The following is a 57,671-nucleotide window of genomic DNA, read 5'->3' on the forward strand; positions in this document are numbered from 1 at the left end:
CGGGAAGGTACTCTGCGGCCACAAGCCGCAGAGTAAGCCCCATCTGTCTGAGCCAGGTACGCATCAGCGTACATGGCGAGTTATGGGGTGCCCTGCACGACAGGCGCCTCAGACGCCTAGTATGACCCGGCGAAACGACCGCACCAGGCACGACCATGCAGCCGTCCCGCTGGCAGTCTGTCCGTTCGTCCCTCCCTCCATTCATCCCTCCCACCCACACAAAAAAAGAGCCCCCAGGCCAAAACACCCGGGAACTCTCCCCAAAACGCAAAACTCAAATATCCAATTATCATCAATCGTTACCAGTTGTCACCAACCATCACCCAACACGCAGCCGAAACTTCTGAATCTCCTTCTCACTGGAAACCCTCTCAATCTCAGCCCCAAGACTCCTGAGCTTCTCCTCAAAATTCTCATACCCACGCTGGATATAAACAATATCATCAACAACCGTAACACCCTCAGCAGCCAGCCCCGCAATAACAAGCGCAGCCCCCGCACGAAGATCCGGCGCACTCACACGCGCCCCCGTAAGCTTCCTCACACCATCAATAATAGCAGAGTTCCCCTCCACCTTAATATTGGCACCCATCCGGGAAAGCTCATCCGCATACTTAAACCGGTTCTCAAAAATACTCTCAGTAACAATACTCGTACCCTCAGCCAAAGCCAAAGTAACCGCGATCTGCGGCTGCATATCCGTAGGATAACCAGGATAAGGCAACGTCTTCACATGCGTACGATGAAGCACATGCGGCGCACGGACACGAACCGCATCATCAAACTCCTCAACCTCACACCCGATCTCCTCAAGCTTAGCAGTAGTAGCCTCAAGATGCTTAGGAATAACATTACGAACAGTAACATCACCACGAGTAGCCGCAGCAGCAAACATAAACGTACCAGCCTCGATCTGGTCCGGAATAATCGAATACTCCGTACGATGAAGCGTCTCAACACCACGGATACGGATCACATCCGTACCGGCACCCTTGATATTCGCCCCCATACTGTTCAGGAAATTCGCCACATCAACAACATGCGGCTCCCTCGCAGCATTCTCAATGATCGTACGGCCAGTCGCCATAGAAGCAGCCATCATAATATTAATAGTAGCACCAACAGAAACCACATCTAGGAAAATATGGCTGCCATGCAGATTCTCCGCCTTGGCAACAATAGCACCATGACAGATATCAACATCCGCACCAAGAGCACGGAAACCCTTCAAATGCTGGTCGATCGGCCTGCTGCCGATATTACATCCACCCGGAAGCGGAACCTCCGCATGCTTATACTTACCAAGCAAAGCACCCAGAAGATAATAAGAAGCACGGATCTTCTTGATAAACTCATAATCCACGCTGAGATTGCCGATAGTAGAACCGTTGATCTTTACAGTAGACTTATCAATACGCTCAACCTGAGCCCCGATCTCGGAGATCGCCTCAAGCAGAACATTGATGTCCCTAACATCTGGCAGATTCTCGATCAATATAGTTTCATCAGTCATAATGGCTGCTGACAATATCGCAAGCGCCGCATTCTTCGCACCCGCAATATCCACTTCTCCAACCAGAGGATTGCCGCCTTTAATCACATACTGTTCCATAACACACCTCTATTATTTTACTCCTCTATGAGCAGAAACTTTCTCTGAATTTACTGCAGGAACAAATGTTCCGCAATACCGTTTTTTAGGTCAGTTGTATATTATAACACATATTTCAGATTTGTAAACAATTTATGACGAAAACCTGTCACAACCCATGACCCGAAACACTCCAGCAAACCGTTTCCACAAGCCAACAGTTACGCCTTATCTCCCCTGTTCTTCAATGCCTCAAGCACAACCTGGAGACTCCCCTCCAGATCCTTATCCTCTTCATCCACCACAATGTCCGCATATTTCTCATACAAAGGAACACGCTCATCATAAAGACTCGCCAGCGTCTGCCCCTCCTTGAGCACAACACCACGCCCCTTAAGATTACCAAGACGCCTGGAAAGAAGCTCCAGCGAGATCTTAAGATACACCACAACACCCTCAGACTTCAGATGCTGCATAGCCTCATCGCAGTAAACCACACTTCCACCGGTAGCGATCACCGTATTCTCCACCTGGATCGAAGCATTCACACGATTCTCGATCGCCTTGAAGCCCTCTGTACCCTCATCCGCAATGATCTCACTCAGAGTCCTTTTCTCCGCCTTCTGGATCAGCAGATCAGAGTCAATAAACTGGTACCCAAGTACCTTCGCAAGAACGACACCGATGCTACTCTTCCCCGCACCAGGCATTCCTATCAGTGTAATATTATTCATACTGTATCCTTTCATTTTAGCATAACAGCTGCCAAACCTCAACAAACGTTACGGCTCCGCAGAACCTACTGTTTCTCTCTCCCTGCCTTTCCCGACGTCTTTAATTTCCTTGACATCCCTGGCTTCCCCGATGTCTTCAACTTCCCTGACATCCCTGGCTTTCCTGACATCTTCAACTTCCCTGACATCCCTGGCTTTCCTGCCATCTCTGATTCCCTGTCTGATTTCTTATCCAACTTCTTCTGCATCTGCTTCTTCTGCTGCTTCTTCTTTACGCTGTAGCCGAAGGTTCCCACCTTCCGGCCACCCGCCAGATACTCCCCATGGGAATAAACCAGAAGCCCCGCATCATTAAGACGAAACCTGTTGTTTTTATCCATATAAGCTTCATCCGCATGGACCGCAAGCACATCCGCAAGAAACATGTCATGAGACCCCAGCTCCTTCACCTCACGCACCCTGCACTCGATCGAAACCGGAGCCTCCCCGATCATCGGTGCAGAAACAAACTGCGCTTTCTCTTTCGTAAGGTTCAGCTTCCGGAACTTGTCCACATCACGTCCCGAACGGACCCCGCAGAAATCCGTTGCATACGCCAGCTTCTCCGTTGTCAGATTGATCACAAATTCACCCGTTTTCCGGATCATATCATAGGAATAACGGGAAGGTCGGACAGAAATATAAGCCATCGCCGGATTGGTACACACCGTACCCGTCCATGCAACCGTTATGATATTATCGTTTCCCTCACCATCGGTAACACTCACCATTACAGCCGGCAGCGGATAGATCATGTTCCCCGGCTTCCATAACTGTTTCGCCATTTTCCGTCACCTCTTACGCATAATCGCTGTTCATCAGCTGAGCAGCCTCCATCATAGCCGGGATCAGCTGCTTCTTTCTGGAAACCACACCCGGCAGACTGAAGGTATCTCCATCCGGTTTCCGCTCAAAAGCGATCTCCGCCATCTGCTGGCTGCCCTCCCCGTAAAACAGAAGCTCTGTAGACTCCTCCAGGATATTCGTCAGCATAAAATAAACTCTCGTGATATCATGACGGCCACACTCACTCACCATAAACGGCATCAGCTTCTCCTTGATCTCCTTAAGCTCCTCGCTGTCCATGGAACTGATCTGACCCACACCAAAGGAAACATTACCCTCACCGATAAACTTCTTGTAATCCTGATAAAAAATCTCCTCCGGAGACTTATCCTTCAGATTACTTCCCGCAGAAAACATCTCTCGGGCAAACTCCTCGATCTTGATCCCCGCGATCAGCGCAAGAGCACTGGCAGCGATCTTATCCGTCTGCGTACAGGTCGGTGAACGGAACATCAATGTATCCGAAATAATAGCCGCACAGAGAAGCCCCGCGATCTTTTCCGGTATCTCCAGTCTCTGCTCTCCGTAGATCTCATAAAGGATCGTACCCGTACATCCCACCGGCTCATTACGAAAAGCAACCGGCGTCATGGTCTGCAAGGTACCCAGCTTATGATGATCGATGATCTCAAGGATCTCCGCCTTCTCGATATTATCAACAGCCTGATCCACCTCATTATGATCCACAAGAACCACTTTCTTTTTATGCATATCCAGAAAATTACGTCTGGAGATCGTACCGATACACTTACCATGAGGATTGATCACCGGAAACGCCCTGTGACGGTTTTTGATCATAACATCCTGGATATCATCCGTAAAATCCTCGGTATTAAACGTAACCATGTTATCCCGCTTCATAACAAAACTGACCGGAATACTCTGATTGATCAGACGCGCAATATTAAACGTATCATACGGAGACCGGATGATCACGATATTCTTCTCATGAGCAAGCTTTATAACCTTCTCGGAAACCACGATATTCAGCCCCACGATGATACAGCTGACATTCTGGCTGATCGCCTGAAGATGATCCTCCTCACGGTCACCCATGATGATCATATCATCCTCCTCAACGTAGCCCTCCAGCATCTTCGGGTTGGCAGTACCGACAAGCACACGCCCCTTCACAAAATATCCGTGTCCGTTACCTTCCACCACTTCACCGCCAACAGTCTCGGCAATTCTCTGATACTGTGTCCTCGCATTGGAAAGAAGATAACTGTCTGTAGTATCCATATAGGTCTTTGCGATATCACCAATCGTCACAAGCCCCTCCAGACACCCATCTTTATCCCGGATTGGAAGAGAAACGATCCCGTTCTCCTGCATCAAATCCCAGGTATTCTTCAGCGACATATTCTTATCCGCCTGCGGACTGGTCCGGATATCCATATCCTTGACCTGCGTACCGATATTTCCCAGATAAGCCGGCGGCTGTACGCCAAAACGGTTCAGCACATACCTGGTCTCCTCATTGATCTGCCCCGCTCTCTTCGGGATATATTTTTTATTCTGCGTAGTTCTGTTCTTAATATCCGCATAAGCAATAGCCGAACAGATGGAATCCGTATCCGGATTCTTATGTCCGATTACAAATATTCTCTCCGGTTTTTTCATACACATCCATCCTTTTTCATCCAAAATAATCATAATTTAATATTTGCAAACAAAGCACCCAGGGAAGTAGTAGCCTCCTCCCCCGACTCCGGAAGCTCAAAAGACTCCTCCTCAACCTCCTTAGCCATCAGATCCGATGCCTCTTTAATACTCAGGCTCAGCTTACCATCCTTGATTGCGATAACCTTCACCTTAACCTTATCCCCAACACTCAAAACCTCAGAAGGCTTCCGAATCCTCTTCTCACATATCTGAGAAATATGCACCAGCCCGGAAACCCCGTTCCCAAGCTCCACAAAAGCACCATACGGCTGCAAACTCTCAACCGTACCCTCCGTCACAAAACCAACCTGGATATTGGAAATCTTATTCCGTCTCTCCACCTCAGCCCTCTCACGAAGAATCTCCCTCGCCGAAAGCACCAGCCTCTTCTTCGCCTTATCAACCTCGATCACCCGCACCTGGATCGGCTTATTCAGAAACACCTCCGTATCCTCAACAAACTCCAAAGCAAGCCTGGATGCCGGAATAAAACCACGGACACCCTCAACATAAGCAATGGCACCCCCGTTAACGATCCCCTTCACAACAACATCCAGCACCTCACCCGAATCCTGAAGCTCCTTCAGCCTGTCCCAGGCAAGCACATCCGCAGCATCCGCTCTGGAAAGAAGAATATTCCCCTGACCATCATCCCTGCGAAGAACCATCGCTTGAACCTCATCCCCCGGCTGAACAGCCTCTTTAATATTAAACCCCGGCACCCGGGAAAACTCCTCCACCGGAATAAAACCCTCAGCATAAAACTTAAGGTCAAGAACACCCCCCGACTCATCCACACTCACAACAGTCCCTGAGATAATATCACCCTCATCGATCCTCTTAAAAGAAGCCTCCAGCTCCCTCTCAAAATCCTTCATAGACTCCGCCATATCCAGACCTCCCATTCAAACAAAAACCCAACCACCGCCGCCCCAAACCAGACGACAGCACTATAATCCTAATCATTATAGCATGCACACCCCACCCGCGCTATATTTTTTGCACTGGAAATTTCTTAACCCCTTTATTTCTCTCCAACGCACAGGACAGACTCAAATCAGCCCATTTATCACACCCTTGATGCTTTCTTTATTTCTCTCTAACACACAGGACGGACTTAGTACGATTCCAGAATTTCTTTGTAGTGGATCCTTTTTATTTCTCTCCAACGCACAGGACGGACTTAGTACGATTCCAGAATTTCTTTGTAGTGCATCCTTTTTGTTTCTCTCCAACGCACAGGACGGACTGCCGGAGGGGCGGCTGCATGGTCGGGACCCGGTGCGTCGGAGTAAGCCGCTGGTCATACTTAGCGCCTGAGGCTTCTGACGGGAAGGTACTCTGCGGCCACAAGCCGCAGAGTAAGCCCCATCTGTCTGAGCCAGGTACGCATCAGCGTACATGGCGAGTTATGGGGCGCCCTGCATGGCAGAAGACTCAGACGCTTAGTATGACCCGGCGAAACGACCGCACCAGGCACGACCATGCAGCCGCCCCTCCGGCAGTCCGTCCGTCCCTCCCTCCATCCCACCCACAAAAAAAAGAGCCCCAAAAAAGGCCCAAAAACGAGGAGTGCCCCGGTAGTGGCTTACCGGGGCGATTATTATGAAAAAAATTGTATGTGTAATGATACAGATACACACCATTACAGCGTCTTTCGTAACGTTCTTTCGAACTATCCCTATACTACCAGACAAATATGAACAAACAATGAACATCTCGTAAACAATTAGCGCATTTGCACAATTTTTTCCAAAATACCCTCCCCCAATTTATAAAAACGCCACATTCACAAACAAAACCAAAGCCCTAAACATTGTACATATTGTACATCTCAACCAAACAAACCAACAACAACCCCAACAAAAGAGCCACAACCCTCACCCTCTAACTCAAACTCCATCTAAAACATCATCAAAAACACCAGCCATCACAAACCATCACCGCCGTGAAAGCATCCCCTTAATAAACTCAATCGCCTTCTCAAAAATATTCTTCACATCAGACTTCGTAACACCCATATCCTTCAAAGTACTATAAGCATCACTCACATACCCCTTGATCTGATCATCACTCATCTCGATCCCACGGAACTTACTGATAATATTAACCAGCGAACTCTTATCATCCTCATTAAGACTCACCCCAAAATGATCCGCAGCCTCATCGATCCCCTGAGAAATCTCATCATCCGTGATCTGGTTAGAATCAAAAAGCCCCTTCACATAAACAATGATATCCCCAACCTTATCCGGATCAGAAGCAAGAGACCCAACCTCATTATCCTTCAGGATCTCCTCCGCCTGACTCATAACAGAACCGGAATCAGACGCCATAACCATCATCGGAGATGTACATGAAATAACACCCGCAATAACCAAAGCTGTAACCTTGTTCAATCTTCTCATAATATTCAACCTCCATACGGGCACCAGCCCTTATTAAAAATTGCCTTTTACTATTTTTAACTATCTTTTACTGCCTTTTTATTACCTCATCATTACCTTTTCGACGCCCCTCAGTATACCACACACCCCCACCCCTCTGTAAACCGCAATTTTCCCCATTCCCACCCACACCATTCAGACTTTATGTATATCACCAAAAATATATTCACAATATTTTCATATTTTAAACAAACTTTCCTAACATCTCATCAGTAAAATAAAAAATGTAAATTTTTCATTACTTACTTATGTCTGACACCTCAGACATAACCTCCTTTCTATAACAAATATATAGATCCGGACAGGAACCCTCTCCAACATTCCCGTCCGGAAACGCAAAAAGAACCCGGAACAGCTGCCCGGGCTCTTTTTGCGTTTATCATATATTAATTTTTCTCATCATAAATACAGTTGGCAAGCATCGCAAACTGCTCCAGTGTCAGCGCCTCACCCCTGATATTCAGCGGAAGATCACACCTGTTGAACACATCCTCGATCTCCTCCTTACTCAGGGAAAAATCTCCGGAATTTCTGATCCCGTTCACAAGTGTCTTTCTCCTCTGGTTAAAAGATGCACGGATCAGACGGAACATAAGCCCCTCATCCTTCACATCCACCGGCGGCTTCTCATAACGCGTCAGCTTGATCACCGCACTTCCAACCTTCGGCCGCGGCATAAAACAGTTCGGCGGTACATTCGCAACGATCTCCGGCTTCGCATAATACTGCACAGCCAGGGAAAGCGCACCGTAATCCTTGGTACCGGGACCAACCTGCATACGGTCTGCAACCTCCTTCTGCACCATGACAGTGATCGAATCCACAGGAACATTCTTCTCAAAAAGCCCCATGATGATCGGAGTCGTAATGTAATACGGCAGATTCGCAACCACCTTCACAGGCTTACCGCCGTTTTTCTCATCTGCGATCTTTTTGATATCCGTTTTCAGGATATCGTTATTGATCACGGAAACATTATCCCAGTCCTTCAACGTATCCTTAAGGATCGGGATCAGCGAACTGTCGATCTCCACAGCAGCCACCTCTCTGGCAGCCTCCGCAAGATACTGGGTCATAGTTCCGATACCCGGACCGATCTCCAGTATAAAATCATCCTTCGTGATACCCGAAGACTCAATGATCTTTTCCAGAACATGCTCGTCGATCAGAAAATTCTGACCAAACCTTTTCTGGAAAACAAAATGATACTTTTGAAGGACTTCAATGGTATATTTCGGGTTACCAAGATAAGGTCTGGCCATATTTTTTACCTCTGCTTTTTCTTATTTTCAGCTGAAATCCTTTTCAAAAAGTACCGTGTAGCCATCACGGTCCACACGCTTCTTGGAACGCTTGAACAATCCGCTCTGAGCTCTCTCCATAGCCTTATCCAGCATGGTCTTCACAGTACCGATGCACATCGGCTGATCCTCCTTCTGGTTGATCCCGATCAGATTATACAGAGCAAGCATGCCCATCTGGTCGATACGGAATCCATTCTCCATGGTATAGACCTTGGCGAAATTAACAAGTTCATCGTTTGTAAATACAGGAATGTTGATCATGGATGTAAACTTCTTCGCAAGCTTCGGATATCTTGCGATCAACTTACGCATACCGATCTTTTCATCCTCCAGGATCACGATCATTCCCTTTGTGTTTCCGGTCATAGCTTCCTCAAGCTCATCTGCTGTTTCCTGGGAAAGCTGGTTTGCATCCTCGATAACAAGGAAACCGCCGGCAAGCTTGGATACGATCTCCGGAATATCCTTTCCGTTGAGATCATCCGCAAATATATAGGCAACCTTGGAAGCCTCGATATTCAGCTCTTTACAGATTGCCGGGATCAGACTTGAGATCAGTCTCGTCTTACCTGTTTCTCTGCCGCCCATAACGATCACATTTCCGGTCTGGGAGGTCTTGTCTGCTGCGCCCATCTGCACATCGCAGAGTACATCAAGCAGCTGTTCCTTCATTCCGGGAACTGTAACAAAATAGGTGAAAAGCTGTTTTTCTTCATCTGTGAGCTCTTTCTTTCTGGAAACGATCTTTGTAGGATCCTTTTCCGGATGGATCGTAGCGATAAATTTCTCAAGCTGCTCTTCCTCGCTGAGCTCCGCTTCCTCATCGTCCTCTTCCATGGCTTCATCAGAATCATCACCGATGAGACTGCTGATAAAATCATCCTCATTCTCGTCATCCTCATCCTGGAAGTCAAAGGCGTCATCACTGTATTCTTCTTCCTCATCAAGAAGATTTTCCTCTTCCGCTGCAGCCACCGGTTCCTCATGATGAATCTTCGCTGAAGGCTCTGCTGCCGCCTTCTGCACCTGCTCCTCAGATTCCAGTGAAGGAATCTCCGGAAGCACATCCTCTTCTTCCACCGGCTTCTGTACTCCTGACGGACCATTCAGAAACTCTGCTTCTGCAGCCTGAAGATCCTCCTCAGTAACCGGCTCCTCATCTTCATCAAATACGATATCCGGAAGTCTGGTATCGGAAGTCTCCGTTACCTCTTCCTCCTGCTGAGCGGAGATCTGCGCCATGATATCCTCGATATCTGCCGCATCCGGCTCCTCCGGAACAAATTCATCAGCCGCAATATCCAGATCCTCAATACCTGCCGGCTCTTCCGTTACGTCGGACTGCTGGACATCCGGAGATTTCTCTTCCTCCGGGATATCGATTCCCTGCTGCGTAGCTGCTGCCAGAATAGTATCCTCCAGGTTGAAGTCCTTATCTTTATCCTTCCCGGACCTGTCACCTACAGATGCCGCAATCTCCTCGATATTTCCGAAAATTCCGGACGCGTCTGGGATCTCTGCGGAACTGCTTGCATTCTCCGGGTCCACATTGATCATGGACTTCGGGATCTTCAGCTCCGGCATACGGATCGTTGCGGAAAAATCAGGCTTGCCTTCCTCATTGAGCGGAACCCCTGCAGCCTTCTCCTTCATGATCTCTGCAACACTCTGGGACAAAGACATCTCTGTAGCTTTCTCAGCCTCAGCTTCTTCCGCTTCCTGATAAGTCTCTTCTTCCTCTTTATCCTGCTGTTCCTGAGCCTGCAGCTTCATACTTCCGGATGACAGGTTCTCAACACCGGATGCCAGCGGGATCTCATCCGCTTCCTGTCCGGAAAACTCTTCTTGCTCTTCAGAAAGCTCATCCGAAGCTTCCTCACTTCCTTCTGCTGCTTCGATCTTCTCAGAATCTGTAAACTCCTCTGACGGTTCTGCTGCCGCAGCAGTCTCAGCCTCCGGCGTTTCCGCCTGTTCCGTCACATCCTCAGAGCCTGTGGAAACCTCATCCGGCTCTTCATCCTGCGCAGCTTCTTTTTCCTCCATATCCTCTTCCGCAGATTTCTTATGTCCGCCAAAGATATCACGGAATCCCTTGGAAAGCTTCTCCTGGAATGTCTCCGCACTGTTCAGATCCCGCTCATCATCTACCTGGATAGTATCTGTGACCGGTTTTGCCTCCTCATACTCGCCGGATGCTTCCTTGCTCTCCCTGATCTCCTGCGCCTTTTCCGGCGGGATCAGCTTCGGGATAAAACGCTGTTCATATTTCTCTTTCTCTTCGCCAGTGAGAACACCCATCCGCTGTTTCAGGTCAAGGGCCTTCATCACATAAGTTCCGTCATTGAACCAAAGGATCATCTCATTGCAGAGATCCAGGCACTTCTGCTTGTCTCCTGCCTTGTAATAGAGCTTGGCCAGCTCATAGGACCAGCGCTCCGTAAATTCCTTCTCCTTATATTCCTCAAGAATACGGATCTGTTCATTCAGAGATGCATTCTTCGCTCTGGCGATCTTATATTTCAGTATATACTGGCTGTTATCATTACCTGCCACTTCTCTGTATTCATCAAAGAATTCTGTGGCTTCACTGATCTGTCCCATTTTCAGGGAAACCTCGATCAGACGGTAAAGTATGTTCTTGCCGATCGGCGCTCTGTGGTAGGCAAGAAGAAAAATTTCCTTGCTCTCTTCATAACGCTTGTTGGCCGCGTAGATCTCGCCCACTACACAAAGGGTACGGACGTTTTTCACACGACGCCAGTCAATGCTGTCAACAATCTGCATGGCGCCTTTGTAATCCTGGGTCTCGACCAGCTTATTGATCTGTCCCAGCTTAACGCGAAACTCCTCTTTATCCAAAATATTCACCAACTTTCCATAATCAGAATCAGTTTACCATATGCATACGGGCTTGTCAAAACCCTTTAGGCATATAAACATGCCCCTTTACCACCTGAAAAACCCTGTTGATCTTGAACTGATGGCTGACAAAATCATCCAGTCCTGTACAGGTGATCAGAGTCTGTATATCGTGGATGCTTTCCAGCAGATATGTCTGCCTGCTGCTATCCAGCTCCGAAAGAACATCATCCAGCAGAAGAACCGGTGTATCCCGGATCTTTTTCTTCACCAGATAGATCTCCGAAAGCTTCAGGGAAAGGGCCGCAGTCCTCTGCTGCCCCTGAGAACCATACCTCCGGATGTCGATCCCGTTGACCTTTACGCAGAAATCATCTCTGTGCGGTCCCACGGAGGTCAGCTTCATCCGAAGATCCCGCTCCCGGTTCCTGGCAAGCTTATCCTCAAACTCCGCCGCCGTCACACTTGGCTCGTATAGGATCTCCAGCTCCTCGATCCCGCCGGTAAGCCCCTTATGAAGCCCCCTTGCGATCTCGTTAAGCTCCTCCACAAAGGCTTCCCGCTTCCCGATGATCTTCTTTCCGTAATCGACCATCTGCATATCCCAGACATCCAGGGTACCTTTCAGCCCGGGGTTCATATAACAGTCTTTGAGAAGACGGTTTCTCTGGTTCACGATGTGATTGTAGCCGGCCAGCTCCGTGATATAAACACCATCCAGCTGACAAAGCTCCGAATCCAGAAAACGTCTTCTCTCTCCCGGTCCATTCTTGATAATATTAAGATCCTCCGGAGAAAAAAACACCAGATTCACCACCCCCAGCAGCTCCCTTGCCTTGCGGATCGGCAGCCCGTTGATGGCAACTCCCTTTGCTTTGTTTTTCCGGAGGTGCATGTCTATTTTGTATGAAAGATCGCCCTTCTTCACCATCATTCGGATATGGGATTCCTCATTCTCAAAGCGGATCATCTCCCGGTCCTTGCTTCCCTTGTGGGATTTGCTGGTACCTGCCAGATAAACCGCCTCCAGGATATTGGTCTTTCCCTGGGCATTGTCGCCGTAGAGAATATTGGTGCCTTGATCAAAATTCATCTCCAGCGACTCATAATTCCTGAAATTATTCAGTCTGATGGATTCAATGTACATTCCTTCACCCGATCACGTAAATATCTTTTCCATCGTAGGAAATGGTATCTCCAGGATGGATCTTGCGGCCACGGCGGTTCTCCACCTCACCGTTCACCAGTACCAGACCATCATTGATGGCATATTTCGCCTCAACGCCGTCCTCCACAACACCTGCCAGCTTCAGCGCCTGGCCAAGCTTGATAAATTCGTCTTTAATTCTGATCTCCAATTTTTTCTCCTCTTATCTCCGGGGTATTTTCTCCGTCAGATCGATCTTTTCTGATCTTCTGGCGGTATTTAAAATCCCCCCAAATACAAATTTCACCGGAAGGCGGTAATTTAAATACCCCCTTCCAGCAGTTTACGCATAAAACAATTTTCAGAACGCGATCGCATTCCCATGCACAATCGGTCAAAAACGGTCACGCATTTTTGGTGTATCCGTTTATATCAATCCTGATATCTGCCGTCAGGCTGTACGTGCCCTACGGACACTTACATATCCTAACTGCCGAGCTCAATTCTGTTCACAGCTTCAAGTATGTGCGTCTCACACGTACACTCACATTCCCGAAGCTGCTGCGTACATCTCTTGTCCCTTATTCCTTATATTTCCCAGGTTTTATCTGGCCTGATTCTGGTTGATGTTTACAGGAAGGATCAGGTAAGTATAGTTCTCCTCATCGTCACGGATAAAGCATGGTGCCTTCGGATTTACAAGATAGATCGTCACAGTTTCATCATCAATAACACGAAGCGCATCGATCAGGAATTTCGGGTTGAAGCCGATCATGATATCCTTACCCTCTTTTTCAATATCGATCTCTTCATTCATGGAACCCATTGCAGAATCAATGCGCAGTTCCATATCATCGTCTGTGATGTTGATGATGATCGGTTTTTTGTCAACCTCACGTACCAGAAGTGTGGCACGGTCGATACAATCCAGGAACTCTTTTTTGTTGATCTTCAGTTTTGTCTCATAATCACTGGAAAGCATCTGGTCAATTCTGAAATATTCTCCCTCGATCAGTCTGGAAACTACCATAGTCTGATCAAATTCAAATAAAATATGGTTTTTTGTAAAGTAAATGCTGACCTGATCATCCACTTCTCCGGAAAGGATCTTGCTGACCTCGCTTAAAGTTTTGCCCGGAACTACCACCTTACGGTCAGAATAATCTTTCTTAAGGGACATTTTGCGGATAGAGATACGATGTCCGTCCAGAGAAACTACCTTCAGACAGTTATTTTTGATCTCAAAAAGCTCACCGGTCATAAGCTTATTGTTTTCATTTACAGCAATCGAAAAAATAGTCTGGCGGATCATTTCTTTCAGTGTGTACTGAGAGATCGTCAGCGGTTCATCCTTCTCGATCATCGGTAAATAAGCAAAATCTTCTCCTGATTTTCCAGGGATATTGAATTTTGCTTTTTCACAGGTAATGGTTGCTGCATATTTATCATCGGTCTTAATGGTAACATCATTATCCGGAAGTCGTCTGATGATTTCATAGAAGATTTTTGCATCAAGAGCAACTTTACCTTTTTCTTCAATAGTACCCTCAACGATGGTTTCAATTCCCAGCTCCATATCGTTGGTGGTAAATTTGATCTGGTTTGTGGTTGCATCCATGAGAATACATTCCAGGATTGGCATTGTGGTTTTTGATGGAACTGCTTTGAGTGCGATACTTACACTTTTTAACAGACTTGATTTGGAGCAGATGATTTTCATAGTGTGTATAACTCCCTTTCTGAACAATTTGTGGTTTTTATAAATATATTTATAGAAAAAATCCGCAGTAACCGCCGTAGGGGGCCAGATTTTGTGAAAAACTCCCGCAGGCCTGATGTTTTCAGGGGTTTTCCGTTGGGATAACTTTGTGTAAAAGTGGTATTTTCGCATGTGAATAACCCGGGGATAAAATTACCGCCGCGTTTTGGCAAAAAAGTTGTACACATCTCTCCACATACAATCAACACGTTATACACCAGTAATGTGGAAAACTTCCCTAACCTTGTGGATTAATCTTCTTTTTCAATATATCAATGGTATTTTTTAAGTTATCGTCGTTCTGCAATTCGTTTTCGATCTTTTCGATACCGTGCATAACGGTGGTATGGTCACGGTTTCCGAGCGCTTTTCCGATATTTTTCAAAGGTGTGGATATGATCTCACGGCAGAGATACATGGAAACCTGGCGGGGCATGACGATCTTGGAGTTTCGTTTGTTTCCGCTTAAGTCCGCAGGTGTGACTCCGTAATGCTCTGCAACAACGGAGATGATGTATTCCGGTGTGATCACTTTTTTCTCATCCGGAGAAATAATATCCTTCAGTGCCTGCTCTGCCAGCTCCAGAGTTACTTCCTTTTTCTCAAGCTTGGCTCCGGCCATGACCTTGTTGAAGGCACCTTCCAACTCACGGATATTGGATTTGATATTGGTAGCGATATATTTGATAACATCTTCACTGATGTTGTAGCCGTTCATTTCTTCATTTTTATGAAGAATCGCCATTCGGGTTTCGTAATCAGGCAGCGTGATATCTGCGATCAGACCCCACTCGAACCGGGAACGGAAGCGCTCTTCCAGGATTTCCATATCCTTCGGTGGTTTATCAGAGGATATGATGATCTGCTTTTTGGCACTGTGAAGACTGTTAAATGTATGGAAAAATTCCTCCTGTGTGGATTCTTTTCCTATAATAAACTGAATATCATCGACAAGAAGAACGTCGATATTTCTGTATTTTTCACGGAATTTGCTCATTGCCGTGTTATTTCCGTTTCGGATGGTTTCGATCAGCTCGTTGGTGAATTCCTCACTGGTTACATACAAAACACGGCTGTTTTCGTCGTGTTCCAGAATGAAATGAGCGATGGAATGCATAAGATGCGTCTTACCAAGACCGGCTCCGCCATAGATAAACAGTGGATTGTAGGTATCTCCCGGTGATTCGGCAACTGCAAGAGCTGCGGCCTGGGCGAATTTGTTATTACTTCCTACAACGAAGGTGTCGAAGGTGTATTTTGGATTTAAATGCGCCTCTTCGTAACGTGTATCCTGAACCTGTTTATCATAAGAAGTGTTTTTTTCTGTTTTTTTGGGGAGATCTTTTTCCAGAACGAAGCGAACCTCGCATTCTTCCATGCCTGTCAGTACACAGATAGTAACCTGGAGGGGTATTTTGTAGCGTTTACTGATGTAATTGACTCCGATCGCTGCCTGTTCAGAGGGAACAACCACTGTTATCAGCTTTCCGTCAACCTCATAAACTTTCAGCGGCTTGAGCCAGGTATTAAAAGGGACATCAGTCACCTCATATTCAGATTTGACAGTTTGCAGGATCTCCTCCCATTTTTCAATAACAGCGTCCATTTTTTCCTCCCATGAGTATTATAATAACCCCAGTCTGCGACTGGAGATAGATATCCTTTTATATATTACAATGAAAATGGGGTTTTCGCAATGGAAAATCCTTGAGATTTTGGGGAAAAGAATGTGGATAATGTGGGGAAATTACTGTGGATTAGGGTGGATTATTGTGGATAAGAGTCCTGGAGGTTTCCATAAGTCGAGAATTGGTGGAAAATGTGGAAGAATTATGTGTATAAAAAAATCCACCTTAAAAATACCGCAAATAAAGGGTTTTTTTGAAAACGATGTGAACAAACCCTCCGAAAAAGTGGATAGATTTCCGGTCAATCCACAAGTTATCCACAAGTTATCCACAAAATGTGGATAATGTTACGTAAACCATAAGCGCTTTCCACATAAGAGAAAAAAATAAATACCGTAAGGTGGGGGTATTTTATAGAACCCTTGATTTTATCGGGTTTTTTGCAATTTTTACTTGACGAAAAGGAGGTTTATTTATATAATTGAAACGATGTTCTGAATGATAAGTTATTTCATAACAATTAAAAATAGATAAAGGAGGTGCTTTACCTATGAAGATGACATTTCAGCCAAAAAAGAGATCCAGAGCTAAAGTTCACGGCTTCAGAGCTCGCATGAGCACAAAGGGCGGACGTAAAGTATTAGCTGCAAGAAGATTAAAAGGAAGAAAACAGTTATCAGCATAAGCTGCAAGACCGCATTTATGTGGTCTTTTCTTCTATCCGGAGAAATATCCGCGCAGGCGGAATCTAATTAAGGAGGATTCGTTTGATCAGATCAGAGTCCTTAAAGAAAAATCAAGATTTTAAAGTTGTATATCAGAACGGAACATCGTACGCAAATCGGCTTCTGGTGATGTACGTGCTGAAGAATCAGCACATGAAGAATCGTCTGGGAATATCAGTAAGCAAAAAAGTAGGGAACAGTGTGGTTCGCCACAGACTCACCAGATTGATCAGAGAAAGCTATCGTCTCAACGAAACAGATTTTGACAGTAACCTTGATATTGTAGTAGTAGCGAGAGCCGCAGCCAAGGGCAAGAGCTTTCACGAGATCGAGAGTGCTTTTCTGCATCTTGCAAGAAAGCATCATATAACAGGGAATGAACATGATAAAGAAATTTCTGATTAAGATGATAAGGCTCTATCAAAAATATATATCGCCGATGAAGAGAACGAAATGTCCTTATATTCCCACATGTTCTCAATATGGTTTGGAAGCAATCGAAAAATATGGCGCATTTAAGGGTAGTCTTCTTGCGGCATGGAGGATATTGCGATGCAATCCTTTTTCCCACGGAGGCTATGACCCTGTGCCATGAATTATTTTGTGACTGTTCAGCCTTTTCCCGGGCAGAGCAGTTATCGGAATTTGTAACTGTTCAGTACTTCCGCAGTTAGTGGACGAATGAATAGTTACCGGACTTTTACAATTGAATAAGAAGTCTAGGAGGAAATGAATTTGGAACTGTTTTTAGCAACAAAAACCGGAACTCCTATTATCGGACAGATCGCGTCTGTGATGGGATGGATCATGGATGGCATATATAAGATGCTTGACGGCCTGTTCGGAATCCAGAACATTGGTCTTTGTATCATTATCTTCAGTATTCTTATCTTTGCCTTTATGACACCGCTGCAGATCAAGCAGCAGAAATTCTCCAAGTTAAGCGCGATCATGCAGCCTGAGATCCAGAAGATCCAGAAGAAATATCAGGGTAAAAAGGATCAGGCTTCCATGATGAAAATGAACGAAGAAACCCAGGCTGTTTATCAGAAATATGGTGTTTCTCCAACCGGTAGCTGTGTACAGTTAGCCATTCAGATGCCTATTCTGTTTGCTCTGTATCAGGTTATCTACCGGATTCCTGCTTACGTTGGAAGTGTAAAGAACATTTTTACTGGTGTAGTTGACAACCTGCTAGCTGTAAACGGATACACAGATATCCTGCAGCAGTTTATCACAGACCATTCCATGACACGAGTGCGTCTCGTTATGGACAGTGCCGGAAATGCTACAAGTAACTCGATTGTTGATTTTCTGTATGCACTTTCTCCTTCCCAGTGGAAAGAGCTGGCACAGATGAATCAGTTTTCAGGATTTTCTGATGCGATCACAAAAGCATCCGGCAATATTTCCAAGATGCAGGGCTTCTGTGGCCTGAATATCGCAGACCAGCCGCTGTACTATATCATGGAATTCTTCAAAAATCATGGTTCTCTGTTACTTGCGATCGTAGCACTTCTGATCCCGGTTCTTGCATGGGCAACTCAGATGCTGAACCTGAAGCTTATGCCACAGGCTGCAACACAGCCGGCAGACGGAAATGATCAGGCCAGCGCAATGGCAAACTCCATGAAAACCATGAACATGGTCATGCCTCTGATGTCTGCATTCTTCTGTTTTACATTCCCGGTTGGTCTTGGTATCTACTGGATCGCCAGTGCTGTCGTTCGAAGTGCCCAGCAGTTTGCGATCAATCGTCATCTTGATAAGATGAACATTGATGATCTGGTTAATGAGAATATGAAGAAGATCGAAGCGAAGCGTGCGAAGGAAGGACTTCCGCCGCAGAAGATCACCAATCAGGCTCATCAGTCCGCCAAGAATATCAATAAACCTGTGATCAATAAGGGCAACAGCGGAAACAATGGTGCTTCAGACAGAGCACAGAAGGTTGATACTGCCTATGAGAAGGCAAGAAGTGCAAAACCGGGCAGCATCACAGCTAAAGCAAATCTCGTAAGAGACTTTGATGAGAGAAATAAGAAGAAATAATCAGGAACGGAGGGGTTCGTAATGGAGGATTACATTCAGTTTTCAGCAAAAACAAAGAATGAAGCTATCACAAAAGCGTGTCTTGAGCTTGGAACTTCCAGTGACCAGCTTGATATTCAGGTTATCAGTGAAGGCAGCTCCGGATTCTTCGGAATCGGCAGCAAACCTGCCGTGATCAAAGTTCGCAGAATCGAGCCAGTTTCTGATATGCAGGAGATCGATGAACTGGTAGAGTCCGTGAAACTGGACGCTATCAAAGAAGAGAAGAAATTAGAAAAGCCTTTTACTCCGGATGTAAAGAAAGAATCTGCACCGAAAGCAGCTCCTGCAGAGGAGAAGAAGCCGGTGAAGAAAGAAGCTGTACAGGTGGAGAAGGCATCCGAAGAAGCACCTGCAAAGGCAGCAGCACCAAAGGAAAGACCTGCAAGGGATTTCCAGGGCAAAGCAAAGCCTGCACGTGAGAAACAGCCAAGAGCTCCAAAGGAGCGTCAGCCGAAGGAAACACGTGAGAGAGCACCGAAGCAGGGCAGACCGATAGAGATCCTCAGCGATCCGGAGAAGATCAGAGAGGTTGAGGAGAGAGCAGTCGTATTTCTTCGTGACGTATTCGGTTCCATGGATCTTGGAGAAGTGGAGATCACATCGAAATACAACACTGCAGACGGTTCTCTGGATGTGGATTTTGAAGGTGAGGATATGGGTATCCTCATCGGAAAAAGAGGCCAGACACTGGATTCTCTTCAGTATCTGACAAGCCTTGTGGTAAACAAAGGCGAGTCTACCTACATTCGTGTAAAACTCGATACCGAGGACTACAGACGCCGTCGTAAGGAAACTCTGGAGAACCTTGCAAGAGGAATTGCCTTCAAGGTAAAGAAAACCAGAAAACCGGTAGTTCTGGAACCGATGAATCCGTACGAAAGAAGGATCATCCATGCATCTCTGCAGGGCAACCGCTATGTAGAGACAGTCAGTGAGGGAGAAGAACCTTACAGACATGTAGTAGTAAAACTGAAACGCAATAATTGATGATCCACCGGTAAAGCTATAGGCCGTATCCCGGAGCGTAAGCTCCGTGGGTACGGCTTTTTTGTATGGAACTGAAAATTAAAAATTATCATTGCAATCTCCGCAACAATTCTTTATAATCATTGAAGAGCAAATAACAAAAGATATTTCTGCAGCGGACATCCGGAATGCAGAGATTAGAGCGTATTTGAAAAATCATTCCCGCAATCTGCACGCCCCACTTTGCGGTATATTTTGCCCGAATTCAGTTGCCGTAGCCCGCTACGGCGCCTTCATCCGGACAAAATCTCCCACAAATTGTGACGCACATCTTGCAGAAAGCCTTTTTCAAACACGCTCTAGCATTATAAATATGGAAACTGACAGAAGATGTTATTCTAGGTGAAAGCGTGAATAACACGTGTTTTTTGCGTGTAAAAAGCTTTTCCGGAGTAACATTTTTGCGTTTAACCGGATGCTTTTATCCGTTTGACAAAGGAGAGTGAAAAATGGAAGAGACAACGATTGCTGCGATTTCCACAGCCATGAGCGCATCGGGAATCGGGATCGTCAGGATCAGTGGCCCGGAGGCTTTTGAGATCGCATCCGGAGTATACCGTTCCAAGGGTGGAAAAAAATCTCTGAAAAACGTCCCAAGCCACACCATCCATTATGGATATATTTATGATAACGAAGAAATGGTAGACGAAGTGCTGGTCATGGCCATGCGCGGACCACGGACATACACAGGAGAAGATACCATAGAAATCGACTGCCACGGCGGCGTTTTAGCCATGAAAAAGGTACTGGAAACTGTGCTGAAAAACGGAGCCATTATTGCCGAGCCGGGAGAATTTACCAAGCGTGCATTCCTCAATGGAAGGATCGATCTTTCCCAGGCGGAGGCCGTTATGGACGTGATACAGTCCAAAAATGAGTACTCATTAAAGAATTCTGTAGGACAATTAAAAGGTTCGGTCCGAAAAACCGTACAGCAGATCAGAGAAAAACTACTGTACCATATAGCGTACATTGAATCGGCATTAGACGATCCGGAGCACTATGATCTGACAGGATATTCGGAAGAATTAGAGCAGATCGTAGCAGAAGAAAAAGAAAAGATACAGAACCTGTTAAAAACAGCCGGAGACGGAAAGATCATACAGGAAGGTATCCGGACCGTGATCCTGGGTAAGCCGAACGCAGGGAAATCTTCTCTGCTGAACCTGCTTCTGGGAGAGGACAGAGCCATCGTGACCGATATCGCAGGAACCACCAGAGACGTACTGGAAGAGTATATCAACCTGCATGGGATCACATTAAAGATTGCTGACACAGCCGGAATCCGCCAGACAGAAGACATCGTAGAGAAAATCGGCGTATCCAAAGCCAAAGAAATGGCAGCAGACGCAGACCTGATCCTCTATGTCGTAGATTCCTCCGTACCGTTAGATGAAAACGACGAAGAAATCATAAAAATTTTGCAAGAGAAAAAGACAATTGTCCTCTACAGCAAGACAGACCTTGAATCTGCTATAGATATAGAGGATTTAAAGAGCAGAATAAACCAGCCGGTAATCCCAATCTCCGCAAAAGAAGAAACCGGGATCACAGACCTGGAAGAAAAAATCCGGGAAATGTTCTTCAGTGGGGAGATTGACTTCAATGATGAAGTCTACATCACCAATGAACGCCACAGACAGGAGCTTTTAAAAGCACGGGAAAGTCTTTCTCTGGTAGAAAATAGCATAGAAAGCGGAATGCCGGAGGATTTTTATTCCATAGACCTGACAGATGCATACGAAAGTCTGGGACGGATTCTGGGAGAATCACTTGGGGAAGACCTTGTTAATGAGATATTTTCTAAATTTTGTATGGGGAAATAATAACCGCATGGGCTGCGGAGGCCCCGGCCGAATGGCCGCATGGATTGCGGAACTCCGGTCGTATAACCGCATAGATTGCGGCTCCCTGCTGTATGCCACATGGACTGCGGAAGCCCGCAGAGGGTAGATCACATTGGAATGTGAGAAAACCGCAAAGGGGCACAAGGCCGCGCCCCTCTGCACACCCCTGGGCCTTTTTTATATAGTGCAGCGATTGTGGAATGCTGAAAGAAACTAACTTGTGTCTGTATGCTTCTGTATCGGCAATTCGACACTGAGCCGAAATATATCAAACGGAACTTTGTATATTTCTGTAGGATATATTGTTGCATAATATAGATTGCGGAGACCCCGCCGTATATACCGCATAGATTGCGGAACTCCGGCTGTATATGCCGCATGGGTTGTGGAACCTCGGCTGCATATGCCGCATAGATTGCGGCTCCCGGCTGTACGCCACATGGACTGCAGAATTCCGCAGACGTGCATCGCACGTCGAGAACCTCATTACAGTTCCACTGCAACCTCCTCGGCACAACGTTCCGCATCCAATACCGAAGCATACAGACAAAAGTCAACACCGTACCCCACACCACAACCCAAGAACTCCTAAAAAAAAGCCCGAGGGGTGTGCAGAGGGGCCGTGGCTTTACGGCCCCTTTGCGGTTTTCCACAGCTTCCCAAAGCAAAAAAACCAGGCCTTCTGCCAAGCAAGAAAGTAAAAATAAAACCAAAAACCAACCACACAATAAACAAAGAAAAAGAAAATCACAAAGAAAAATAAAGAAAAAGAATAAGAGAAAAAATAAAGGAGAAAAAGCATGAAAAATCTGGAACAGTTTTTCGACATCATAGTAGTAGGCGCCGGTCACGCAGGCTGCGAAGCATCACTGGCATGCGCCCGCTTAGGGCTCAACACAGTCATGTTCACAGTCAGCGTAGACAGCATCGCCCTTATGCCCTGCAACCCCAATGTAGGCGGCAGCTCCAAAGGGCATCTCGTCCGTGAGCTGGATGCTCTCGGTGGGGAAATGGGTAAAAACATAGACAAAACCTTCATCCAGTCCAAAATGCTCAACCAGTCCAAAGGCCCTGCAGTCCATTCCCTTCGTGCACAGGCCGATAAACAGGCCTACAGTACAGAAATGAGAAAGACACTGGAAAATACAGAGAACTTAACCATCCGCCAGGGTGAAGTGACCGAGCTTCTGGTAGAAGACGGGCACATCACCGGTGTAAAAACCTTCTCAGGAGCCACCTACCACGCAAAAGCTGTAGTCCTCTGTACAGGAACCTACCTCAAGGCCCGCTGCATTTACGGCGACGTCAGCAACTATACAGGACCGAACGGCCTTCAGGCAGCCAATTACCTTACGGATTCCCTGAAAAAGCTGGGGATCGAAATGTTCCGCTTCAAAACAGGAACTCCGGCCAGAATCGCCGGAAACACCATTGATTATTCTAAGATGGAAGAGCAGTTCGGAGATGAAAGAGTCGTACCGTTCTCTTTTTCCACAGACCCGGAAGCTGTACAGATCGAGCAGAAATCCTGCTGGCTGACCTATACAAACGAAAAAACACACGAGATCATCCGTGCAAATCTGGACAGATCCCCCCTTTATTCCGGAATGATCGAAGGAACCGGACCACGTTACTGTCCGTCCATTGAGGATAAAGTAGTTCGTTTTGCAGACAAAAAACGCCATCAGGTATTTATCGAACCGGAAGGTCTTTACACAAATGAAATGTACATCGGCGGAATGTCCAGCTCCCTGCCGGAGGATGTTCAGTACGAGATGTACCATTCCGTACCGGGTCTGGAGAACGCCAGGATTGTAAAAAATGCTTACGCTATTGAGTATGACTGCATTAATCCGCGCCAGCTCTATCCCACACTGGAATTCAAAAAGATCAAGGGCCTTTTCAGCGGCGGACAGTTTAACGGAAGCTCCGGATATGAGGAAGCAGCCGCTCAGGGCCTCATAGCGGGAATTAATGCAGCTATGGAGGTAAAAGGCCGGGAACAGCTGATTTTGGACCGCTCAGAGGCATATATTGGCGTTCTCATCGATGATCTGGTAACAAAGGAGAACCATGAGCCGTACCGAATGATGACAAGCCGTGCTGAGTACCGTCTGCTCCTCCGCCAGGACAACGCAGATCTTCGTCTTCGTAAAAAAGGCTGGGAGGTCGGCCTGATCGATGATGAGACATACCATAAATTACAGGAAAAAGAGCGCCGGATCCAGGAAGAGATCGAGAGAGTGGAACATGCAACCGTAGGTGGTTCTGCAGAGGTACAGAGCCTTCTGGAATCTCTGAACAGTACCCTTCTGAAATCCGGAACCACCATTGCAGAGCTGATCCGTCGGCCGGAGCTTAACTATAAGGTGCTTGCACCCATCGATAAAGAAAGACCGGAGCTTCCGGAAGATGTATGTGAGCAGGTAGAGATCAACATCAAATATGATGGCTACATCCGCCGTCAGATGAAGCAGGTAGAGCAATTTAAGAAACTGGAGCAGAAAAAGCTTCCGGAAGACATTGATTACGAAGATGTAGGAAGCCTCCGCATTGAGGCACGCCAGAAGCTGGAAGCCTACAGACCGGTGTCCATCGGCCAGGCGTCCCGTATCTCCGGTGTATCCCCGGCTGACATTTCCGTGCTTCTTGTATATCTGGAAAGCAGATCCGAACATAAACACAGATAATACAAAGAATAACAATAAAACACAGAAAATAAGAGAGGAAGCTGCATGTACAATTTAGAAATCCTGGAAAAAGGCTGCGAGGAGCTTGGGATCACACTCAGTGACACGCAGAAAAACCAGTTTATTCGGTTCTACGAATATCTTGTAGAAAAAAACAAAGTCATGAACCTCACCGGTATCACAGAATTTGACGAGGTTCTCGTGAAACATTTCCTGGACAGCCTCTGCTGCGTCAAGGCTGTAGATATGGGTAAGATAAAAACCGTTATGGACATCGGAACCGGCGCCGGATTCCCGGGTGTTCCCCTGAAGATTGCCTTCCCGGAGGTGGAAGCCTGCCTTCTGGACTCCCTCAATAAAAGAGTAAAATTCTTGGAAGAAACCTTTGCGCTCCTGGGCCTGGAGGGGATTTCCGCCATTCACGGAAGAGCTGAAGAATATGCAAAAAACAAAGCCTACAGAGAAAAATATGATCTCTGCGTATCCAGAGCAGTATCCGGACTGGCAACCCTGTCTGAATACTGTCTCCCGTATGTAAAAGTCGGAGGGCTTTTTGTCTCCTATAAATCCGGTTCTGTAAAGGAAGAAGCAGAAGCAGCAGAGAAAGCAGTAAAGATCCTTGGTGGAAAGATCAGGGATATTCAGTACTTTGACCTTCCGGGATCTGAGATCGGCCGCTCCCTGGTCATTATCGAGAAGGTAAAGAACACCCCAGGCAAATATCCGAGAAAAGCCGGAACACCGCTCAGAGAGCCACTGGCATAAGATACCTCCTGTCGAACAAAGGCAAAATCTGTCCGACAGGAGATTTTTTTGTCCGGGAGTTTCACAAAATTATCACAAATTTATCCTACTTTTATCACAAATTACTTTTACACTATAATCCGATAGAGATGCCCCTGGATTCCCCCATTCTCTGTTTCATCCAGGGGCATTTTCTATTGGTGTTGAAAAGACGCCAGAGTCAAGGGCTTCAGTTTCAGGACCTTTTGCCTCTGGCATCTTATAAAATGGGAAATCGATAATTAAAAAAAGTATTTCCCTGAGAATAAAAGGAGGAGAGTAAAGTGATCGAAGTAAGTAATCTGGTCAAAAAGTATGGCGATCATACTGCAGTTGACCATCTTTCCTTTCAGATCGAAAAGGGGAAAATTTACGGATTCCTGGGCCCCAACGGTGCAGGAAAATCAACAACTATGAACATGATCACAGGATACATTGCTTCCACAGAAGGAAAAGTGATGATCGATGGTCATGATATTCTGGAGGAACCGGAGGCAGCCAAGAAATGTATCGGCTATCTGCCGGAAATGCCGCCGCTCTATTTTGACATGACTGTTCTTGAGTACATGAAATTTGCGGCTGATCTGAAAAAAATCCCAAGAAACCAAAAAGACAAGCAGATAAAAGAAGTCATGGATATGGTAAAGATCACAGACATGAAAGACCGTCTGATCAAAAACCTTTCCAAAGGTTATCGCCAGAGGGTGGGCCTTGCACAGGCAATCCTGGGATATCCGGAGGTGATCATCCTGGATGAGCCGACAGTAGGACTTGATCCGAAGCAGATCATCGAGATCCGTGACCTGATCAAAGGCCTGAAGCAGAAGCACACGGTTATCCTAAGCTCCCATATCCTTTCCGAGGTAAGAGCAGTGTGTGATTATGTTCTGATCATTTCCCATGGAAAGCTGGTAGCCAGCGATACACCGGATAATCTGGAACGTCTGGCAGCAGGCTCCAACAGCCTCCTTATGAAGATAAAAGGCGAGAAAGACACGATTCGAAAAGCTCTGGAAACGATCGAAGGCGTAACCGGGGTGGAAATGTCCTATGACAGCGATGAGAAATTGTGGAAAACAAAACTTTCCATTCAGGAAAATGTGGATATCCGTGAAAAAGTCTTCTACGCTATGGCAAAAGCGAACTGTCCAATCTACGAGATGCAGGTTAAGAGAGTTTCCCTTGAGGATGTATTCCTTGAGCTTACCGAAGGAGAGAAAAAATCCGCCGGAAAACCGGAAAGCTCACAGTGGAAACCGGTAGAAGACAGATCATCGGAAGAAGAAAAAACTCAGGAAGAAAAAAACGGGGAACCAGAGAAGGCTTCTGATGAGAAAGAGGGGGATCAGTCATGACAGCGATTTTTAAAAGAGAACTGAAAAGCTATCTGACCTCCATGGTTGGATATCTCTTCATATTTTTCGTCCTGGTGCTGACCGGAATTTATTTTTCCGCATATCAGCTTTCAGGCGGCTATTCAAAATTTGAAACTACCTTAAGCGCACTGACCTTTGTGTTCCTGATCGGTGTGCCGATCCTTTCCATGCGTGTACTTGCAGAAGAGCGCAAGCAGAAAACGGATCAGCTTCTTCTGACCGCACCGGTATCTGTATGGGATATCGTATTTGGAAAATATCTTGCACTGGTAGCTGTGTTTGCCATTCCGGTCGTGATCATGTGCGTTTATCCTCTGATCATGAGTAAGTTCGGAACGATTTCCTATGCTTCCGCATACACCGGGATCCTGGGATTTTTCCTTCTGGGATGCGCGAATCTGGCGATCGGTGTATTTATGTCAGCACTTACAGAAAGCCAGGTAATTGCAGCAGTACTTACTTTTGTATTCCTGTTCGCCTTCTATATGATGAACGGAATTTCCTCATTCTTTTCACAGACCTCCATGTCAACCGCAGTGGCATTCGGACTTCTGATCGTGGCGATCGCTATCATCATTTATACCATGATCAAAAATGTCCTGATCTCTGTAGTGATCGGAGCTGTGGGAGAGATTGCTCTTGTGATCGTATACGTTGTAAAATCCAGTATTTTCCAGGGCGGTATCCAGAAGGTACTGAACGTATTTAACCTGAGTGGACATTATGATAATTTTACAAACGGCGTGTTTGACGTGACAGGAATCGTTTATTTTATTTCTGTTATTGCGATCTGCCTGTTCCTTACCATGCAGTCCATTCAGAAGAGACGCTGGAACTAGGGGGTGAATGGAAATGAAATTCAGTGAGAAATTTAAGAAAAATAAAGGCGAGGCAGCCGTACCGGAGACAGCACAGGACTCCGGCAAAAAGAAACATAAACCGGATCCGAAAAAGCTGGTAGGCACCATCAGCAAAAAACATATCAAAAATGGTTCCTACAGCATGGCTATGGCAGCTGTCTTTATCGTGATCGTGGTTGTGATCAATATGATCGTCGGGGCGATCCCATCCAAATATTCACAGCTGGATGTAAGCTCATCCAAGCTTTACACCATCGGTGATGAAACAAAGAAGGTACTGAAGGCACTGGATAAGGATGTTACCATTTATCAGATCGCGGCAAGCGGTTCTGAGGACGACACGATCTCCAATCTGCTTTCACGTTATAAAGATGAGTCCAAGCATATTAAAGTTGAGGTGAAAGACCCTGTTGTAAATCCGAAATTTGCATCGGAATATACAACCGATGATCTTGCGTCAAACAGCTTGATCGTAGTCTGCGGCGACAGAAACAAGGTTATCAATTACAACGATATGTATTCCTCTTCAGTAGACTATAATACCTGGCAGCAGACTACTACCGGATTTGATGGAGAAGGACAGATCACAAGTGCGATCGGCTATGTGACATCCGAGGATCTTCCGATCATGTACACCTTATCCGGACACGGAGAAAAAGATCTGGATTCCAGCTTTAAAGAAGATATCCAGAAAGCAAACATTGATATCAAGGAGCTGAACCTTCTCACAGAGGGAAAGGTTCCGGATGATGCAGACTGCCTGATGATCGTATCTCCGACCAGCGATATTTCCGAGGAAGAAAAAACAGAGCTCCTGGATTATCTGGAGGCAGGCGGAAAAGCTATGATCTTCTCGGATTATACACAGGATGATCTGCCGAACTTTGATGCGGTTCTTGAAAACTATGGTGTAAAGTGTGCCGAGGGAATCGTATTTGAGGGTGATAATCAGCATTATGGAATGCAGATGCCATATTATCTTGTACCAACAGTCAACAGCACAGATGCAAGCTCTGAGACAGCTTCTGCAGGCTCCTATGTACTGGCACCATATGCGCAGGGCATTCAGAAAACAGATGATGTAAGAGATACCGTAACCATCGACAGTATCCTGACAACCTCTGACAAGGCTTACTCCAAAACAAATATGCAGAGCAGCAATATCGAAAAGGAAGACGGAGATGTAGACGGACCGTTTGATCTTGGTGTTGCCATCACTGAGAAACTGGATGATGATAAGGAAACACAGATCGTTTACTACTCCACAGCAAATCTGATGGAGAGCCAGATAAACCAGATGGTATCCGGCGGAAATGAAAAGCTCCTTCTGGAGTCCTTAAACTGGATGACCAGCACAGACGACAGTAATTCCGTTTCTATTCCATCCAAGAGCCTTGAGTCCACAAGCCTGACAGTAACTGATTATGATGCAGCCTTCTGGAAGATCTGTACCATTGGTCTGATCCCGGGAGTATTCCTTGTTGCAGGATTCCTGATCTGGCTTAAGAGGAGAAAAGCATAATGAAAAAATCGACCAAACTTGTTTCAGCAGTTGTTGTTCTGGCAGTTCTCGGCGGCGTTTATGTGGGACTGAACACCTACGTATCCAAAGAAGAAAAGACAGAGAGCAGCGAAGAGGAAAGCAAAACAGAAGTGTTTTCCGTGAAAACGGATGACATTAAATCCCTGGAATTTATCGTAGACAAGAAGGAAGTGACCTTTGAGAAAAAAGATGATTCCTGGGTGAAAAAGGATGAGACTGCTTTTCCTGTAAATCAGACAACTCTGGATTCCGCAGCTTCCGCCATCAAAAAGGTGGAAGCGGACAGAGTCCTGGAGGATGTGGAGGATCTTACGGAATACGGACTGGATTCTCCATCTAACACAGTAACCGTTGATACCGCTGATGGGACAACGAAGCTCAACATCGGAGATGAGAATACGTCTACGAATCAGTATTACATTTCCAAGGATGATGATGACAGCACGGTATATGTAGTGGCAGCAGATACAGTGTCTCCGTTTATGAATTCCCTTTACGATTATGCACAGGGAGAAGATTTCCCGACAATTGATTCTTCCACAGTGAAAAAGGTCCAGGTCAGCGAGGATAAAGATTTCTATGTCCTGGAAGAAAATTCCGACGGAGCTACCTGGGATGTTTCCGGTGACGGAAACAGCGATAAAGAGTCTGCCGATACAACGGCAGCAGGAAATGTAACCTCCGGACTTGGAAACTTTGCATTTGACCAGTTTGTAAACTACAATGCAGAGGATCTTTCCCAGTATGGCCTTGATAAGCCCTATGCGACGATTACAGTGGATTATCAGGAAAAGGTGAAGAATAACAGCACAGACAGTACAGAATCCGGAGAAAACGATTCTACGGCCTCTGAGAGTGATTCTGAGAGCGGCGCCAGCGCTGACACGGATAGCAGCTCAGAAGATGCAGACAGCAAGACAACCACAGTGGATAAACAGCTTGTCATTTACGTTGGCGATGAGGCAGGAGATGGCAGCAGATATGTAACGGTAGATAACAAACAGATCTATACAATGTCAACGGATACACTGAGTGCAGTTATTGACAAGACGCCGTCAGATCTCTGGTCACTGATCGTCAATTATGTGTCTGTAAAAAATCTGGATCAGCTCCAGGTTACTTACGGTGAAACAACAAGTACTGTAAATGTTTCACGTGAAACATCCACAGATGATGACGGAAACGAGAAAGAAACAACAACTTATCAGCTGAATGGTAAGGAAATAGAAAGTACAACCTTTACTACCTTCTACAACAAGTTGATAAACATGGCAGGACAGAAGAGACTGACAGACGCTTATACACCGGCTGCAGATCCGGAGATGACCGCTGTATTCACAGACTCTGACAAGAAACAGACAACCGTTACCTTCTACACATATGACACAAACTATTATGCAGCTGTCGTTGGAGACAAGGTATTTCTTGTAAACAAAATGACAGTAAAAGAAATGTTCAATGCATATGAAACCATGGTAAACGGTGAAACAGAGACAGAAGCCACAGCAACACCAACAGCTGAGGCGGAAAAATAAAATATTAAGAAAATAAATAAAAACACCTCGGAGATCCGTAAATAATAAGGTGATCTCCGAATATCCGCTTGATGATCAGATATTCGGAGACACCACACAGATCAGGATTTTCCGGGGTGTTTTTATGTTGCTGTTATTTTACGGTCCTTACAGATGAATACGGTCCGTATATTTTTTTACCGTTTGTGATGCGGTATGCACGGATACGGTATTTGGTTGCGGTGCCTGGCTTTTTATCGGTGTAGGTTGTATTTTTTGTATTGCCGATAGCTTTCCAGGTTTTACCTTGAAGACGATAAATGGTGTAGCATAGGTGATGATTCCGTCTGTTTTTGCGGTCAGTGGATTAGATGCATACCAGGTTGCTTTTCCATTGAAAACCGCAGGCTTGCAGTCAGAAAGAGCTCCGGTTTGTGAGCAGATCTGAGAAGTCATATTGCCGCTTCTTCTGAATCTGACAGGAGTGTTTCTGAACTGAAATCTGCTGCATAGATCAGGCACGGTGTACTGGCAAGCTTGATTTTCTATAACTGCTATAATTATAGCGTGGAGAATTGACGAGGACAACATAAAAAAACTGTACAGAAGCTCATCTGAGCAACTGTACAGTTTTAATTTTTCTATATCTAACAGAAGGTTCGGGGGAGCTTCTGTCAGTAACTAAGTATTATGCAAGGCCTCTTTCTTCCAGCCAGTCAAAGAGAACAACTTTTTCTGCTTTCTTTCTCTTGGTCATGTGATTGAACTGAAGGATCGTCAGGATCGTGAAGATCACTAACAGTGCAACCATTACAATAATGGAAGTGGTAATGCTCCGGCCACCGCTGATCGTTGCACGGAATGCGTCGACCGTATAAGTAAACGGAACGTATGCATGGATCTTTGCAACGAATGAAGGTGAAACCTCAACCGGATAAGTTCCGGCAGATCCTGCAAGCTGAACGACCATGAATACCAGCATCAGGAAGCTTCCTACTTTACCAAGAGTAATGTTGAAGAAGTACATGATAGAGGTAAAGGTCATTGATGTCAGGCAGGCGAAGAGTACGGTTTTGCCCATCTCTGCAGGTGTGAATCCGTTAAATGCACGTAACAGCAGGATCAGGCAGATTCCCTGAAGGATCGCTACCGGATAAAGGACGGAAGCTTTGCTTGCCCACCATGCGAAACCGGATTTCAGTTTGCCCTTATACTGAGCCAGAGGATACATCAGGCAGAATGCCAGTGCGCCGACCCAGAGGCCTACAGACATCATGTAAGGTGCCATTGCGTGTCCGTTATTCGGGACATCGGTAAGTTTTGTTTCATCGCTTACAACAGGAGTTGCGAACATTTTGATCGTTTCATCACTTGCTGAATTGTCTTTTACAGTGGTAGCTCCATCGCTGAGGCTTGTGGTCAGTGTCTTGGAACCGTCTTTCAGTTCTTTCATACCACTTCCAAGCTTCTTGGAGCCATCATACAGCTGAGAGGAACCGCTCTGGATCTGGGCAGCGCCATCTGCAAGCTGTTTTGCACCATTGTTAAGTGTGCTGTTGTTGCTTACAAGTTTCTCGGTACCGCTGAGAAGTGTTGAGGTACCGTTTGCTAATGTCTTAGTTCCGTTTGCAAGAGTAGTAGCACCGCTGGAAAGGGTCTTGGCTCCTGTTGAGAGCTTTTTGGTACCGTCTGTAAGAGCGGAGCTGTTTTCGGAAAGCTTAGCAACACCATCGGTGTAGGTTGTGATTCCATCTGTCAGTGTTCCGGAACCATTGGCTAATGCTTTTGTTCCATCTGCAAGAGTAGCAGCACCGCTGGAAAGAGCCTTGGCTCCTGTTGCCAGTTTCTTGGTGCCGTCTGTAAGAGCAGCACTGTTTTCGGAAAGCTTAGCAATACCATCGGTGTAAGTTGTGATTCCATCTGTCAGTGCCTTAGAACCATCTGCCAGCTGACCTGCACCGGATTTGATATCCGGAAGTGCGCCAGTGATCTGTTTGCCGGCTGTTTTCAGATTCTTTGCACCATCGTTGAGCTGCTTATCATAAGATGTCAGTTGGTCAAATCCATCGTTCAGAGCTTTGATTCCTGCTGCTGCAACCGGGAAGGCTTCGACTGTGCCGTCTTCCAGAGACTGAAGTCCTGCGGAAACGTTCTTGGTTCCTGTGTTTACAGCCTGTGCACCCTGATACAGCTGGGTAACACCTGCAGAAAGCTGAGCGATCAGATCTGTAGGAAGCTGACTTGTAGCTGCAGATAACTGCTCTGCACCTGCGCTCATGGTTGTTGCACCTGCACTCATCTGGTTTGCACCATCTGTCATGGTTGTGGCACCCTCAGAAAGTGTGCCGGCACCCTGAGTCAGTCCTCCGGAGATCTGAGTCAGTCCGGAAGCTGCTTCGTTAAGCTTGGAAGCAACAGCATTCAGATTTTCCTGAGTAGAAGAGAGCTGACCGGATACACCAGCTGCAAGCTGTGAAACCTGATCAGAATAGCTGCTCATGTAAGAACCGTCCACGCCAGTCATTCCACCGGCTACGCTGTTTAAAGCGTTGATCACATCATTCAGAGCTGCTGCGGAAATGGTTCCGTCCTCAGAAGCGGTTGCCTGAATCGCCTGAAGCTGTGCTGCTAAATCGGTCATTGTCTGTCCGGCAGTACCGATCTTGGTATTTGCATCAGTAAGTGCTTCCGTTGTCTGCTGTCCGTATCCTGTAAGGATGCTGCTGACCTGATCACCTACCTGTGAGAACTGTGTGCCTGCATTCTGGAGAGCAGGGATCAGACTGTCTGTGATACTGCTGCTGGTCTGACTTGTGATGCCTGCGGCCTGAGTGATATATCCGGCTGCGTTGTTGATTCCGTCTGCGGCATTGTTCATACCAGCTGCAGCACTGTTCATACCAGCTGCGGCTGTGTCCATACCATCCTTTGCGGAAGTAAGGCCGGCTGCAAGCTTGTTGATGGATTCCTGTGTTGTTCCCTCCTTCAGAGCAGAAACCTTATCGTTCAGGGCTTTCAGTCCGTTTTCCAGCTGCTGTGTTCCGGATATCAGTGACTGTGAGTCATCGGTTCCTTTGGTAACACCGGTATTCAGCTGAGAGATACCATTGGAAACTGTTGTGAGTCCGTCTTCAAGTTTTGCAAGCTCTTTGGCACCGGCTGCGAGTTTGCCAGCACCAGCCACATAGTTGGTAGTTCCATCTGCAAGAGTGTCAGCACCAGCTACATACTGTGTTGCTCCGTCGGAAAGAGTATCAATACCTGCACTTAATGCATTTGCACCGGATTCCAGGCTGCTTGCGCCGGATTTCAGCGTATCAGAATTTTTATTAAGCTCATCCACACCAGCGGTGTACTGCTGAACACCTTCATCCAGAGTATCCACACCGGTTGTCAGCTCAGGAACCTTTTCTGTCAGAGCTGCAACGCCGCTGTTCAGCTGGTTTGCACCGGATTCCAGGCTGCTTGCACCGGATTTCAGTGCATCAGAATTTTTATTAAGTTCATCCACACCAGCGGTGTACTGCTGAACACCTTTATCCAGAGTATCCACACCGGTTGTCAGCTCCGGAACCTTTTCTGTGAGGGTTGCAACGCCGCTGTTCAGCTGATCTGCACCATCGTCCAGGCTCTTTGCACCATCGTTAACCTTTGCAACACCATCGGTGTAGGTCTTAAGACCTTCGGTGAGACTGTCAGCACCGCTTACGAAAGTAAGAGTACTGGTGGAAAGCTTCTTAAGGTTTTTGGTAATTGTTTTGTTACCATCAGCTGCTGTATTCAGTCCGTCTTCGATCTTTCCGGATCCGTCTGCAGCTTCCTGCATTCCGTCACCTGCTTCTGAGATAGAATCAAAAACGGTTTCTGTATAGGTTTCCGTAACCTTGGAAGCAATGTTATCACGAAGCTTCAGCATTGCTGTTTCACTGAGCTTGGAGGCGATATAGTTGGTTCCAGGGTTTGTCTCATAGGATAGCTCCATTTGCTTTGGATCGTTGTCCATTACAGTGGCTGCGTTTGCGGAGAAATTTTCCGGAATTTTGATAACCATGTAATAGGTTCCATTGGCCAGACCGTCCTCTGCTGTCTTGCTGTCTACAATGTTAAATGCCATTGAGTCGTTGTCTTTCAGCTCATCCGTCATGTCCTTACCTATGCTTAAGGTCTTGCCATTATACTCGACAGGTTTGTCTTCGTTTACCACGGCCACTGGCAGGCTGTCTACGTTTCCGTAAGGATCCCACATGGATTTCAGAAACAGACCTGCATAGATGATCGGGATTACGATAATGGCGATTACGACGATAAGCATGAGCTTGTTACGAAGTAAGCTTTTCCATTCGTTTTTGATCATATTACCTATCCCTTTCTTATTAAATTGTATTATCAAACATAGTTGATTAATCAAACTTTATTCCAGTAATGGCGACGAGATCTATTAATCATATTAAAATCTATTAATAGCTTTATATTCCATTATCAAACAAAGTGTTGATTTTCTTTACGTGATGTATTATACTAAACACATACCACAGATACAACCATTAAATCTTTACTGAATGTATATTAATAGACGGAAATAATGGAAGTGTCTATTACAAATAAAAAACTGCATAATAGACAAAAAGTACGTTATTTCCTTTGAATTTATGTGCAGTTGGTAATATTAAATGCAGACAGGATTCCTATGTTTCAACACAAATATGCAGCAGATATCTGGTATCGTGTAGGTCGGCGTCGTTAACAATTTTGATCTTGTCAATTCTTAACAACAGCAGATATCTGGTATCATACAGATCGGCGTAGAGAAAGCGAATGCTTTTATTCGTTTGAAGGATGCATTATCATTGTATGACAGTTGCAGAGTATCGTAAGTGACAGGTGATTGAGGCGGAGGAAACGTGCTTGCTTTTTTGAATTGCAGGGGGAATTAAGATGGCGGAAAAAGTTGACAGAAGAGTACGTAAGACCAAGGCACAGTTGCGGGCGGGGCTTGCCCGTCTTATGCAGAAGAAGAGCATTAAGGAGATTACGGTAAAGGAACTGGTGGAAGAAGTTGATATCAACCGCTCCACATTTTATCTTCACTATACAGATATCTATCAGATGCTGGAATCCATTGAGGCTGAATTGATGGAGGAAATCACGCATCTGGTGGCAGACTATCCTCTGGATCCTCTTAATAATAAGGAGAGCTCGTATCCTTTTATTGAGCAGATATTTACGATCCTGGATCATAATAAGGATATTTGTATCGCACTTCTTGGAAAGAATGGAGATATGGCTTTTGTGAATCGTATAGAAAAACTGATCGCAGATACAGTGCTGCATCGCTTGTCAATTCGTCTGCCGAAAGACAACCGTGATATTGAGTATGCGTATGCGTTTTGTCTGAATGGATGCGTGGGAATGATCAAGACATGGCTGTCTTCTGAGAATCAGGAGAGTACACAGCATATGGCAGAGCTGACACATAAGCTGATCGATAATACAACACACATGTATCTGGAGCAGGCACTTAGATAAGAGAAATGTCCGGATGCATGCTGTGAGTCTGGTAAAAAATAAAGAGTATTGTTTCACGTTTGTTTGAGGGAAAACTTATGTTTCACGTGAAACAGTACTCTTTTTTTATTGGCTTTTTGTTGGTTTATAGCATTTCCACAAATTACTGCATGAAGATCAACGGCTCCGAACATGAACAATGTTCTTTTGATACGTTGATTTCCAAAATTACTATAGATAAATTTTGTTTTTGGTGCCGGATCATAAGCTGTTTTTACAGGAAAATAGCTACCTGTTCCAGGAAATGTTCCGGATCTTCCAGATGAGGAAGATGTCTGGTTTCCGGGATCACAGCGGTTTCAATGGAAGAATTCAGCTTTTGATATTCCTCTGCGATAAGAGAAGCGGAAGCTTCTTTTTCTCCGGAAATAATATAGATGCATGCATCGGAAGATTCTACGGCATTATTAATGCTGATATTCAGGTATTTGCCAATGTAGCTGGAATACAGATATTTGGCGTTGGAACCGCCCTTGTGAGCGGATTCATAATAGGTGTCTACCAGTGTATCTGTTACATGGAAGGGATTGTAGAACAGCTTTTCCATAAACAGACTGCTGATGGATTCGCGGGAAGCTACCATATGATAGATCAGAGTTCCGAAAATCGGAAGCTCGATAAAATACTTAAAGAGCTTGTTGTCTTTACAAGGTGCCTGCTTCAGGGAACTGAAGCTTGGTGGATTGACCAGCATGATCTTGCGGAAATGGTCGGAATTGTTACGGTAAGCCATGATCGCAAAAGAACCTGAGAAACCACTGGCAATAACATCGGTTTCCTCACGAATCACATTCTTGGCAAAATCACAGAGTAACTGAGCAAATACAAAATTGGTATAAGTAATATCCGGTTTTTCGGAACGTCCACATCCAAGAAGATCAATGGTGTAAACGGTATGTTCGGTTGCGAGCTGCTTCTCTATGGCATTCCATTCATAACCGGAAGCACCTGGCATGATATCATGAATAAGAAGAATAGGGGTGCCATGTCCCTGTTTTGTATAAAAAATCTTTCCAAAACGCCAGTCATAGGTTCTGCTGTGTGGCTGTTCCAGCATATCTTTAAGCTGAGATGTGGCATCTATGAAACGGTTAGCAATATGAATAACACCTGCGGCAGTTCCGACTAAAGCTGCAAGAGTAAGTAGTCTGTGTCCATTTTTCTTCATTAAAAAGCCTCCTGGAATTCGTAAAAATAATCAGGACAGATGTAACGTAATTCAGGTATCTGATCTGATTTTTTCTGAATATTTCTTTGCTTTATTATACGACAGGAACGAAAAATTTACAATGCTTTTGTGGGAACCCTAACCTTGTTATTGTATGCTGACGCTACTGTCCATTCTGTTCTTGGCGATGATCGCTAAGTTGCTGTTCGTTCTGCTTTTAGTAACGCGCTTCGCAATGCAAAGAATTTATGTTGATCGCATAAATTGGTGCGGTATGGTCTCGGGCTTTCGGCGACCTTCGTTCACAAAAAAACTTACGGAATTTAACGTTGAACAGTAACGCTCGCTAAGTTGCTGTTCGTTCTGCTTTCAGTAACGCACTTCGTAATGCAAAGAATTTATGTTGATCGCATAAATTGGTGCGGTATGGCTTCGGACTTTCTGCGGCCTTCGTTCACAAAAAAACTTACGGAATATTATCAGTGAACAGTAGCATCGCCAATATGCTTCATGATACATAGAAATCAGATTTTGAACCGAATCAAGTAAATCCCCTGCTTTAATTGCGAAGAGCAATAAGCAGAGGGTGGGGACTTACTTGTATCAGGAGGAGGAAAAGCTCCTTCTGATAAACTGCGAAGCAGTTATTTGGTTATGAGCAAGTAGCGAAGCGGATGCTGTTATCCGCTGGAATGCTTTTATACTTCAGTAAAATACCAAGTGTTTCACGTGAAACATTGGACTTGTTATCCGACAGAGCTGATGCTATACAGGATTACCGAGGATGATGTTGATAAGGGTTTTGTTCAGCATCAGTGTGCGGTTCCATGGATTGAGAATTACTCCCTCAACAGACGGCTCTTGCAATGCAGAAGCAAAAATCTTATCAATATCTGCGGTAAATGAGGACATGATCTTATCACTGCCTTTTAACTCTTCGTCAAAGCTGGTAAATGCAGCCCACCATTGCTTTCCATCGTTGGTTTTGATCGCATGAAGAGAAATTTTTCCATCACCTTTTGGAGGTTCTACAGCAATGATCAGCTGTGCCTGCTCCTGCATTCTGTGACGGATCACGGTGAGAGTATGAGCAAGCATTTCTTCGGTTGCTTCTTTTTGGAGTGCTGCAATGGCAGTTTCGATCTTTTCATTGCCATTTAAAGTCTTGTCTAATTGTTCTTTATAGAAATCGTTGCGATTATTTGTGGTGTTCATGTATAAAATATTCCTTTCGATCAGATGATAAATGACTAGTACATTGTTTTCGAAATAACTATACCAATTACTTGTTGGTGAATCCGACTGCACAGATCTAAAAGTCTCAGCATAGCCAGCTACGCCTGCATTTTTATACCTGCACACTCGAATCCACATCCCACGCGATTAGTATAGTTATTTACGAAACAATGTATTAGCCGCAAACTGCAAGGAGTTTGCGGATGCTTTCTTTATGGATTATAGCATTTCAGGGGAAAATGAGGCAAGAGAAGAAGTGTTTTTAACTGAATCAAATAAGTCCCCTGGTTCGATTTCGAAAAGCAATAATCAGGGGAACTTGCTTGCATCAGGAGAAGTGCAGGCTCCTTCGGATAAACTGCGAAGCACTTATTCGGTTATGAGCAAGTAGTGAAGCGGATGCTTTTATCTGCTTGAATTTTAAATCAAGAAGTTTCCTGATTACTGATCACTCCGTTCTTGGTAATACACTTCGCGATGCACAGAAATTATGCTAATCACATAAATTTGCATGGTATGTCCAGGGCTTTCAGTGGTCTTTGCGCACAAAAAAACTCGGAGGATAATATTACCAGTTAACAGTAAGTCCCCTGCTTCAATTACGAAAAAGTAATAAGTAATAAGCAGTGGGTGGCGTGTATTAGGAAGAATGCAACGGCGTTTAGAAGCAGGGAAAAGAATAGTGGGCATGTCTAAAAACAAGGTACTGCACTAATTCATGTGGCCACTGTTATGGGTACATTGTAAGCAGGTCCTGATAAATTGCAAAGTAGCTATTGGGTGTAGAACTGCGTAGCGAATACGGGTATTTTTATTCGTTTGATCCCAAATTGGATAGATATGTTTGCACACTTGAAGGTGAGTTGCCAGATACTGTCATCAGTATTCCCCATGATTTCGGTCAGATGCTTTTGTGAACTGGATGGGGAATTAACAAGTTAAGTGAATGTAGTAAAAATGTGTATTTATATGAAAAAATGGAGGGGAAGGCGGAAAATATGGGGGATTTTATAGAAGAACGATATAAGAGTAAGGATGAAATAAAGAGAAATGAGAGATTATTTCTGCGAAGAGAACACTATGATAATGATAATAAAACAAACGTTAAGTACGATAAAAAGGACTTTATAAAAGAAAATACTGGCAAATAAAGAGAAATAATAGGATATTTACGAATAAAAAAGTATTAAAGTACAAATTATAGTACTTTAAATAAAAAAGTACGATAAAACGTACTTTGCACGCATGTACATATAAAGAAGCCTTAAAATATAAAATGTGCACCTGCACACATACGGCAAAAAGATAAAATATAGATCCGTTCCTACTTTAAACATGTGAAATTTTGATTGATCGAATAAAAGAAAGCAGCTGCTTCGATTACAAAAAAACAATAAGCTGTGGGTGGGAAAATACTTGTACTCTTCCTGATAAACTGTAAAACAGCTATTTTGTGTAAAACTGTGATCGAATGCAAAAATTTTTGTCCGCATGACTGGGATAAAGGGAAGACAGGGAAGTCTTTTACGGCTTGATTTAGAAGAAAAAAGCCTATTAAGTGAAATTTATTTTATGCCAGTTCTATGCCGGAACCTTATTCAGATACATTTTATATTGGATATTACAAAATGAAACTATGCTTGAAAAAGCCTTTAGTTAACATGTACATAACGAATATATAACAGGATTGGAAGAAAAATGAAATAAATACGCAAATCTTTCGTAAACATAATAAAATAAACAAAAATCGAAAATTTCAGTTTCATAATATTATATTTTTTTCGCGAGAGATACATGTATTTCACACTATAAAAACACTCCGGGAAAAGAAGTTTCCATTTACTATATATAGATGCTTTTGGGGAATATAAAGATAACAGCCACATTATTTTGTGGATGGAGTTTCTTGTATTTTTTATATGCTTTCGTGATATAGATAATGCCAGAGAGAATATATCGGAGTATTTTTTTGATATTTCTCATTGATTTTATAATGTGTTCGTAACTGTTCAGTACCCTTGCAGTTACAAGTCAAACCGTGTCCTGGATCGATTTCGTTGATGGCATTTTTAACCGGATCGAGGAAGTCACTTGATTCAATTATGAATATTGGTTTGATAATCCATCTTCGGATGTTTCACGTGAAACATCCGAAGACAGATTAAGAATAAAGAGTTATAACCCCATCTTTGACAATTGCAGAAATAAAAAACAGCTGTAGTTCGTGCTTATGTGTTTTATGGTAGGTTTAATATAGATTTTAATCGAATCAAGTAATTCACCTGCTTCAATTGTGAACTACAATAAGCAGCGGTTGGGGACTTGCTTGTATCAGGAGAAGTACAGTCTCCTTCTGATAAACTGCGAAGCATTTATTAAGCTATGAGCAGTAGTGAAGAGGATGTTTTTATCCGCTTGACTTAAAAAATGTTTCGCAACAACGACAACTCATATGCGCTTTACGGTAGCGTGATATAGTTTTTAATCGCGTCAGGAGGTCCCCTGCTTCAAGTGTAAGAAGCAATAAGCAGCGGTTGGTGACTTGCTTGTATCAGGAAGAGTACAAGCAAGTTTTGATAAAATGCGAAGCAGTTATTCGGTGTAAAGCTGCGTAGCAACTGCGGATGCTTTTGTTTGTATGACTCGAATCAGGAGTTCCCCCCTGTTTTTGGCTTCAATTGCAAGAAACGATAAGCAGTGGTTGAAGAACTGCTTCTTATCAGGGAAGAGTAGCTTGTAGTCCTTTTGGTAAATCGCGAAGCAGTTATTCAGTGTAGAACAGCGAATGTGTTTACAGATGCTTTTATTCGCTTGATAATAATAGTAATGTTTTTAGTGTTCAGATAAAATTTGAAAATGCTATAAATGCTGTAAAAGAAAGGGATTTCGATGCCTATGTAGCAGTGTGCAAGGTTCCATAAAAGATAATATCTATACCGAGAAAATCGAATTATTTTCGAGATTACGATAAATCAGAACAATTTCAGCAAAATATCTATAAATGGGAACTTCATTTCTCGGTACGTTTTTATGGCGTAATGGCGTAAAATATATAGTCTGATTGAAAGCAAATAAAACTGGAAGTTTATGCGGAGTTGATGGACTTTATAATCGATGTACTGTTACTGTCAAACTTCTGTTTAGTCCGGAATGAGTTTGGGTATACTACACAATAAATAAAATAATTCAAAACCTATTTTCTATTGTTTCACGTGAAACATTATGTGGCAGTTTAAAAATAAAAGTGTTATAATGATATCCAATGAGTAAAAATCCCTTAAAAAAATAAAAAGGAGGGGTACAATGGGACGAATCATTGCAGTTGCCAATCAGAAAGGCGGGGTTGGAAAATCAACGACAGCCATCAATCTATCGGCCTGCCTTGCTGAAAAAGGGAAAAAGGTTCTTGCCATCGACATTGATCCGCAGGGAAATACGACCAGTGGACTTGGCGCAGACAAGAATGCAGTAGAAAACACCCTTTATGAGCTGCTGCTTGGAGAAGCAGAGACCAAGGATACCATTATAAAGAACGTTGTAGATAATGTTGACCTGATACCATCGAATATGAATCTTTCCGGTGCAGAAATTGAACTGGTTGATCTTGAGGATAAAGAATTTATTCTGAAAAAGATCACGGATAAACTTCGTCGGAAATATGATTACATAATCATGGATTGTCCGCCGTCACTGAGTATGCTTACAATTAATGCTTTGACAGCCGCAACTTCCGTTCTGGTGCCGATTCAGTGTGAGTATTATGCATTGGAAGGTTTATCACAGTTGATACATACCATCGAACTGGTAAGAGACCGATTGAATAAGAGGTTGAAGATCGAAGGCGTGGTCTTTACTATGTATGATGCCAGAACAAATCTGTCACTTCAGGTTGTAGAAAATGTAAAAGAAAACCTGGACCAGAATATATACAAAACGATCATACCGAGAAATGTACGACTTGCAGAGGCACCAAGCTATGGAAAACCGATCAATCTGTACGATTCACGATCTACAGGAGCAGAGAGTTATCGCCTCCTGGCAGAAGAAGTTATAGGCAGGGAGGACGAGTGATGGCTGGAAGAAGAACAGGAGGCCTTGGAAAGGGTCTTGACGCACTGATCCCGAACAAAGCAGGCGGTCCGTCAAAGGAACCTGCAAAAAAGACAAGATCTGCAGCTGTAAAAAAAGACAAACCAACTGAAAAAGATAGTCCGGCCGCAGAACGACTTGTGAAAATTTCCAGCGTAGAACCAAATCTGAATCAGCCCAGAAGACATTTTGATGAGGATGCGCTGCTGGAACTTTCGGAATCCATTAAACAGTACGGTGTTCTTCAGCCGTTGTTGGTATCCGATAAGAAGGATTATTTTGAGATCATTGCAGGCGAACGCCGCTGGAGAGCTGCCAAGATGGCAGGGCTCAAGGAAGTTCCTGTTGTTGTAAAAGAGTTTACAGACCAGGAAATCGTAGAAATTTCCCTGATCGAGAACATTCAGCGGGAAGACCTGAATCCTATAGAGGAAGCGATGGCATACAAACGTCTGATGGAAGAGTTTCACCTGAAACAGGATGAAATCGCAGACAGAGTTGCCAAAAGCAGAACTGCAGTAACTAATTCCATGCGTCTTCTGAAGCTTTCCTCAAAAGTTCAGGAAATGGTAATTGCAGATATGATCTCAGCTGGTCATGCGAGAGCACTTCTGGGAATTTCTGATGAAGCTCTTCAGGAAACAACAGCCATGAAGGTTTTTGATGAAAAACTCAGTGTTCGTGAGACGGAAAAACTTGTAAAGAATCTGGTTTCTCCTGCGAAAAAAGTAAAAACAGAGAGAAACACAGCAGAAGATGCCATTTATGAGAGCCTGGAAGAAAAAATGAAAGGTATCATGGGAACAAAGGTATCCATTCAGCGAAAGAAAAACAACAAAGGTAAAATTGAAATTGAATATTATTCCAGAGATGAACTGGAGAGGATCATTGATCTGTTCGAATCTATCAGATAGGAGGCAGAATGAGCGGGATTTTTGAAAGCATGGGAATTGATTCCGGGATTGTGATCATTGTTTTGCTGATCCTTACCATCATTCTTCTGATCAATGTGGTGAGTAGCAATATGCGTCTCAGCCGTTTGGAACGGAAGTACAAGATGTTTATGAGAGGCGGAGATGCACAGTCACTGGAAAAAGTTTTTGTAAGAAAATTTGCACAGATCGATCGGCTGTATGAAGCAAAGGAAGATCATGATCATGACATCAGCTTTATCAAAAAAAATATGAATGTAATGTTCAGCAAATATGGCGTTGAAAAGTATGATGCATTTGATGATGTAGGTGGAAAACTCAGCTTTGCACTGGCGCTTCTTGATAAAAACAATACGGGTCTGATCTTGAATGCGGTTCACAGCCGCGATAACTGTTTCCTTTATTTAAAGGAGATCGTAAAAGGTGAGTCCTATGTTGTACTTAGTCAGGAAGAAGTGGAAGCTTTGAGAAAAGCAGTAAACTTTGGCCTTGGTGAGATTGAGAAGGAATAAAAAACTGCAAAGAGTAAGAATATTTTTAATACAGGAGGAATATCATGTTAGACATTAAGTTTGTGAGAGAGAATCCGGAGGTTGTAAAGCAGAATATCCGCAATAAGTTCCAGGACAGCAAACTGGAGCTAGTTGACAAGGTTCTCGAACTTGATAAAGAAAACAGAGAGATTAAGCAGGAAGTTGAGGCTCTCCGTGCTGAGAGAAACAAGATCTCCAAACAGATCGGTGCTCTTATGGGCCAGGGAAAAAGAGAAGAGGCAGAAGAGGTTAAAAAACAGGTTGCTGCATCCGGAACTCGTATTGAGGAACTTTCTCAGAGAGAAAAAGAGGTTGAGGAAGAGCTTCTGAAAGATATGATGGTGATCCCGAACATCATCGATCCTTCTGTACCGATCGGTAAAGACGACAGCCAGAACGTAGAGATTGAGAAATTTGGTGAGCCGGTTGTTCCGGATTTTGAAGTTCCGTATCATACAGATATCATGGAGAATTTTGATGGAATCGATCTTGACAGCGCAAGACGTGTTGCCGGTAACGGATTCTATTATCTGATGGGTGATATCGCACGCCTTCATTCCGCAGTAATTTCCTATGCAAGAGATTTCATGATCAACCGGGGATTTACTTACTGCGTACCGCCTTTCATGATCAGAAGCAACGTTGTTACAGGCGTTATGAGCTTTGCGGAGATGGATGCTATGATGTACAAGATCGAAGGTGAGGATCTTTACCTGATCGGAACAAGTGAGCATTCCATGATCGGTAAATTCATTGACCAGATTATTCCGGAGGAAGAGCTTCCGAAGACACTTACAAGCTATTCTCCGTGCTTCCGTAAAGAGAAAGGTGCTCATGGACTTGAGGAGAGAGGTGTTTACCGTATCCATCAGTTCGAGAAACAGGAGATGATCGTTGTCTGCAAGCCAGAGGAGAGTAAGATGTGGTTCGACAAGCTGTGGCAGAATACAGTAGATCTGTTCCGTTCTCTTGATATTCCGGTTCGTACGCTTGAGTGCTGCTCCGGTGACCTTGCTGATCTTAAGGTAAAATCCCTCGATGTTGAGGCATGGTCTCCACGTCAGAAGAAATACTTTGAGGTAGGAAGCTGCTCCAACCTTGGAGATGCACAGGCACGTCGTCTGAAAATCCGTGTAAACGGCAAAGATGGCAAGAAATATCTTGCTCATACATTAAACAATACAGTAGTAGCACCTCCGAGAATGCTCATTGCTTTCCTGGAGAATAACCTGAATGCAGATGGATCTGTAAACATTCCAAAAGCTCTGCAGCCATATATGGGCGGTATGACAAAGATTGAGAAAAAGACACGCGCGTAAGAGAAACGCAGGCTTTTTCAGGGAGGTGTTCTTGTGCACAGTTATTTAAAGACCGTTGGTTTTTCACAGATTACCAGAAGAAGTGAAATAAAAGAGATCATCCGTGATGTGATCGCAAGCTACGATGAAAAGGTTTGCGTGGAAAATCATCCGGAAGGCGTATTTGTACAGTTTTCCAAGAATTATGGCTGTGACTGTGGAATCAGCGTTTGTGGTCAGTACGATGAGAACGGTGAGTTTCACGTGGAATATTATTTCCCATTTTTCAGGGGAACAGGAATCACATCCAGGGAAAAAGTGACTGTTGAACGTCATACAGATAAGGAATCTTATGCAGGAGCATGTGATGATTTACGTATTGGCGTGACTATGATCTTTTATCTGCAGAATCTGGCAGAATATATGCAGGAGAAATACAAAGGCCTGAAAGACCCGGGGGACCGTCCGGTGACGGTTTCCGGTCTGGCTTCTGAGGGAAAGATCCTGTTTCCGCTGCAGAAGGATAAGGAAGCGGTAAAGGTGGAGAGAGAGCTTTCCAAAAACAGGACTAATCTGATTGCAGCAGCGCGTAATGGTGATGAGGAAGCTATGGAGAGTCTTACAATGGAGGATATGGATACTTACTCCATGATTTCCCAGAGAATTGTTACAGATGATGTTCTCACGATCGTGGACTCTTATTTCATGCCTTATGGAATCGAATGTGATCAGTATAATGTTCTTGGTGAGATTCTGGATATCATGAAATTTAAGAATATCCTGACAGGTGAAGAAATCTGCCAGATGACTATAGAGAGCAATGATATACAGTTTGATATCTGCATCAACAGCAAAGATCTTCTCGGTGAACCGGCAGTTGGACGCCGCTTCAAAGGAACAATCTGGCTGCAGGGTCAGCTGCACTATTAAGTTTTCAAATTTAGAATTAATTCTTGTAATTTCAAAATAAATATAGTAAAATAATGGTTGTGAAACTTTTGGAAGTGTTCGAAATGTTTCACAACTATATATGTCCATATAGCTCAGCTGGATAGAGCACTCGCCTCCTAAGCGAGGGGTCGGAGGTTCAAATCCTCTTATGGACGTGCTTCAAAGCGTTCGAAAATGTTAGCTGGATTAGCCGACAACGAACGCTTTTGTTTTTTTCTAATCACGTTCGTGACACAAAATTCCATTCAAAATGATCAATTTCCGGCTAACATTTTAGTTTTGCTCTGTATTTGTACCACTCTATATAACGAAACGCTCAGATGCTGTTTTGCAGTAGGGGAAAAGAAAAAATATCCAAAAATTGATGATTAATGGTGAGCTTGTGATAGAATGGATAAAAGAGAAAAGCATAAAGGATGTAGTTGTGGAGAATATTTGTTATGATTAGAAAGTTGCTGAACGGAGATATCGATAGAGTTGCTGACATATGGTTAAAGACAAATCTGAAAGCACATTATTTTATTTCCAATCAATACTGGAAAAGTAATTATGAATTAGTGAAAGAAATGCTGTCACAATCCGAAGTTTATGTGTTTGAAGCAGATAAAATGATACAAGGATTTGTAGGACTAAATGATGAATATATCGAAGGTATTTTTGTCTCTGATGAAATGCAGTCATGTGGCATAGGTAAGCTTTTATTGGATTATATTAAGGATAAAAAAGTCAGCTTACGATTAAATGTATATCAGAAGAATGCCAGAGCAATTTCTTTTTACCAAAGAGAAGGGTTTATTATTCAATGTGAAGGTTTGGATGAAGATACTGGTGAAAAAGAGTACACTATGCTATGGAAACAAAAATAGAAATCGGAAGTTGTGGGAATAAAAAAATATGGAATTAAGACTATTGCGCTATTTTCTGACGGTGGCAAAAGAACAGAGCTTTACAAAAGCAGCAGAACAATTGCATATTACCCAGCCAACGCTATCCAGACAAATGGCGGCATTTGAAGAGGAGCTTGGAGTAACATTATTTATTCGAAGCGGGAAGAAAATTTCGCTTACTGAAGAGGGGATTTTATTAAAAAGGCGTGCCCTGGAGATCCTTAATCTTGAGGAAAAAACACTTGAGGAACTGAAAGGAAAAGAAGATGTTGTAGAGGGAAATATAACCATTGGATGCGGTGAATTTGCAGCGGTGGAGACATTGGCGGAGATATGTAAAACATATAAAGAAAAATACCCGCTGGTTCAGATTGTATTGCATACTGCAACAGCAGATGCAGTGTATGAGATGATGAACAAAGGACTTGTAGATATTGCATTATTCATGGAGCCGGTGGACACCGAAGGGCTGGATTATATCCGGATCACAGATTGCGATCACTGGTGTGTTGGAATGCGGCCGGATGATCCGCTGGCAGAAAAAGAGTTTATAAGAAAAGAAGATCTTATTGGAAAACCATTGATCCTGCCGGAAAGAGTAAATGTTCAAAGTGAACTTGCCAATTGGTTTGGAAAAGACTTTTCGAAACTGCAGATTGCTTTTACAAGTAATCTTGGAACGAATGCCGGAGTTATGGCAGCAAATGGACTGGGCTATCCGGTATCCATCGAAGGTGCTGCAAAGTATTGGCGGGAGGATATTCTTGTACAGCGAAGAATTTCTCCTGAAATCACAACAAGTACTGTGATTGCCTGGAGACGAAACATTCCATATTCTCTGGCGGTCAGTAAAATGATAGAAGAAATAAATGCTTTTCAGGCATAGAATGGAATTCAATATAAGCATTAGACATAATAAAAATATCAGGTATAAAATAGATGTATAAGAGAAATTCAAATCTTATACATCTATTTTTATACGAAAAATTCGCAAAGAAAGGGGATTTTTATTATGAGTAAAAATTTAGTCGCATTTTTCAGTGCAAGCGGGACAACAAAAAAAGTAGCAGAAATGATTGCAGAGGAAGCAAAAGCGGATTTATTTGAGATTGAGCCAAAAGTTCCATATACAAAGGCTGATCTTGACTGGATGAATAAAAAATCCCGCAGCAGTGTGGAAATGAGTGATAAGAAATACAGGCCGGAGATTATGAAGAAAAAGATGGATATGAGTTCTTATGATGAGATCCTTCTGGGATTCCCAATCTGGTGGTATGTAGCTCCGACAATTGTCAATACATTTTTGGAAGCCTATGATTTCAGTGGCAAAAAGATTGTGCTCTTTGCAACATCCGGTGGAAGTGGATTCGGTAATACTGTAAAGGAATTACAGCCATCTGCACCGGATGCGGTTATCACAGAAGGCAACCTGTTAAACCGTGGAACAAAACAGGAAATCAGTGAGTGGGTAAAATCTTTATAAATAACAGTGCTATGGAGGTATACAGAAAATGGGAAAAATAGTACAGACAGCAGGAAGAAATACACTTGGTGAATTCGCACCGGAATTTGCACATTTTAACGATGATGTACTTTTCGGCGAAAACTGGAATAACCAGGACATCGACGTAAAAACAAGAAGTATCATCACAGTGGTTGCTCTGATGGCTTCCGGAATTACAGATTCTTCTTTAAAATATCATCTTCAAAATGCAAAAAATCATGGTGTAACACAAAAAGAGATTGCCGCAGTAATCACACATGTCGCATTTTATGCAGGATGGCCAAAAGCATGGGCTGTTTTCAATCTTGCAAAGGAAGTGTGGGAGGCAGGTGAAGGAGATTTACCATACGAAGAGGAAGCAATGCGGGCGCATGCAAAAGAGATGGTATTTCCAATTGGTGCACCAAATGATGGCTTTGCACAGTATTTTTCTGGCAGAAGTTTTCTTGCACCGATTTCCACTTCTCAGGTTGGCATTTTCAACGTGACATTTGAACCCGGATGCAGGAATAATTGGCATATTCATCATGCAAAAAGCGGTGGCGGGCAGATCTTAGTATGTGTAGCCGGCCGAGGGTTTTATCAGGAAGAAGGCAGGGATGCGGTAGAAATGAAACCGGGTGACTGTATTAACATTCCGGTAGATGTAAAGCACTGGCATGGGGCCGCTCCGGATGAATGGTTTTCCCATCTGGCAATTGAGGTGCCGGGAGTGGATTGTTCCAATGAGTGGTGTGAGGCGGTATCGGAGAAAGAGTACGCTGGATTAAGATAAGGAGAGCACTATGGAATACGGTAAACTCGGAAATACAGATATAGAAGTGTCAAAATTATGTGTGGGCTGCATGAGTTTTGGGAAAGCTGGAACCATGCATGACTGGACGTTGGATGAAGCTGAAAGTGAGAATGTTATCAAGCATGCACTTGATTTGGGATATAATTTTTTTGATACAGCAAATGGATATTCAGCAGGAACAAGTGAGGAATATTTAGGTAAAGCATTGAAGAAAAATGTAGCGAGAAATCAGGTTGTGATTGCATCCAAGGTATATTTTAATGAAGGTCGTTTATCAAGACAGGCAATCATGAGGGAAATAGATGGAACTCTGTCACGTCTTGGAACCGACTATCTTGATTTATATATCATCCATAGATTTGACTATGATACACCAATTGAAGAAACTATGGAGGCACTGCACGATCTGGTAAAAGCAGGAAAGGTCAGGGCACTTGGTGCATCTGCCATGTATGGATATCAGTTTTATAATATGCAGTTAGCCGCAAGAGACAATGGATGGACACCATTTTCTGCGATGGAGAATCATTATAATTTGCTTTACAGAGAGGATGAGAGAGAATTGCTACCAATTTGTAAGCAAATGAAAGTTTCGTTAATGCCGTATAGCCCTCTTGCAGCCGGACATCTGGCAAGACCACAGTGGAAATCAGAGTCTCTTCGTGGAACCACGGATAGGGTTGCCATGGGAAAATATGATAAGACTGAAGCGGAAGACATGCAGATAGTTAAACGTGTAGCGGAGCTTGCCGAAAAGTATAACTGCAAAATGTCCCAGATAGCCATTGCATGGCAGTGGGCAAAGGGAATTCTATCGCCTATTATTGGGGCAACCAAAACGCAGTATCTGGATGATTCAGCCGGAGCATTTGACATTAAATTAACTGCCGAAGACCTTGCATATCTTGAAGAGCCATATGTTCCACATGAGATAGTTGGTGCAATTGATAAAAATCCGGCACAAGGTGTTATTTTGCTTGATGAAAAGAAATAATAAAGAACTAGGTGTAGCCATATGAAGAAATATTTATCAGTTATTCTGGAAATTATCCTCACAGCCTGTCTGGTTGCATGTGGTAGTTCTAACAAGGATTCCGTGAACGATGATAAACAAGAGGTAAGACTGGGAAAAATGAATATGCCAGAGCGTGAGGTTGTAGAATTGCTGAGTAACGGAGACGTAGAATTAAAAATTTCGAAAGAATGAAATTACTGTTTTTCTATACGAAGAGCTCGACAGATTTTAGATAATTGCGATCTGTGAAGGATTTGCAATTTTAGGAATGATATTTTTGATTATCAGTTGATAGTCAACTTCCAGTTTGTTGAATTAAAAATGAAATAAAGTTTCAGTAATCATAGAGTGTATGGATTCAATTCCATATGCTCTTTTTCTTTTACTTAATTTCAAGAAAATGCAGAAATCTAATGTTACGAGTTTCTTACGAGTGGCATTTAAAAAAACTCGCAAGAAAACTCGTAAGAAAAAAAGTAAAAAAATTTGCTTTTGACCACTGTAAAACAGGCTCTGAGCGTTTCGTTATATGAAGGGATAATTTTTCTTTCATAATTCAAAGAAAAGAGGACAAAGAAATGTCAGAGAACTGGATGACGAAACAGGAATTGGTCTGATTGAGAAACGCAGACAGGGATTTGGAAAGGTGAACGTTATCTACGTGAAAACCTTTATGCCTGAGAAAACAGATAAGAAAAAATTTGAAGAGGAATTAAAGAAGTTTAGAAAACAAACTTCTGTGGAAAATGAGGAATCTACAGAAGTTTACATTTCAAACTTCATGAAGTCCTAAAATCAAACTTCTAGAAGTCCCGAAAACAAACTTCAAGAAGTTTACATTTCAAACCCTAATAATACTAATCTTAGTGATACTGAAATGAATGATAATAAATCTAATCAAATCGTATCTGCAGATGAGAATCGATCCGATGGCGATAATTCCACTGAGGAATATCAGGCTTATGAAAAACTGGTCAAAGAGACTGTTGATTATGAATCACTGGAGGTAACCCATCATGACGATATGCGACAGGTAGATGAAATCGTGAACCTGATCGTAGAGACTGTGATGTGTAAAAATGACAAGATCTTGATTGCCAGCAACTGGTATCCGGCATCACTGGTGAAGAAAAAATTTCTGATGCTGACCTATTCACATATCGAGTATGTCTTACACTGTATGAGTGGTAACACCACAAAGGTGAAGAACATCAAGAAATATTTATTAGCAGCCCTGTTTAATGCACCGTCAACGATGAACGGGTATTATCAGACAGAGGTGAACCATGATATGCCAGGACTGGTAAGATAGGAGGTGCACATGTTTATTTTAAAACTTGCTGGAAAGATATTATTACTGCCGGTATGGCTGATCCTTTTTGTGATCGGCCTGGTAGTGAAGATGACAGTACAGACTTATGCGGTTGTAAGGGGAATCCTTGGTTTTATATTCACTTTGTTGATTATAGCAACTGCATACTGTTACCATGACTGGGTACAGGTTGTATTCCTGTTTGCGCTGAGTGTTATTCTGTATCTGATCCTGTTTGCAGGAGTGTTCGTAGATACTGTACTGGACATGACAAGAGAACGTATTATTGATTTTATTATATCGTGAGGAGGATATGAAAATGAGCGAAAACAATGATTATATTCAGTTACCACCACTTAAAAAAGACACACCGTCCGATGTGGTAGCATTTATGTGGGAGTACATGAAAGTACCGGAGAATTCAAGAGAAAAAGTTAAGAATCTGCTTAAAGATGCAAATGAAAATGGCGTAAAATTAAGTCATCAGGCACCAACACTGTATGATGTTGTCCCAAAAGAAGAAATTGCTGAATTTGAAGAGCTTATGCGCAAAACCATAGCTGACATTGTATCAGAAGCCAGTAGCGTTGCCTGTTGGGTGTATGTGCAGAAATATGTGAAGCACAAAACCCTAAACGAAATGCTGCAAGAATTGCCAGACGTAGGTCAATTCATCCTAGCTATGGATACCTGGTTTGAAAAACTGATGGAGAAATAATCTAGGAAAATAGTTTAAAGTCTACATGTTATGATCATGTATGAAGTTGGAACAAAATAAAAGAATTGTGCTATACTATTGTTCAAGAAAAAAACTCATTGACATATTTCAATCTATTTAGGAGGATAAACGATCATGTGTACAGCAGCAACTTATAAAACAAAAGATTTTTACTTTGGACGAACCCTCGATTATGAATTCTCTTATGGTGATCAGATAGTAATTACACCACGTAATTATGCGTTTAATTTTCGCCATGTTGACGATATGAAAAATCATTATGCAATTATTGGAATGGCTCATGTTGCAGAGGATTATCCTTTGTATTATGATGCTATGAATGAAAAAGGAGTGGCAATGGCAGGACTGAATTTTGTCGGAAATGCTGTTTATTCCGCGATTAAGCCAGATGTGGAAAATATTGCACAGTTTGAATTTATTCCGTGGATTTTAAGTCAGTGTTCTTCTTTAGTTGAAGTTCGCGAGCTTCTTGAACGAATTAATATTGTTAATACTCCTTTCAGCGAGCAATTGCCATTAGCACAATTACACTGGATCATTTCTGATGAGAATGAGTCAATTACGGTAGAATCTATGTCAGATGGTTTGCATATTTATGATAATCCAGTAGGAGTGCTTACGAATAATCCGCCATTTCCACAGCAGATGTTTCAACTAAATAATTATATGCATTTATCTCCTAAACAGCCCAGAAATACTTTCTGCGAAAATTTGGCTCTTGATGCATATAGTAGAGGTATGGGAGGAGTAGGTCTTCCGGGAGATCTCTCATCTGCCTCACGCTTTGTACGTGTAGCTTTTACAAAGGTAAATGCAATTTCAGGTGAATCAGAGGAAGAAAGCGTTAGCCAATTCTTCCACATTCTCGGATCTGTGGATCAGCAACGAGGATGTTGCGAAGTAGCGGATGGAAAATATGAAATCACATTGTATACGTCGTGTTGTAATGTTACAAAAGGTATTTATTATTACAATACTTATGAAAACCATCAGATCAGTGCAGTAGATATGCATGTAGAAAATCTGGATAGTGATAAAATGATTTGTTATCCAGTAATTCAAGGAGAACGAATCAACTATCAAAATAAATAATGTTTTGAAATCAGGGATGAGGTAGAAAGGAAAGTTCCATGACAAAAGATGAAGTAAAAAAACTCAGGATGAACAGTCCGGAATCACTACAGTTTTTAAATAATGCTACAAAATTTTATAATTTAATGATGATGTATCGTTGTGCTATTCGGGAGATACAAACTAAACTTGAGGTTTTGGATGATGAATTTTCAGTTGAGAACAATCGAAATCCTATTTCTTTTATAAAAACAAGAATTAAGAAGCCCAATAGTATTTACGATAAACTGCAGAAGATGGGATATGAATTTACAACAGAAAATATACAGACATATCTCAATGATGTAGCAGGCGTTCGAATAGTTTGTGCGTTTATTGACGATATTTATATGATATCAGATTTGATTACCCAACAGGATGATATTAAAGTTATTGAAATAAAAGATTATATAAAAAATCCAAAATCGAATGGTTATCGAAGCTATCATATGATTGTCGAAATACCAGTATTTTTTGCTAAGGGTAAAACACCTATGCGTGTAGAATTACAGATTCGAACCAATGGTATGGATTTCTGGGCAACATTGGAACATCAACTTCGCTATAAAAAAGGAATTGAAGAAATGCCTGGCTATGATGAGATAAGTGAAGAATTACTTCATTCTGCAAGAGCTATCATTGAAGCAGATAATGAAATGCAGAGAATAAAAGACAAAATTGGTATGTTCCACGAAATTTAGGGAGAAAACTGAGCAAGTAGGAAGGTGGAATATATATGAAACAAGATACTTTAGAGGGCAAAGCAAAAACAAAAAATGGGGTAAAACGACTGTGTTTTTCTATAATCTGCATTCTTCTGGAAGTGATTTTTATTATTACTATCGTAACACGCTTGAATGAATATGCAGAAATCATAAATTTATTTACAAGGATTTTGAGTGGGATCTTGGTTTTGGGATTGTACGCATCAAATAAGACATCCTCTATGAAAATGCCTTGGGTCATCTTAATTCTAATTTTCCCAATTATGGGTGTAGGCCTGTATTTGTTGATTGGTTTGAATGGTGGCACACATAAAATGCGTGAGCGATATGCAGAAATTGATAGCAAATTGTTACCAATGCTTCCGGACGGTCAGGAGTGTTTGAGCAAAATAAAAGAAACAATTCCGAAAGCAGGAAATATAGCAAGTTACATACAAAGAAATTCGCAGTATCCAATCTATCAGAATACGGATATTGTGTATTTTGATGAAGCAGTGAAAGGATTAGAGGCACAGCTTAAGGATTTGGAGAAAGCACAGAAGTTTATCTTTATGGAATATCATGCGATAGAAGACGCTGAAGCATGGCATAAGATTCAAGATGTTCTGGAAGAGCGAGTAAAAGCAGGTGTGGAAGTTAGAGTATTCTACGATGATATGGGTTCTATAGGCTTTATTAACACAGATTTTGTGAAAAAGATGGAGGCAATAGGAATTCATTGCCGTGTATTCAATCCGTTTGTGCCAGGTTTAAATCTGTTTTTGAACAATCGTGATCATAGAAAAATAACAGTTATTGATGGAAAAGTCGGATTTACAGGTGGATATAATCTAGCAAACGAATATTTTAATTACACACACCCGTATGGACAGTGGAAAGATACAGGTATTCGTTTAGAAGGAGATGCTGTTCAGTCGCTTACGGTGACATTTTTGGAAATGTGGAATGCAGTAAGTGATAAGGATGCTAATGATTCTGATTTTAGTAAATACCTTTTCCACTATGATTATGCGGCACAGCAAACTGGGTTTGTTCAACCTTATGCAGACAGCCCTATGGATAATGAGCAAGTAGGAGAAGAAGTTTATATCAGTATGATAAATAAAGCTGAAAAATATTGTTGGTTTATGACTCCATATCTAATCATAACAGATGAAATGACGCATGCGTTATGTCTGGCTGCTAAGCGAGGGGTAGACGTAAGAATTATCACACCTGGTATCCCTGATAAAAAATTCATTTATAATATAACTCGTTCTTTTTATCATGGATTAGTTAAACATGGTGTTCGTGTTTATGAGTGGACTCCTGGTTTCTGTCATGCAAAAATGAGTGTGGCAGATGACTGTATGGCAACTTGTGGAACAATTAATTTGGATTATCGAAGTTTATATCACCATTTTGAAAACGGCTGTTTTATGGCAGATTGTCAGGCAGTTGTGGAAATAAAAAATGATCTGATAAGAACGCTGGGAGAATGTCGTGATGTGACAGACCAATATCAAACCGGACGAAGTGCATATTTGCGACTGGGACAATTATTTATGAGATTATTTGCTGGATTGCTATAAGAATCTGATGAAACGACCTTTCAAAAAACAGTTGATTTAGAAGTTAACTGTTTTTGAAAGGCCGTTTTTGCTATATCTAACAGTCTGTTGTACAAAGAAGATTTTGTATGGATGAAAAAAACAAACCTTGTTGAGGTTAAATTGAGATTGACTTTGTATTGTATAAGTATGAAATAAAAAGGAATCAGGTGATGTACAATGAAAAAGCATAAAATATGTAAAATCCTTCTTGTTATACTGGCAATTTTTTTATGTGTGGCTTTTTATGAATTGCTCGGAATCTGCGTTGCATATAAAAAACAGCCGGAAGTGTCCAATACAACCAAAAAAGAAACAAAAAATGGGTCATGGAACGAATGCAGTGAAAATACAGAACGGGCAGTAATCATAGAAAAGAATCCAGAAGCACTTTTACAAAGAGTGCGTTTGATCAAGAATGCAAAAAAGGAAATTATTCTTTCTACTTTTGCATTTCAATCCGATGAAAGTGGAAAATTGATTTTAGGAGCACTGCATGATGCGGCAGACAGAGGTGTACATATTCGTCTGTTAGTAGATGGAATGGAGAGCTGGATTGATATGGAAGGAAATCCGTATTTCTATGGATTATCTTCCCATGAGAATGTTGAAATTAAACTGTATAATAAGGCCAATCCGTTGAAACCATGGAAGATGATGGGGAGAATGCATGATAAATATTTGATTGCAGATGGTAAGACATATATTCTTGGTGGAAGAAATACATACAATTATTTCCTGGGTGATTTTCTGGGACATAAGAACTATGACAGAGATGTGTTAGTGGTTTGCGATGAACCTGAGAAAGAAAATTCAGTTAACCAGTTGTTAGAGTATTTTGAAACGATATGGGAACAAGAAGACAGTGGTTATTTTCATGACAATAAAAAACTGGCAAATAGAAAATCTGTAAAGAACGCAGTTTTAGAGCTGCAGAACGGCTATCAGAAATATTTTGAAGAGAATAAGGAAAGAATCTGCGATACCGATTACACGGACGAAACTTTTGAGACAGAAAAGATTGCATTAGTGTCAAATCCTATTCACACAGGTTCCAAAGAACCAGTAGTGTGGTATCAGTTGGGAGAATTGATGAAAAATGCAAAAAATCGTGTGAAGATCCACACGCCATATATTATCTGTAATGATATGATGTATAATACATGGGAGGAGATTGCAGAGAACGTTTCAGATTTTTCTATCATGACAAATTCAGTTGCGAATAATGGGAATCCATTTGGGGCTGCCGATTATGCGAAAAACAGAAATAGAATCTTAAGTACAGGAATTAATATCTGGGAATATGAAGGCGGTTATTCATACCACGGAAAAAGTATTCTGATTGACGATGATCTGTCTGTAATCGGTTCCTTTAATATGGACATGAGAAGTGCATATCTGGATACGGAACTGATGCTTGTAATTCGCAGTAAAGATATTAATAAACAGTTGGAAGAGGGCATGATGGAATATGAAAAAGTGTCCCGCCAGATATTAGAAGGCGGAACTTATAATGATCCATATCATGTAGAGCCAATCGAATTAACAAAGAAACGTCAGAGAAAAATATTTTTGGTACAGCATCTGCTTGGATGGGCAAGGTATCTGTTTTAATAAGGAGGAAGGAAAACGTGTTTCAAATATTGATTGTAGAAGATGATAAAGAATTAAGCCAGCTATTCCAAAAAGTGCTTGAGAAGAATGGATATCAAGTCAAAAGTGCATCGGATGGAGCACAGGCATTA

General features: G+C 43.1%; 49 protein-coding genes, 1 tRNA gene and 4 pseudogenes (1 of these 54 running past the window's edge). 37 read left to right on the plus strand and 17 right to left on the minus strand.

Annotated features, from left to right (window positions below; all coding sequences use genetic code 11):
• Positions 1-319 precede the first annotated feature (319 nt).
• From NE638_RS12125 to dnaA, 12 genes and pseudogenes are all read right to left on the minus strand, one after another.
• Positions 320-1,612 carry a UDP-N-acetylglucosamine 1-carboxyvinyltransferase gene (locus NE638_RS12125; RefSeq protein ID WP_092073580.1) on the minus strand — a complete coding sequence of 431 codons (1,293 nt, stop codon included), beginning with the start codon at positions 1,610-1,612 and terminating at the stop codon, positions 320-322.
• A 200-nt stretch (positions 1,613-1,812) separates the two neighbouring features.
• Positions 1,813-2,325: a shikimate kinase gene (locus tag NE638_RS12130; RefSeq protein ID WP_044961515.1), complete on the minus strand. Its 513-nt coding sequence runs from the start codon at positions 2,323-2,325 to the stop codon at positions 1,813-1,815.
• A 236-nt stretch (positions 2,326-2,561) separates the two neighbouring features.
• Positions 2,562-3,149: pseudogene (locus tag NE638_RS12135) on the minus strand (flavin reductase family protein); the annotation flags it as partial.
• 13 nt (positions 3,150-3,162) lie between these two features.
• Entirely contained in the window at positions 3,163-4,833 is a 1,671-nt protein-coding gene (locus NE638_RS12140; protein WP_044961512.1) for a putative manganese-dependent inorganic diphosphatase, read from the minus strand.
• A 29-nt stretch (positions 4,834-4,862) separates the two neighbouring features.
• Positions 4,863-5,765, minus strand: a complete 903-nt coding sequence (locus NE638_RS12145; RefSeq protein WP_118368779.1) for a 30S ribosomal protein S1 — start codon at positions 5,763-5,765, stop codon at positions 4,863-4,865.
• A gap of 1,050 nt (positions 5,766-6,815) precedes the next feature.
• Positions 6,816-7,283, minus strand: a complete 468-nt coding sequence (locus NE638_RS12150) for a DUF1002 domain-containing protein (protein ID WP_015526559.1) — start codon at positions 7,281-7,283, stop codon at positions 6,816-6,818.
• Positions 7,284-7,708: 425 nt separating this feature from the next.
• Complete coding sequence (gene rsmA / locus NE638_RS12155) at positions 7,709-8,584, minus strand: 16S rRNA (adenine(1518)-N(6)/adenine(1519)-N(6))-dimethyltransferase RsmA (RefSeq protein WP_015526558.1); 876 nt, start codon at positions 8,582-8,584, stop codon at positions 7,709-7,711.
• A gap of 27 nt (positions 8,585-8,611) precedes the next feature.
• On the minus strand, positions 8,612-11,485 hold the full coding sequence (locus tag NE638_RS12160) for a hypothetical protein (RefSeq protein WP_173746269.1): 2,874 nt from the start codon (positions 11,483-11,485) through the stop codon (positions 8,612-8,614).
• 55 nt (positions 11,486-11,540) lie between these two features.
• Positions 11,541-12,632, minus strand: coding sequence for a DNA replication/repair protein RecF (gene recF / locus NE638_RS12165; RefSeq protein ID WP_173746271.1), 1,092 nt, complete (start codon positions 12,630-12,632; stop codon positions 11,541-11,543).
• A 4-nt stretch (positions 12,633-12,636) separates the two neighbouring features.
• Positions 12,637-12,843 (minus strand): RNA-binding S4 domain-containing protein, encoded by a 207-nt coding sequence (locus NE638_RS12170; RefSeq protein ID WP_021650164.1) that lies wholly within the window; start codon positions 12,841-12,843, stop codon positions 12,637-12,639.
• Positions 12,844-13,236: 393 nt separating this feature from the next.
• On the minus strand, positions 13,237-14,352 hold the full coding sequence (gene dnaN, locus NE638_RS12175) for a DNA polymerase III subunit beta (RefSeq protein ID WP_015526556.1): 1,116 nt from the start codon (positions 14,350-14,352) through the stop codon (positions 13,237-13,239).
• Positions 14,353-14,629: 277 nt separating this feature from the next.
• Positions 14,630-15,997 (minus strand): chromosomal replication initiator protein DnaA, encoded by a 1,368-nt coding sequence (gene dnaA / locus NE638_RS12180; RefSeq protein WP_015526555.1) that lies wholly within the window; start codon positions 15,995-15,997, stop codon positions 14,630-14,632.
• 121 nt (positions 15,998-16,118) lie between these two features.
• Here dnaA and NE638_RS12185 point away from each other — a divergent pair, with 121 nt between their 5' ends.
• From NE638_RS12185 to jag, 6 genes are all read left to right on the plus strand, one after another.
• A complete protein-coding gene (locus NE638_RS12185; protein WP_129975748.1) occupies positions 16,119-16,364 on the plus strand; it encodes a hypothetical protein in 246 nt (81 codons plus the stop codon).
• 205 nt (positions 16,365-16,569) lie between these two features.
• Entirely contained in the window at positions 16,570-16,704 is a 135-nt protein-coding gene (gene rpmH / locus NE638_RS12190; RefSeq protein ID WP_005423866.1) for a 50S ribosomal protein L34, read from the plus strand.
• Positions 16,705-16,786: 82 nt separating this feature from the next.
• Positions 16,787-17,149, plus strand: a complete 363-nt coding sequence (gene rnpA / locus NE638_RS12195; RefSeq protein WP_021650160.1) for a ribonuclease P protein component — start codon at positions 16,787-16,789, stop codon at positions 17,147-17,149.
• Positions 17,127-17,339, plus strand: coding sequence for a membrane protein insertion efficiency factor YidD (gene yidD, locus NE638_RS12200; RefSeq protein WP_015526553.1), 213 nt, complete (start codon positions 17,127-17,129; stop codon positions 17,337-17,339). The genes rnpA and yidD overlap by 23 nt, the downstream gene beginning before the upstream one ends.
• A 140-nt stretch (positions 17,340-17,479) precedes the next feature.
• A complete protein-coding gene (yidC, locus tag NE638_RS12205; protein ID WP_227588498.1) occupies positions 17,480-18,796 on the plus strand; it encodes a membrane protein insertase YidC in 1,317 nt (438 codons plus the stop codon).
• Between the two features lie 21 nt (positions 18,797-18,817).
• Entirely contained in the window at positions 18,818-19,825 is a 1,008-nt protein-coding gene (gene jag, locus NE638_RS12210; RefSeq protein ID WP_015526551.1) for an RNA-binding cell elongation regulator Jag/EloR, read from the plus strand.
• 88 nt (positions 19,826-19,913) lie between these two features.
• Here jag and NE638_RS18260 read toward each other — a convergent pair.
• Positions 19,914-20,135 (minus strand): annotated as a pseudogene (locus NE638_RS18260) (DUF6783 domain-containing protein).
• On the opposite strand from NE638_RS18260, the pseudogene NE638_RS18265 reads away from it, so the two are divergent.
• The 8 genes and pseudogenes from NE638_RS18265 to NE638_RS12245 all read left to right on the plus strand — a co-directional run.
• Positions 20,073-20,210 (plus strand): annotated as a pseudogene (locus tag NE638_RS18265) (DUF6783 domain-containing protein); the annotation flags it as partial. The pseudogenes NE638_RS18260 and NE638_RS18265 overlap by 63 nt on opposite strands.
• A gap of 103 nt (positions 20,211-20,313) precedes the next feature.
• A complete protein-coding gene (gene mnmE, locus NE638_RS12215; RefSeq protein ID WP_173746273.1) occupies positions 20,314-21,690 on the plus strand; it encodes a tRNA uridine-5-carboxymethylaminomethyl(34) synthesis GTPase MnmE in 1,377 nt (458 codons plus the stop codon).
• A gap of 821 nt (positions 21,691-22,511) precedes the next feature.
• Entirely contained in the window at positions 22,512-24,401 is a 1,890-nt protein-coding gene (mnmG, locus tag NE638_RS12220) for a tRNA uridine-5-carboxymethylaminomethyl(34) synthesis enzyme MnmG (protein WP_021651030.1), read from the plus strand.
• Between the two features lie 45 nt (positions 24,402-24,446).
• Complete coding sequence (gene rsmG, locus NE638_RS12225; RefSeq protein WP_059086520.1) at positions 24,447-25,166, plus strand: 16S rRNA (guanine(527)-N(7))-methyltransferase RsmG; 720 nt, start codon at positions 24,447-24,449, stop codon at positions 25,164-25,166.
• Between the two features lie 302 nt (positions 25,167-25,468).
• Positions 25,469-26,539: an ABC transporter ATP-binding protein gene (locus NE638_RS12230; protein ID WP_118368774.1), complete on the plus strand. Its 1,071-nt coding sequence runs from the start codon at positions 25,469-25,471 to the stop codon at positions 26,537-26,539.
• Positions 26,536-27,399 carry an ABC transporter permease gene (locus NE638_RS12235; RefSeq protein WP_022426692.1) on the plus strand — a complete coding sequence of 288 codons (864 nt, stop codon included), beginning with the start codon at positions 26,536-26,538 and terminating at the stop codon, positions 27,397-27,399. Before NE638_RS12230 ends, NE638_RS12235 begins: the two co-directional genes overlap by 4 nt.
• 13 nt (positions 27,400-27,412) lie before the next feature.
• The gene (locus tag NE638_RS12240; protein WP_044961237.1) at positions 27,413-28,942 is read left to right on the plus strand and encodes a GldG family protein; all 1,530 of its coding nucleotides are present in this window, start codon (positions 27,413-27,415) and stop codon (positions 28,940-28,942) included.
• Entirely contained in the window at positions 28,942-30,498 is a 1,557-nt protein-coding gene (locus tag NE638_RS12245) for a DUF4340 domain-containing protein (RefSeq protein WP_173746275.1), read from the plus strand. The genes NE638_RS12240 and NE638_RS12245 overlap by 1 nt, the downstream gene beginning before the upstream one ends.
• 147 nt (positions 30,499-30,645) lie before the next feature.
• Here NE638_RS12245 and NE638_RS12250 read toward each other — a convergent pair whose 3' ends face one another.
• Together NE638_RS12250 and NE638_RS12255 are read right to left on the minus strand one after the other, a co-directional pair.
• On the minus strand, positions 30,646-30,933 hold the full coding sequence (locus tag NE638_RS12250; protein ID WP_173734295.1) for a hypothetical protein: 288 nt from the start codon (positions 30,931-30,933) through the stop codon (positions 30,646-30,648).
• A gap of 232 nt (positions 30,934-31,165) precedes the next feature.
• Entirely contained in the window at positions 31,166-34,831 is a 3,666-nt protein-coding gene (locus NE638_RS12255) for a YhgE/Pip domain-containing protein (RefSeq protein WP_173746277.1), read from the minus strand.
• A 581-nt stretch (positions 34,832-35,412) separates the two neighbouring features.
• On the opposite strand from NE638_RS12255, the gene NE638_RS12260 reads away from it, so the two are divergent.
• A complete protein-coding gene (locus tag NE638_RS12260; protein ID WP_015526541.1) occupies positions 35,413-36,003 on the plus strand; it encodes a TetR-like C-terminal domain-containing protein in 591 nt (196 codons plus the stop codon).
• Between the two features lie 253 nt (positions 36,004-36,256).
• On the opposite strand, the gene NE638_RS12265 is transcribed toward NE638_RS12260, so the two are convergent.
• Together NE638_RS12265 and NE638_RS12270 are read right to left on the minus strand one after the other, a co-directional pair.
• The gene (locus NE638_RS12265; RefSeq protein ID WP_015526540.1) at positions 36,257-37,210 is read right to left on the minus strand and encodes an alpha/beta fold hydrolase; all 954 of its coding nucleotides are present in this window, start codon (positions 37,208-37,210) and stop codon (positions 36,257-36,259) included.
• A 765-nt stretch (positions 37,211-37,975) separates the two neighbouring features.
• The gene (locus NE638_RS12270; protein WP_015526539.1) at positions 37,976-38,425 is read right to left on the minus strand and encodes an SseB family protein; all 450 of its coding nucleotides are present in this window, start codon (positions 38,423-38,425) and stop codon (positions 37,976-37,978) included.
• A gap of 235 nt (positions 38,426-38,660) precedes the next feature.
• On the opposite strand from NE638_RS12270, the gene NE638_RS12275 reads away from it, so the two are divergent.
• The 22 genes and pseudogenes from NE638_RS12275 to NE638_RS12380 all read left to right on the plus strand — a co-directional run.
• On the plus strand, positions 38,661-38,837 hold the full coding sequence (locus tag NE638_RS12275) for a hypothetical protein (RefSeq protein ID WP_015526538.1): 177 nt from the start codon (positions 38,661-38,663) through the stop codon (positions 38,835-38,837).
• Between the two features lie 607 nt (positions 38,838-39,444).
• Positions 39,445-39,597, plus strand: coding sequence for a hypothetical protein (locus tag NE638_RS12280; protein WP_161209205.1), 153 nt, complete (start codon positions 39,445-39,447; stop codon positions 39,595-39,597).
• Positions 39,598-41,749: 2,152 nt separating this feature from the next.
• Positions 41,750-42,517 (plus strand): ParA family protein, encoded by a 768-nt coding sequence (locus tag NE638_RS12285; protein WP_015526537.1) that lies wholly within the window; start codon positions 41,750-41,752, stop codon positions 42,515-42,517.
• Complete coding sequence (locus tag NE638_RS12290) at positions 42,517-43,449, plus strand: ParB/RepB/Spo0J family partition protein (RefSeq protein WP_129975764.1); 933 nt, start codon at positions 42,517-42,519, stop codon at positions 43,447-43,449. Before NE638_RS12285 ends, NE638_RS12290 begins: the two co-directional genes overlap by 1 nt.
• A gap of 8 nt (positions 43,450-43,457) precedes the next feature.
• Positions 43,458-43,979, plus strand: coding sequence for a DUF4446 family protein (locus tag NE638_RS12295; RefSeq protein WP_015526535.1), 522 nt, complete (start codon positions 43,458-43,460; stop codon positions 43,977-43,979).
• 44 nt (positions 43,980-44,023) lie between these two features.
• Positions 44,024-45,319, plus strand: a complete 1,296-nt coding sequence (gene serS / locus NE638_RS12300) for a serine--tRNA ligase (RefSeq protein WP_015526534.1) — start codon at positions 44,024-44,026, stop codon at positions 45,317-45,319.
• A 33-nt stretch (positions 45,320-45,352) separates the two neighbouring features.
• Entirely contained in the window at positions 45,353-46,228 is an 876-nt protein-coding gene (locus tag NE638_RS12305; RefSeq protein ID WP_059086529.1) for a DUF3881 family protein, read from the plus strand.
• A gap of 102 nt (positions 46,229-46,330) precedes the next feature.
• Positions 46,331-46,404, plus strand: a tRNA-Arg gene (locus tag NE638_RS12310).
• A gap of 285 nt (positions 46,405-46,689) precedes the next feature.
• On the plus strand, positions 46,690-47,115 hold the full coding sequence (locus tag NE638_RS12315) for a GNAT family N-acetyltransferase (protein ID WP_055221202.1): 426 nt from the start codon (positions 46,690-46,692) through the stop codon (positions 47,113-47,115).
• A 28-nt stretch (positions 47,116-47,143) separates the two neighbouring features.
• Complete coding sequence (locus tag NE638_RS12320; protein ID WP_021650153.1) at positions 47,144-48,022, plus strand: LysR family transcriptional regulator; 879 nt, start codon at positions 47,144-47,146, stop codon at positions 48,020-48,022.
• A 126-nt stretch (positions 48,023-48,148) separates the two neighbouring features.
• Positions 48,149-48,619: a flavodoxin gene (locus NE638_RS12325; RefSeq protein WP_118368770.1), complete on the plus strand. Its 471-nt coding sequence runs from the start codon at positions 48,149-48,151 to the stop codon at positions 48,617-48,619.
• A 28-nt stretch (positions 48,620-48,647) separates the two neighbouring features.
• Positions 48,648-49,415, plus strand: coding sequence for a carboxymuconolactone decarboxylase family protein (locus NE638_RS12330; protein ID WP_015526521.1), 768 nt, complete (start codon positions 48,648-48,650; stop codon positions 49,413-49,415).
• A 10-nt stretch (positions 49,416-49,425) separates the two neighbouring features.
• Positions 49,426-50,430 (plus strand): aldo/keto reductase, encoded by a 1,005-nt coding sequence (locus tag NE638_RS12335; protein ID WP_021650152.1) that lies wholly within the window; start codon positions 49,426-49,428, stop codon positions 50,428-50,430.
• 21 nt (positions 50,431-50,451) lie between these two features.
• Entirely contained in the window at positions 50,452-50,643 is a 192-nt protein-coding gene (locus NE638_RS12340; protein ID WP_015526519.1) for a hypothetical protein, read from the plus strand.
• A 388-nt stretch (positions 50,644-51,031) separates the two neighbouring features.
• A pseudogene (locus NE638_RS18270) lies at positions 51,032-51,763 on the plus strand (DUF6017 domain-containing protein); the annotation flags it as partial.
• A gap of 9 nt (positions 51,764-51,772) precedes the next feature.
• Positions 51,773-52,069 carry a hypothetical protein gene (locus NE638_RS12350; protein WP_118368769.1) on the plus strand — a complete coding sequence of 99 codons (297 nt, stop codon included), beginning with the start codon at positions 51,773-51,775 and terminating at the stop codon, positions 52,067-52,069.
• Positions 52,070-52,076: 7 nt separating this feature from the next.
• Positions 52,077-52,481 (plus strand): hypothetical protein, encoded by a 405-nt coding sequence (locus NE638_RS12355; RefSeq protein WP_021650147.1) that lies wholly within the window; start codon positions 52,077-52,079, stop codon positions 52,479-52,481.
• A gap of 135 nt (positions 52,482-52,616) precedes the next feature.
• Entirely contained in the window at positions 52,617-53,594 is a 978-nt protein-coding gene (bsh, locus tag NE638_RS12360; protein ID WP_118368768.1) for a choloylglycine hydrolase, read from the plus strand.
• A 38-nt stretch (positions 53,595-53,632) separates the two neighbouring features.
• Positions 53,633-54,313 (plus strand): GTP pyrophosphokinase, encoded by a 681-nt coding sequence (locus NE638_RS12365; RefSeq protein ID WP_005347231.1) that lies wholly within the window; start codon positions 53,633-53,635, stop codon positions 54,311-54,313.
• A 35-nt stretch (positions 54,314-54,348) separates the two neighbouring features.
• Complete coding sequence (gene cls / locus NE638_RS12370) at positions 54,349-55,908, plus strand: cardiolipin synthase (protein ID WP_021650145.1); 1,560 nt, start codon at positions 54,349-54,351, stop codon at positions 55,906-55,908.
• Positions 55,909-56,106: 198 nt separating this feature from the next.
• A complete protein-coding gene (locus tag NE638_RS12375) occupies positions 56,107-57,540 on the plus strand; it encodes a phospholipase D family protein (RefSeq protein WP_118368767.1) in 1,434 nt (477 codons plus the stop codon).
• Positions 57,519-57,671: the 5' end (the start) of a response regulator transcription factor gene (locus tag NE638_RS12380; RefSeq protein ID WP_059086533.1), read on the plus strand. It continues 558 nt past the right edge of the window; only the first 153 of its 711 coding nucleotides appear in the window; it begins with the start codon at positions 57,519-57,521; its stop codon lies off the right edge, out of view. Before NE638_RS12375 ends, NE638_RS12380 begins: the two co-directional genes overlap by 22 nt.

Origin of the sequence: Blautia sp. MSK.18.38, assembly GCF_024460535.1 — a bacterium.
In the GTDB taxonomy this organism is placed as follows: domain Bacteria; phylum Bacillota; class Clostridia; order Lachnospirales; family Lachnospiraceae; genus Blautia_A; species Blautia_A fusiformis.

Excerpts from the sequence above, each read along its gene's own strand:
- NE638_RS12315 (WP_055221202.1), top strand. The coding sequence starts at position 46,690 with ATGATTAGAAAGTTGCTGAACGGAGATATCGATAGAGTTGCTGACATA.
- yidD (WP_015526553.1), top strand. The coding sequence starts at position 17,127 with ATGATAAAGAAATTTCTGATTAAGATGATAAGGCTCTATCAAAAATAT.
- serS (WP_015526534.1), top strand. The coding sequence starts at position 44,024 with ATGTTAGACATTAAGTTTGTGAGAGAGAATCCGGAGGTTGTAAAGCAG.
- NE638_RS12125 (WP_092073580.1), bottom strand. The coding sequence starts at position 1,612 with ATGGAACAGTATGTGATTAAAGGCGGCAATCCTCTGGTTGGAGAAGTG.
- NE638_RS12355 (WP_021650147.1), top strand. The coding sequence starts at position 52,077 with ATGAAAATGAGCGAAAACAATGATTATATTCAGTTACCACCACTTAAA.
- NE638_RS12290 (WP_129975764.1), top strand. The coding sequence starts at position 42,517 with ATGGCTGGAAGAAGAACAGGAGGCCTTGGAAAGGGTCTTGACGCACTG.
- mnmG (WP_021651030.1), top strand. The coding sequence starts at position 22,512 with ATGAAAAATCTGGAACAGTTTTTCGACATCATAGTAGTAGGCGCCGGT.
- NE638_RS12250 (WP_173734295.1), bottom strand. The coding sequence starts at position 30,933 with ATGACTTCTCAGATCTGCTCACAAACCGGAGCTCTTTCTGACTGCAAG.
- NE638_RS12295 (WP_015526535.1), top strand. The coding sequence starts at position 43,458 with ATGAGCGGGATTTTTGAAAGCATGGGAATTGATTCCGGGATTGTGATC.
- NE638_RS12330 (WP_015526521.1), top strand. The coding sequence starts at position 48,648 with ATGGGAAAAATAGTACAGACAGCAGGAAGAAATACACTTGGTGAATTC.
- NE638_RS12235 (WP_022426692.1), top strand. The coding sequence starts at position 26,536 with ATGACAGCGATTTTTAAAAGAGAACTGAAAAGCTATCTGACCTCCATG.
- NE638_RS12270 (WP_015526539.1), bottom strand. The coding sequence starts at position 38,425 with ATGAACACCACAAATAATCGCAACGATTTCTATAAAGAACAATTAGAC.
- rsmG (WP_059086520.1), top strand. The coding sequence starts at position 24,447 with ATGTACAATTTAGAAATCCTGGAAAAAGGCTGCGAGGAGCTTGGGATC.
- rpmH (WP_005423866.1), top strand. The coding sequence starts at position 16,570 with ATGAAGATGACATTTCAGCCAAAAAAGAGATCCAGAGCTAAAGTTCAC.
- dnaA (WP_015526555.1), bottom strand. The coding sequence starts at position 15,997 with ATGGACGCTGTTATTGAAAAATGGGAGGAGATCCTGCAAACTGTCAAA.
- NE638_RS12285 (WP_015526537.1), top strand. The coding sequence starts at position 41,750 with ATGGGACGAATCATTGCAGTTGCCAATCAGAAAGGCGGGGTTGGAAAA.
- NE638_RS12275 (WP_015526538.1), top strand. The coding sequence starts at position 38,661 with ATGGATTATAGCATTTCAGGGGAAAATGAGGCAAGAGAAGAAGTGTTT.
- NE638_RS12340 (WP_015526519.1), top strand. The coding sequence starts at position 50,452 with ATGAAGAAATATTTATCAGTTATTCTGGAAATTATCCTCACAGCCTGT.
- bsh (WP_118368768.1), top strand. The coding sequence starts at position 52,617 with ATGTGTACAGCAGCAACTTATAAAACAAAAGATTTTTACTTTGGACGA.
- NE638_RS12260 (WP_015526541.1), top strand. The coding sequence starts at position 35,413 with ATGGCGGAAAAAGTTGACAGAAGAGTACGTAAGACCAAGGCACAGTTG.
- NE638_RS12335 (WP_021650152.1), top strand. The coding sequence starts at position 49,426 with ATGGAATACGGTAAACTCGGAAATACAGATATAGAAGTGTCAAAATTA.
- NE638_RS12150 (WP_015526559.1), bottom strand. The coding sequence starts at position 7,283 with ATGAGAAGATTGAACAAGGTTACAGCTTTGGTTATTGCGGGTGTTATT.
- NE638_RS12375 (WP_118368767.1), top strand. The coding sequence starts at position 56,107 with ATGAAAAAGCATAAAATATGTAAAATCCTTCTTGTTATACTGGCAATT.
- NE638_RS12265 (WP_015526540.1), bottom strand. The coding sequence starts at position 37,210 with ATGAAGAAAAATGGACACAGACTACTTACTCTTGCAGCTTTAGTCGGA.
- NE638_RS12320 (WP_021650153.1), top strand. The coding sequence starts at position 47,144 with ATGGAATTAAGACTATTGCGCTATTTTCTGACGGTGGCAAAAGAACAG.
- NE638_RS12130 (WP_044961515.1), bottom strand. The coding sequence starts at position 2,325 with ATGAATAATATTACACTGATAGGAATGCCTGGTGCGGGGAAGAGTAGC.
- NE638_RS12140 (WP_044961512.1), bottom strand. The coding sequence starts at position 4,833 with ATGAAAAAACCGGAGAGAATATTTGTAATCGGACATAAGAATCCGGAT.
- dnaN (WP_015526556.1), bottom strand. The coding sequence starts at position 14,352 with ATGAAAATCATCTGCTCCAAATCAAGTCTGTTAAAAAGTGTAAGTATC.
- rsmA (WP_015526558.1), bottom strand. The coding sequence starts at position 8,584 with ATGGCCAGACCTTATCTTGGTAACCCGAAATATACCATTGAAGTCCTT.
- NE638_RS12240 (WP_044961237.1), top strand. The coding sequence starts at position 27,413 with ATGAAATTCAGTGAGAAATTTAAGAAAAATAAAGGCGAGGCAGCCGTA.
- jag (WP_015526551.1), top strand. The coding sequence starts at position 18,818 with ATGGAGGATTACATTCAGTTTTCAGCAAAAACAAAGAATGAAGCTATC.
- NE638_RS12365 (WP_005347231.1), top strand. The coding sequence starts at position 53,633 with ATGACAAAAGATGAAGTAAAAAAACTCAGGATGAACAGTCCGGAATCA.
- mnmE (WP_173746273.1), top strand. The coding sequence starts at position 20,314 with ATGGAAGAGACAACGATTGCTGCGATTTCCACAGCCATGAGCGCATCG.
- cls (WP_021650145.1), top strand. The coding sequence starts at position 54,349 with ATGAAACAAGATACTTTAGAGGGCAAAGCAAAAACAAAAAATGGGGTA.
- NE638_RS12325 (WP_118368770.1), top strand. The coding sequence starts at position 48,149 with ATGAGTAAAAATTTAGTCGCATTTTTCAGTGCAAGCGGGACAACAAAA.
- NE638_RS12245 (WP_173746275.1), top strand. The coding sequence starts at position 28,942 with ATGAAAAAATCGACCAAACTTGTTTCAGCAGTTGTTGTTCTGGCAGTT.
- recF (WP_173746271.1), bottom strand. The coding sequence starts at position 12,632 with ATGTACATTGAATCCATCAGACTGAATAATTTCAGGAATTATGAGTCG.
- NE638_RS12255 (WP_173746277.1), bottom strand. The coding sequence starts at position 34,831 with ATGATCAAAAACGAATGGAAAAGCTTACTTCGTAACAAGCTCATGCTT.
- NE638_RS12280 (WP_161209205.1), top strand. The coding sequence starts at position 39,445 with ATGGGGGATTTTATAGAAGAACGATATAAGAGTAAGGATGAAATAAAG.
- NE638_RS12350 (WP_118368769.1), top strand. The coding sequence starts at position 51,773 with ATGTTTATTTTAAAACTTGCTGGAAAGATATTATTACTGCCGGTATGG.
- NE638_RS12185 (WP_129975748.1), top strand. The coding sequence starts at position 16,119 with ATGTGGATAATGTGGGGAAATTACTGTGGATTAGGGTGGATTATTGTG.
- NE638_RS12145 (WP_118368779.1), bottom strand. The coding sequence starts at position 5,765 with ATGGCGGAGTCTATGAAGGATTTTGAGAGGGAGCTGGAGGCTTCTTTT.